The organism is Roseburia zhanii, assembly GCF_014287635.1.
GTDB classification, from domain to species: domain Bacteria; phylum Bacillota; class Clostridia; order Lachnospirales; family Lachnospiraceae; genus Roseburia_B; species Roseburia_B zhanii.
This window is the reverse complement of sequence record NZ_JACOPH010000015.1, coordinates 1-57,671: the sequence shown is the minus strand read 5'-3', so window position 1 is coordinate 57,671 and position 57,671 is coordinate 1. Positions and strand designations below refer to the sequence as shown.

57 protein-coding genes, 1 tRNA gene and 1 pseudogene are annotated in these 57,671 nt (G+C 43.2%); 54 read left to right on the top strand and 5 right to left on the bottom strand.

The window, feature by feature from the left end; genetic code table 11:
• Nucleotides 1-317 precede the first annotated feature (317 nt).
• The 9 genes from H8S17_RS13560 (at nucleotide 318) to H8S17_RS13520 (ending at nucleotide 8,934) form a co-directional block, all read left to right on the top strand.
• Nucleotides 318-1,343 (top strand): sensor histidine kinase, encoded by a 1,026-nt coding sequence (locus H8S17_RS13560; protein WP_186867632.1) that lies wholly within the window; start codon nucleotides 318-320, stop codon nucleotides 1,341-1,343.
• Between the two features lies 1 nt (nucleotide 1,344).
• Nucleotides 1,345-1,998 (top strand): response regulator, encoded by a 654-nt coding sequence (locus tag H8S17_RS13555; RefSeq protein WP_186867631.1) that lies wholly within the window; start codon nucleotides 1,345-1,347, stop codon nucleotides 1,996-1,998.
• 1,625 nt (nucleotides 1,999-3,623) lie between these two features.
• Nucleotides 3,624-4,391: a ParA family protein gene (locus tag H8S17_RS13550; RefSeq protein ID WP_186867630.1), complete on the top strand. Its 768-nt coding sequence runs from the start codon at nucleotides 3,624-3,626 to the stop codon at nucleotides 4,389-4,391.
• Nucleotides 4,392-4,395: 4 nt separating this feature from the next.
• Complete coding sequence (locus H8S17_RS13545) at nucleotides 4,396-5,322, top strand: ParB/RepB/Spo0J family partition protein (RefSeq protein WP_186867629.1); 927 nt, start codon at nucleotides 4,396-4,398, stop codon at nucleotides 5,320-5,322.
• A 30-nt stretch (nucleotides 5,323-5,352) separates the two neighbouring features.
• Entirely contained in the window at nucleotides 5,353-5,859 is a 507-nt protein-coding gene (locus tag H8S17_RS13540) for a DUF4446 family protein (protein WP_186867628.1), read from the top strand.
• Nucleotides 5,860-5,877: 18 nt separating this feature from the next.
• On the top strand, nucleotides 5,878-6,921 hold the full coding sequence (locus H8S17_RS13535) for an HD-GYP domain-containing protein (RefSeq protein ID WP_186867627.1): 1,044 nt from the start codon (nucleotides 5,878-5,880) through the stop codon (nucleotides 6,919-6,921).
• A 38-nt stretch (nucleotides 6,922-6,959) separates the two neighbouring features.
• The gene (locus tag H8S17_RS13530; protein WP_186867626.1) at nucleotides 6,960-7,841 is read left to right on the top strand and encodes a DUF3881 family protein; all 882 of its coding nucleotides are present in this window, start codon (nucleotides 6,960-6,962) and stop codon (nucleotides 7,839-7,841) included.
• A 466-nt stretch (nucleotides 7,842-8,307) separates the two neighbouring features.
• Nucleotides 8,308-8,384: transfer RNA gene (locus tag H8S17_RS13525), tRNA-Arg, on the top strand.
• Between the two features lie 370 nt (nucleotides 8,385-8,754).
• Complete coding sequence (locus H8S17_RS13520; RefSeq protein WP_024721699.1) at nucleotides 8,755-8,934, top strand: hypothetical protein; 180 nt, start codon at nucleotides 8,755-8,757, stop codon at nucleotides 8,932-8,934.
• A 75-nt stretch (nucleotides 8,935-9,009) separates the two neighbouring features.
• On the opposite strand, the gene H8S17_RS13515 is transcribed toward H8S17_RS13520, so the two are convergent.
• Nucleotides 9,010-9,231: a DUF3784 domain-containing protein gene (locus H8S17_RS13515; RefSeq protein ID WP_015573075.1), complete on the bottom strand. Its 222-nt coding sequence runs from the start codon at nucleotides 9,229-9,231 to the stop codon at nucleotides 9,010-9,012.
• A 610-nt stretch (nucleotides 9,232-9,841) separates the two neighbouring features.
• Between H8S17_RS13515 and H8S17_RS13510 the strand changes: the two genes are divergently transcribed.
• The 27 genes from H8S17_RS13510 (at nucleotide 9,842) to H8S17_RS13380 (ending at nucleotide 41,645) form a co-directional block, all read left to right on the top strand.
• Nucleotides 9,842-10,666 carry a ParA family protein gene (locus H8S17_RS13510; RefSeq protein WP_024721698.1) on the top strand — a complete coding sequence of 275 codons (825 nt, stop codon included), beginning with the start codon at nucleotides 9,842-9,844 and terminating at the stop codon, nucleotides 10,664-10,666.
• A complete protein-coding gene (locus tag H8S17_RS13505) occupies nucleotides 10,623-11,567 on the top strand; it encodes a ParB/RepB/Spo0J family partition protein (RefSeq protein WP_024721697.1) in 945 nt (314 codons plus the stop codon). The genes H8S17_RS13510 and H8S17_RS13505 overlap by 44 nt, the downstream gene beginning before the upstream one ends.
• Nucleotides 11,568-11,800: 233 nt before the next feature.
• Nucleotides 11,801-12,505, top strand: a complete 705-nt coding sequence (locus H8S17_RS13500) for a hypothetical protein (RefSeq protein ID WP_024721696.1) — start codon at nucleotides 11,801-11,803, stop codon at nucleotides 12,503-12,505.
• Between the two features lie 70 nt (nucleotides 12,506-12,575).
• Entirely contained in the window at nucleotides 12,576-16,826 is a 4,251-nt protein-coding gene (locus H8S17_RS13495; RefSeq protein WP_015573073.1) for a SpaA isopeptide-forming pilin-related protein, read from the top strand.
• Between the two features lie 148 nt (nucleotides 16,827-16,974).
• Entirely contained in the window at nucleotides 16,975-17,268 is a 294-nt protein-coding gene (locus tag H8S17_RS13490; RefSeq protein ID WP_003525240.1) for an exodeoxyribonuclease VII small subunit, read from the top strand.
• Between the two features lie 9 nt (nucleotides 17,269-17,277).
• Nucleotides 17,278-17,871, top strand: coding sequence for a hypothetical protein (locus tag H8S17_RS13485; RefSeq protein WP_015573072.1), 594 nt, complete (start codon nucleotides 17,278-17,280; stop codon nucleotides 17,869-17,871).
• A 13-nt stretch (nucleotides 17,872-17,884) separates the two neighbouring features.
• Complete coding sequence (locus tag H8S17_RS13480) at nucleotides 17,885-18,118, top strand: hypothetical protein (RefSeq protein WP_015573071.1); 234 nt, start codon at nucleotides 17,885-17,887, stop codon at nucleotides 18,116-18,118.
• On the top strand, nucleotides 18,096-18,653 hold the full coding sequence (locus H8S17_RS13475) for a hypothetical protein (protein WP_024721694.1): 558 nt from the start codon (nucleotides 18,096-18,098) through the stop codon (nucleotides 18,651-18,653). The genes H8S17_RS13480 and H8S17_RS13475 overlap by 23 nt, the downstream gene beginning before the upstream one ends.
• 5 nt (nucleotides 18,654-18,658) lie before the next feature.
• Nucleotides 18,659-19,342, top strand: a complete 684-nt coding sequence (locus H8S17_RS13470) for a hypothetical protein (RefSeq protein ID WP_015573070.1) — start codon at nucleotides 18,659-18,661, stop codon at nucleotides 19,340-19,342.
• Nucleotides 19,343-19,357: 15 nt separating this feature from the next.
• On the top strand, nucleotides 19,358-27,022 hold the full coding sequence (locus tag H8S17_RS16965; RefSeq protein WP_102364677.1) for an N-6 DNA methylase: 7,665 nt from the start codon (nucleotides 19,358-19,360) through the stop codon (nucleotides 27,020-27,022).
• Nucleotides 27,012-27,404, top strand: coding sequence for a hypothetical protein (locus H8S17_RS13460; RefSeq protein WP_014635901.1), 393 nt, complete (start codon nucleotides 27,012-27,014; stop codon nucleotides 27,402-27,404). The genes H8S17_RS16965 and H8S17_RS13460 overlap by 11 nt, the downstream gene beginning before the upstream one ends.
• A gap of 16 nt (nucleotides 27,405-27,420) precedes the next feature.
• Nucleotides 27,421-28,374 carry a DUF3991 and TOPRIM domain-containing protein gene (locus H8S17_RS13455; protein WP_024721691.1) on the top strand — a complete coding sequence of 318 codons (954 nt, stop codon included), beginning with the start codon at nucleotides 27,421-27,423 and terminating at the stop codon, nucleotides 28,372-28,374.
• On the top strand, nucleotides 28,371-29,288 hold the full coding sequence (locus H8S17_RS13450; RefSeq protein WP_102364678.1) for a DUF3846 domain-containing protein: 918 nt from the start codon (nucleotides 28,371-28,373) through the stop codon (nucleotides 29,286-29,288). Before H8S17_RS13455 ends, H8S17_RS13450 begins: the two co-directional genes overlap by 4 nt.
• 133 nt (nucleotides 29,289-29,421) lie before the next feature.
• Nucleotides 29,422-29,565: a DUF3789 domain-containing protein gene (locus tag H8S17_RS17280; RefSeq protein ID WP_081721142.1), complete on the top strand. Its 144-nt coding sequence runs from the start codon at nucleotides 29,422-29,424 to the stop codon at nucleotides 29,563-29,565.
• Nucleotides 29,546-29,887, top strand: coding sequence for a plasmid mobilization protein (locus H8S17_RS13440; protein ID WP_024721689.1), 342 nt, complete (start codon nucleotides 29,546-29,548; stop codon nucleotides 29,885-29,887). The genes H8S17_RS17280 and H8S17_RS13440 overlap by 20 nt, the downstream gene beginning before the upstream one ends.
• Nucleotides 29,878-31,248: a relaxase/mobilization nuclease domain-containing protein gene (locus H8S17_RS13435; protein ID WP_024721688.1), complete on the top strand. Its 1,371-nt coding sequence runs from the start codon at nucleotides 29,878-29,880 to the stop codon at nucleotides 31,246-31,248. The genes H8S17_RS13440 and H8S17_RS13435 overlap by 10 nt, the downstream gene beginning before the upstream one ends.
• Entirely contained in the window at nucleotides 31,232-32,026 is a 795-nt protein-coding gene (locus tag H8S17_RS13430) for a PcfB family protein (RefSeq protein WP_003525219.1), read from the top strand. The genes H8S17_RS13435 and H8S17_RS13430 overlap by 17 nt, the downstream gene beginning before the upstream one ends.
• Nucleotides 32,027-32,031: 5 nt before the next feature.
• Complete coding sequence (locus H8S17_RS13425) at nucleotides 32,032-32,916, top strand: hypothetical protein (RefSeq protein ID WP_015573064.1); 885 nt, start codon at nucleotides 32,032-32,034, stop codon at nucleotides 32,914-32,916.
• Nucleotides 32,917-32,925: 9 nt separating this feature from the next.
• Nucleotides 32,926-33,129: a hypothetical protein gene (locus H8S17_RS13420; RefSeq protein WP_002606285.1), complete on the top strand. Its 204-nt coding sequence runs from the start codon at nucleotides 32,926-32,928 to the stop codon at nucleotides 33,127-33,129.
• Nucleotides 33,116-34,912 carry a VirD4-like conjugal transfer protein, CD1115 family gene (locus H8S17_RS13415; RefSeq protein ID WP_024721685.1) on the top strand — a complete coding sequence of 599 codons (1,797 nt, stop codon included), beginning with the start codon at nucleotides 33,116-33,118 and terminating at the stop codon, nucleotides 34,910-34,912. Before H8S17_RS13420 ends, H8S17_RS13415 begins: the two co-directional genes overlap by 14 nt.
• Before the next feature lie 14 nt (nucleotides 34,913-34,926).
• Complete coding sequence (locus tag H8S17_RS13410) at nucleotides 34,927-35,286, top strand: glutamyl-tRNA amidotransferase subunit A (RefSeq protein ID WP_014635894.1); 360 nt, start codon at nucleotides 34,927-34,929, stop codon at nucleotides 35,284-35,286.
• A gap of 73 nt (nucleotides 35,287-35,359) precedes the next feature.
• Complete coding sequence (locus H8S17_RS13405) at nucleotides 35,360-36,196, top strand: hypothetical protein (RefSeq protein ID WP_003525214.1); 837 nt, start codon at nucleotides 35,360-35,362, stop codon at nucleotides 36,194-36,196.
• A 14-nt stretch (nucleotides 36,197-36,210) separates the two neighbouring features.
• Nucleotides 36,211-36,396 (top strand): hypothetical protein, encoded by a 186-nt coding sequence (locus tag H8S17_RS13400; RefSeq protein WP_015573063.1) that lies wholly within the window; start codon nucleotides 36,211-36,213, stop codon nucleotides 36,394-36,396.
• Nucleotides 36,396-36,761 (top strand): PrgI family protein, encoded by a 366-nt coding sequence (locus H8S17_RS13395; protein ID WP_015573062.1) that lies wholly within the window; start codon nucleotides 36,396-36,398, stop codon nucleotides 36,759-36,761. The genes H8S17_RS13400 and H8S17_RS13395 overlap by 1 nt, the downstream gene beginning before the upstream one ends.
• Entirely contained in the window at nucleotides 36,754-39,087 is a 2,334-nt protein-coding gene (locus H8S17_RS13390; protein WP_015573061.1) for a VirB4-like conjugal transfer ATPase, CD1110 family, read from the top strand. The genes H8S17_RS13395 and H8S17_RS13390 overlap by 8 nt, the downstream gene beginning before the upstream one ends.
• 37 nt (nucleotides 39,088-39,124) lie before the next feature.
• Nucleotides 39,125-39,895 (top strand): class B sortase, encoded by a 771-nt coding sequence (srtB, locus tag H8S17_RS13385; protein WP_015573060.1) that lies wholly within the window; start codon nucleotides 39,125-39,127, stop codon nucleotides 39,893-39,895.
• Between the two features lie 40 nt (nucleotides 39,896-39,935).
• Nucleotides 39,936-41,645: a CHAP domain-containing protein gene (locus tag H8S17_RS13380; RefSeq protein WP_015573059.1), complete on the top strand. Its 1,710-nt coding sequence runs from the start codon at nucleotides 39,936-39,938 to the stop codon at nucleotides 41,643-41,645.
• Nucleotides 41,646-41,703: 58 nt separating this feature from the next.
• Here the strand turns inward: H8S17_RS13380 and H8S17_RS13375 are convergent, their stop codons facing one another.
• Together H8S17_RS13375 and H8S17_RS13370 are read right to left on the bottom strand one after the other, a co-directional pair.
• On the bottom strand, nucleotides 41,704-41,925 hold the full coding sequence (locus H8S17_RS13375) for a hypothetical protein (protein WP_015573058.1): 222 nt from the start codon (nucleotides 41,923-41,925) through the stop codon (nucleotides 41,704-41,706).
• Complete coding sequence (locus H8S17_RS13370) at nucleotides 41,912-42,244, bottom strand: hypothetical protein (protein ID WP_015573057.1); 333 nt, start codon at nucleotides 42,242-42,244, stop codon at nucleotides 41,912-41,914. Before H8S17_RS13370 ends, H8S17_RS13375 begins: the two co-directional genes overlap by 14 nt.
• 427 nt (nucleotides 42,245-42,671) lie before the next feature.
• On the opposite strand from H8S17_RS13370, the gene tet(O) reads away from it, so the two are divergent.
• The 5 genes from tet(O) (at nucleotide 42,672) to H8S17_RS13345 (ending at nucleotide 48,065) form a co-directional block, all read left to right on the top strand.
• On the top strand, nucleotides 42,672-44,591 hold the full coding sequence (gene tet(O), locus H8S17_RS13365) for a tetracycline resistance ribosomal protection protein Tet(O) (RefSeq protein WP_109215033.1): 1,920 nt from the start codon (nucleotides 42,672-42,674) through the stop codon (nucleotides 44,589-44,591).
• A 50-nt stretch (nucleotides 44,592-44,641) separates the two neighbouring features.
• A complete protein-coding gene (gene tet(40) / locus H8S17_RS13360) occupies nucleotides 44,642-45,862 on the top strand; it encodes a tetracycline efflux MFS transporter Tet(40) (protein WP_109215034.1) in 1,221 nt (406 codons plus the stop codon).
• Nucleotides 45,863-46,461: 599 nt separating this feature from the next.
• Nucleotides 46,462-46,971, top strand: a complete 510-nt coding sequence (locus H8S17_RS13355) for a sigma-70 family RNA polymerase sigma factor (protein ID WP_105116765.1) — start codon at nucleotides 46,462-46,464, stop codon at nucleotides 46,969-46,971.
• Nucleotides 46,972-47,065: 94 nt separating this feature from the next.
• A complete protein-coding gene (locus H8S17_RS13350; protein ID WP_000323895.1) occupies nucleotides 47,066-47,491 on the top strand; it encodes an RNA polymerase sigma factor in 426 nt (141 codons plus the stop codon).
• 103 nt (nucleotides 47,492-47,594) lie between these two features.
• Nucleotides 47,595-48,065, top strand: a complete 471-nt coding sequence (locus H8S17_RS13345) for a GIY-YIG nuclease family protein (protein ID WP_024721679.1) — start codon at nucleotides 47,595-47,597, stop codon at nucleotides 48,063-48,065.
• A 41-nt stretch (nucleotides 48,066-48,106) separates the two neighbouring features.
• Here H8S17_RS13345 and H8S17_RS13340 read toward each other — a convergent pair whose 3' ends face one another.
• Nucleotides 48,107-48,640, bottom strand: coding sequence for an ImmA/IrrE family metallo-endopeptidase (locus tag H8S17_RS13340; RefSeq protein ID WP_024721678.1), 534 nt, complete (start codon nucleotides 48,638-48,640; stop codon nucleotides 48,107-48,109).
• A gap of 100 nt (nucleotides 48,641-48,740) precedes the next feature.
• A complete protein-coding gene (locus H8S17_RS13335) occupies nucleotides 48,741-49,151 on the bottom strand; it encodes a helix-turn-helix domain-containing protein (RefSeq protein ID WP_015573052.1) in 411 nt (136 codons plus the stop codon).
• A gap of 150 nt (nucleotides 49,152-49,301) precedes the next feature.
• Between H8S17_RS13335 and H8S17_RS13330 the strand changes: the two genes are divergently transcribed.
• The 13 genes and pseudogenes from H8S17_RS13330 to H8S17_RS13265 all read left to right on the top strand — a co-directional run.
• Nucleotides 49,302-50,537 carry a DNA polymerase Y family protein gene (locus H8S17_RS13330; protein ID WP_015573051.1) on the top strand — a complete coding sequence of 412 codons (1,236 nt, stop codon included), beginning with the start codon at nucleotides 49,302-49,304 and terminating at the stop codon, nucleotides 50,535-50,537.
• 12 nt (nucleotides 50,538-50,549) lie between these two features.
• A complete protein-coding gene (locus H8S17_RS13325) occupies nucleotides 50,550-50,849 on the top strand; it encodes a hypothetical protein (protein ID WP_024721677.1) in 300 nt (99 codons plus the stop codon).
• 2 nt (nucleotides 50,850-50,851) lie between these two features.
• Nucleotides 50,852-51,103, top strand: coding sequence for a hypothetical protein (locus H8S17_RS13320; RefSeq protein WP_003525178.1), 252 nt, complete (start codon nucleotides 50,852-50,854; stop codon nucleotides 51,101-51,103).
• Between the two features lie 19 nt (nucleotides 51,104-51,122).
• The gene (locus tag H8S17_RS13315; RefSeq protein ID WP_024721676.1) at nucleotides 51,123-51,854 is read left to right on the top strand and encodes an ImmA/IrrE family metallo-endopeptidase; all 732 of its coding nucleotides are present in this window, start codon (nucleotides 51,123-51,125) and stop codon (nucleotides 51,852-51,854) included.
• A complete protein-coding gene (locus H8S17_RS13310) occupies nucleotides 51,851-52,048 on the top strand; it encodes a hypothetical protein (RefSeq protein ID WP_074124429.1) in 198 nt (65 codons plus the stop codon). The genes H8S17_RS13315 and H8S17_RS13310 overlap by 4 nt, the downstream gene beginning before the upstream one ends.
• 244 nt (nucleotides 52,049-52,292) lie before the next feature.
• Nucleotides 52,293-52,832, top strand: a complete 540-nt coding sequence (locus H8S17_RS13305) for a sigma-70 RNA polymerase sigma factor region 4 domain-containing protein (RefSeq protein WP_015573050.1) — start codon at nucleotides 52,293-52,295, stop codon at nucleotides 52,830-52,832.
• Between the two features lie 100 nt (nucleotides 52,833-52,932).
• The gene (locus H8S17_RS13300; RefSeq protein WP_024721675.1) at nucleotides 52,933-53,511 is read left to right on the top strand and encodes a type II toxin-antitoxin system PemK/MazF family toxin; all 579 of its coding nucleotides are present in this window, start codon (nucleotides 52,933-52,935) and stop codon (nucleotides 53,509-53,511) included.
• Nucleotides 53,504-53,764 carry a helix-turn-helix domain-containing protein gene (locus H8S17_RS13295; RefSeq protein WP_015573048.1) on the top strand — a complete coding sequence of 87 codons (261 nt, stop codon included), beginning with the start codon at nucleotides 53,504-53,506 and terminating at the stop codon, nucleotides 53,762-53,764. The genes H8S17_RS13300 and H8S17_RS13295 overlap by 8 nt, the downstream gene beginning before the upstream one ends.
• Nucleotides 53,765-53,870: 106 nt before the next feature.
• Nucleotides 53,871-54,122, top strand: coding sequence for a helix-turn-helix domain-containing protein (locus H8S17_RS13290; RefSeq protein ID WP_015573047.1), 252 nt, complete (start codon nucleotides 53,871-53,873; stop codon nucleotides 54,120-54,122).
• On the top strand, nucleotides 54,109-54,810 hold the full coding sequence (locus H8S17_RS13285; protein ID WP_015573046.1) for a helix-turn-helix domain-containing protein: 702 nt from the start codon (nucleotides 54,109-54,111) through the stop codon (nucleotides 54,808-54,810). The genes H8S17_RS13290 and H8S17_RS13285 overlap by 14 nt, the downstream gene beginning before the upstream one ends.
• Nucleotides 54,800-55,006, top strand: a complete 207-nt coding sequence (locus H8S17_RS13280; RefSeq protein ID WP_015573045.1) for a helix-turn-helix domain-containing protein — start codon at nucleotides 54,800-54,802, stop codon at nucleotides 55,004-55,006. Before H8S17_RS13285 ends, H8S17_RS13280 begins: the two co-directional genes overlap by 11 nt.
• 12 nt (nucleotides 55,007-55,018) lie before the next feature.
• The gene (locus H8S17_RS13275) at nucleotides 55,019-56,482 is read left to right on the top strand and encodes a tyrosine-type recombinase/integrase (RefSeq protein ID WP_015573044.1); all 1,464 of its coding nucleotides are present in this window, start codon (nucleotides 55,019-55,021) and stop codon (nucleotides 56,480-56,482) included.
• A 795-nt stretch (nucleotides 56,483-57,277) separates the two neighbouring features.
• Nucleotides 57,278-57,514 (top strand): annotated as a pseudogene (locus H8S17_RS13265) (hypothetical protein); the annotation flags it as partial.
• Nucleotides 57,515-57,671 lie beyond the last annotated feature (157 nt).

Sequence of the window (57,671 nt, the reverse complement as noted above, 5' to 3'; positions counted from 1 at the left end):
TATATTCACAAAACCGCACGATAAATCCGTGCTTTACCGCTGCTTTGCAGCTATTTTGCTCATATTTGGTGTCGGCTCTATTCGAGTCACCTTGCGAATCATACAAACTGCTACTTATATGCAAGCATGACGTATCATTTTTTATGATTCTAAGGGGTTTTGAATAATTACCATTCTACTTTATATTATAGACGAAAATGCATATTCTTACAAATATAAAAACTAAAGAATACTACTTTTTTTTTAAGTAAAAATGGAGTAAAATATATAGTAAGATATGCCTAATTACAGCAGAACAAATGTTCTATGGAGCGCTTATGGTAATTGATTATTTGAGTAAAATACGAGCTGAGCTTTTAGAAGAAAAATTAAGTATAGAATCAAAGAAAAAGAGTATTCATATTGAAATCAATGAAAATATAAAATTCATCGAGAGGTTAAAAGAAGAAGAAAATCGGAATTTTGATGCTTTTTCTCCTAGAAAACAGAATGTAGATCTAAGAAATAATATATCTTTATTAGAGAAGAAACAGGATGAATTGAGAAAAACGTATGAGAATACGAAAAATGAACTTTTGAATATCAATTCTAAACTGGCAGAATTAGATAGTGTTCTTAAAATTGCAAAGAAACAGAAAGCAGCACAGAATCAATATACTAAACACTGTATAGATGAAAAAGATGTTTTGAAATTAAAAATCCTAGAAACACAGGAAAATGAGAGGCAGAGGATTGCCAGAGAATTACATGATTCATCTGTTCAGAATCTGACAAGCCTTGTGCATAAGACAGAACTTTGTTCTAAGCTGATCGATATGGATCCGATCCGGTGTAAGTTAGAATTATCTGGAATGTCAAAGAAGATTCGCAAGATCATAGAAGATATGAGGAAGATGATTTATAATCTTCATCCGATGTCCTTTGATGATATAGGTTTTGATGTAACAATCGAACGTATATTAGCAGATGCACAGAAAAAGGGAATCAATACCAGTTATTTGGTAGAAGGAACGGTAATTCCATTAAAATCTGTCGTAGCGCTTACCATTTTAAGAGTCATTACAGAAGCATGTAATAATTCTATGAAGTATGCACAGGCAGATCAGTTGTCTGTTAAGATTACATATGCAACAGATTCTGTTCAGATCATCATCCAAGATGATGGAATTGGATTTGATGTTGACTCACAGGAAAATGAAATCAGAGAAGACTATTCTGGATTTGGACTTTCCACAATGAAAGAGCGGATATGTCTGTTATCCGGTAAAATAGATATTATATCAAAACTTGGGGAGGGTACTGAAATTATTGTTAAAGTACCAATAGATAATAAGGAGGTATAGCATGGATGCTATTAAGTTGGTAATTGCAGATGACCATTCTATGATACGTGAAGGACTGAAACAATTACTGGAATTAGAGGGGCAGTTTAAAGTAATAGCAGAAGCAAGTGATGGAGTAGAATGTTTAGAAATTTTATCTAAAGAAGCACCTGACGTTCTTCTACTGGATATCAATATGCCAAATAAAAATGGTCTGGATGTTTTAAAAGAATTGAACCAGTCAGGCAATAGGAAAGTAAAAGTATTAGTCCTGACAGTTCATAATGAAGTGGAGTATCTGATCAAAGCAGTTGAATTAGGTGTTGATGGATATGTGTTAAAAGACTCGGAGTCATCAGAGTTGAAAAAAGCCATTATGACAATTCTAAATGGTGAAACCTATATTCAGCCGGATCTGATTCCAATGTTAAATGCAAAGATGATCAGCATGGAAAATGATTATGATAAGATTGACAGTCTGACAAAGAGAGAGTTAGATGTTTTGAAAAATTTGGCAATCGGAATGTATAATAAAGAGATTGCAACTAAGCTTGAAATCAGTGAAAGAACGGTTAAAAATCATGTGTCTAATATATTTAAGAAAATTGGAGTATCTGATCGTACACAGGCTGCTGTATTTGCAATAAGGAATAATTTGATTGATATACATAATTAGGGAGATGATGATGGAAAATGTTTCACGTGAAACATTTTCCATTTTTTAGTTTGTTGAAAAGTAGTGGATCTGATACAAAGATACATCGTGAAGAAAATATCTGTAAAACATGATAAGCAAAATATAAAGTTATAAAATAAAATTATTTAATTTTTAGATTGAATAAAACGATTACTGTTCGCTTATAGATAATTGAGTATAATAAAAGAGTAAATTATATACATTCGGAGGGATGTCAAAAGGTGGCTTTAAGTTTTTTTGATTGGCAGATTATACAAAACCGAGTCTATTTTGTTCTGTTGTATAAAAAAATAAGAAAATCTAAGTCTGCCTGAAATAGGCTATGACAAAGTGACGTGTACGTCTTAAACGTCCCATGGACGGGGCGTTTAAGACTTTTGCTACCGTCGTCCATGGCAGCAAAACACTATATAATTATTAACAGGCAGACTAAGATTTACTAATTTTCTTCTAAAGTCACAAAATAGACTCGGTATTGTGTGTAATTGCCAGTCACTAAGTTGTGAGTCACGTTTTGACGTTTGAATCCTCTATAAGTTATTGATATGTAATAAAAGATTTTATTATATAGTAATGATAATTTGAATATTCTACTTCGTGAGAGCCACCATTCCAGTATTGGGTGAGCTAGTAGACCGGCATTAATCCACCTTGATTTTGCTTAGGTACTATTTTATGAGAGAGGACATATCTGGTCAAGTCTTTGCCGCCACAGCGGTGCGATAGCAGGCTTTGTAAGATGTGTTTAATCTCATACCCAGCCATAGAAAAAACAATTGTAGATGAAGTGGCTCACTTTACACCAGACAGGTGGAACGATTAGAACCAGATTATTCAATGAACATTCTTATTTCAAGAACCTCATAATTCCGATGTAGTGAAAACCGTGATTCTGTATAGCGAAAACCAACATTTTAAACATAGAAATCGCTTTTGATTAGCTTTTATTGCTTTTAATAAGAAATAGAGTGAAATCGAGCCAAAAGAGCTGCTTTACAATGTGTTAGCTGACTTTTACATTGGTAAAATTTCTTATATTCTATATACTTACTAATTGGTTTGTATTTCTAATCACCAATCACCGGACAACAAGAAATTCTAGCCAGAATATCCTTTTGCAAAATAAATAAATTTGGAATGAGTGTTTCTGCTTGTATATTTCCTAAATGTCAAATAAAACTCAATCATGTCAGCATAATAATTTAGCAACCGAATAACTTATAATACATGAAACAAAACTACTAAAGAATCCGTGGCTTTAATTCTATATTAATGTTTGCAGTCACTTGTATATCATTTCGTAAATAACTATACCAATCACGTAGGATGGCGGATTCGAGTGTGCAGGTAGAAAAAAGCCTCGGCGTAGCGGGCTATACCGAGGCTTTTTTCTACCTGTACGATCGATTCGCAGGCAAGTGAATGGTGTAGTTATTTCAGAAACGATGCACTAGTCACTCTATGAATAACAAAATGTTTCACGTGAAACATTTTCCCCATCTAATACAAATGAAAATTTTAGAGAAACTTGACGAAATACCTATAGAAATAGGAAATGATAAGTGATATAATTTAATACAGTGAATAGCAGAAAGGAATAAATCATGGGAAGAATTATAGCAATTGCTAATCAAAAAGGTGGAGTTGGTAAGACGACAACTGCTATCAATTTGTCTGCATGTTTAGCTGAAAGTGGTAAAAAGGTATTGACAATCGATACTGATCCTCAGGGAAACACGACCAGCGGATTGGGTGTAGATAAAGATGAACTGAAAAATACGGTCTATGAGTTGATGCTTGATGAGTGCACAATTAAGGAATCATTGGTTAAAACAGAGTTTGAAAATCTTGATCTGATTCCATCAAATGTCAATCTTGCAGGTGCAGAAATTGAGTTGCTTGGAATCAATGAAAAGGAATACATATTGAAAAATGCTGTTGATTATATCAAAGATGATTATGATTTCGTAATTATAGATTGTCCACCATCTCTGAATATGCTGACTGTTAATGCATTGACAACTGCAAATACGGTTTTAGTTCCAATCCAGTGTGAGTATTATGCATTAGAGGGATTGAGCCAGTTACTCCATACGATTAGTCTTGTAAAAGAGCGCTTAAATGAAAATCTGCAAATAGAGGGTGTTGTATTCACTATGTATGATGCAAGAACAAATTTATCTTTGCAGGTAGTCGAAAATGTAAAGAATAATCTGGACACCACCATTTATAAAACAATTATACCGAGAAGTGTAAGACTTGCAGAGGCACCAAGCCATGGACTTCCTATCAATAAATACGATTCGAGATCGACCGGAGCAGAAAGTTACCGGATGTTAGCAAAAGAAGTAATAGACAGAAAGGATTTATAGAAACATGGCAGAAAAAAAAGGCTTGGGAAAAGGTTTAGGCAAGGGATTAGGAAAAGGAATAGATGCTGTAATCTCTCCTAAAAATATAGCTGTAAGCAACAATAATGATAAAGAAAAAATATCTACAGATAAAGATACCATTATGATGGATATCCAGAAAGTAGAACCAAACCGGGAACAGCCAAGAAAGAATTTTGATGAGGATGCATTGTTAGAATTATCAGATTCTATCAAACAGTTTGGCGTATTGCAGCCGCTTTTGGTTCAGGATAAAAAAGATTATTATGAGATCATAGCAGGAGAACGCCGCTGGCGTGCTGCTAAGATGGCGAAATTAAAAGAAATACCGGTTATTATTAAAAATCTTACAGATCAGGAAATCGTAGAAATCTCCTTGATTGAAAATATACAGAGAGAGGACTTAAATCCAATAGAAGAAGCAATTGCATATAAGCGATTATTAAATGAGTTTAATCTGAAACAGGATGAAGTCGCAGAGCGTGTATCAAAGAGCAGAACTGCCGTTACAAACTCCATGCGGTTATTAAAACTTTCAGATAAAGTACAGCAGATGGTCATTGATGATATGATATCGACAGGTCATGCAAGAGCATTGTTGGGAATTGATGACTGGAACAAGCAGTATGCAGTAGCACAGAAGATCTTCGATGAAAAATTAAGCGTTCGTGAAACAGAAAAACTTGTGAAGAAGATGCAGAATGAAAAAAATACTGCGCCTGCAAAAGAAGTACCGGTTGATCCAAAGCTAGAAGTTATCTATCAGGATCTCGAAAAAAAAATGAAAACAATTTTAGGTACGAAAGTTGTGATAAACAAGAAGAATGCAAATAAAGGTAAAATAGAAATCGAGTATTATTCACCAGAAGAACTTGATCGTATTGTAGAACTTTTACAGTCAATAGGACAGTAATAGAAAAATGATAAAGAAAAGGATAAAAAAATGATTGAGTATTATTTAGGAATTGATTCAGATTACATATTATTAGGACTTGCAGGATTTGTAGTGATCCTATTGATCATCTTATTAGTCAATGCAGTTCAAATACACAAATTAAAGAAAAAATATAAAATGTTTATGGATGGAAAAAATGCAAAAACTTTAGAAGAATCTATTATGAGCCGCATGGATCAGATGGATTATCTGATTTCTTCTAATAAGAAAAATGAGAATGATATCCAGACAATTTATAAGAATTTGAAAAGTACATTCCAGAAAGTCGGATTGGTTAAATATGATGCATTTCAGGAAATGGGCGGAAAACTGAGTTTTTCTCTGGCACTATTGAATGAAACAAATGATGGCTTTATTATCAATGCTATGCACAGCAGAGAAGGATGTTACACTTATATCAAAGAAATTATTGATGGAAATTCTGTCATTACCTTAGCAGATGAGGAAAAAGAAGCATTAGATATGGCAATGCATATGAATGAACACAAAGAGTAAAATGGAGTTTCACACAGGATGAAAACAAAAAAGGTGGAGTCGCTGCAGGAAAATGAGATATTAGCATTACCTGTGTGCACAGAAGAAGGAGAGGTTCTGCTTCCTAAAGGCACAGAGCTGAAAAGGGAATATATGGACATATTGATTTCTTTAAATATCGCAGAAATACAAATAGAAGATAAGTACAGTTCCTATGAACAGCCTACATGGCTGATTACAGAAACAGAAAAAGAAACGAATCTTAACCGTATTCAGAAATTATTAGAAAATCATATTTATAAGGAAAGAGCTTCCCTTCGTTCTGTTAAGGACTTAGCTTTTGATCTTGTAGAATATACAAACAAAATGGATTTGGATAAGGTTTATGATATGTTATATCAGAAAACAAATCTGTATGAACATACACTTCGGGTTACAATATTATCTCTGCTGACAGCACGCAAGTTAAAACTTTCTAAGGGGCAGTTGTACGCAATTACAGTCGGTGCATTATTGCATGACCTTGGACTTCGCTATATTACAGTATCCTATATAGACAGGGATCTTACACTTTTAAGTCCGGAAGAAATGTTTGAATACAAAAAACATACGATATTAGCATATACTGTTTTAGATGGAAAAGAGGATTGGCTTCCAGAAATATCAAAAGAGATGATATTGTCGCATCACGAGAAATCAGATGGTTCCGGATTTCCTCTAAAACAGAAGAATCAGAAAATGGAATGTAAGATTTTACAGCTTTGTGATACCTTTGATTGTCTGATTTCAGGTATGGAATGTAGAAGATATCCAATCGATCAGGTGATTGAATATTTTCTTGTGAAATCAGAAAATAAATATGACAAAAAAGCAATGACTGCATTATTTTCTATGATAGCAAAATATCCGGTAGGAACAGAAGTGGAACTTACCAATGGAAAGTACGGAATAGTGAAAAAACAGACAAAATATCCTGAATTTCCGGTGATCATGGAATTGACAGAAGCAGATGGAAAAATCATGGGTGAAAAGGTATTTGATTTAGAGTGTGAACAGAATAACGGAATTTATAGAATGTTATAAACATATGTTCTAAAATAGTGCTATTGGAAAGGATTAGAATGCATAGTTTCTTAAAAGCAGTTGGCTTTGATAAAATAGGGAATATAAAACTTGAAGAAATTTTAAGTCAGGTAGTGGATCAGCCAAATTATATGAATATGGCTGAGGATTCACAGGGAAATACATTTGTGGAATTTTCAAAGGATTTTGGAGAATCCATTGGAATTACAGTTTGTGGCGGCTATTCAGAAAATGAAGAATTTCAGATGGATTATTACTATCCATATTTTCGTGGAAGCAGAGTAACCAGTGAGGAAAGTATTGAGATTGAAAGACATTCAGAAAAAGAATCTTATGCGGCTGTCTGTGATGAATTAAAAGTAGGTGTTACTTTGGTTTTTTATTTACAGAATGTCGCAGAGTACTTACAGGAAAAATCTAAATGGGAAAAAGGATTTAAGCCACAGCTTTCTGCTACATTGGCAGGATTGGCATCCGAAGGAAAGATTTTGCTGCCGATCATAAAAAGTGAAAAGCAGATATTAGAAAATGAAAAAACAACCCAGACAAGGAATCATCTGATCGCAGCTGCAAGAGAAGGTGATGAAGATGCAATCGAAAGTCTGACGTTAGAAGATATTGACACTTACTCTATGCTTTCAAGGAGAATTGTAAATGAAGATATCTTTAGTATTGTAGATACCAGTTTTATGCCGTATGGAATAGAGAGTGACCAGTATGCAGTTTTAGGAGAAATTCTAAATGTCAGTCAGACAACAAATCGCATTACCGACCAGAAAATTTATACTATAACGATCGATACAAATGATCTTATTTATGATATCTGTATCAATGAAGATGATATGTTAGGAGTACCGGAAGTAGGCAGAAGATTTAAAGGAAAAATCTGGTTACAGGGCATGGTAAAAGTAAGAAACTAATTGCTTTTTTATCGGTTAAGTGATAAAATAAAAACGTTCTTGTTTGAGAACGTTTTTATTTTATATCAGATAAGTTCCCATAGTTAAATGGATATAACGGGGTCCTCCTAAGAGATAGCCGAGGCATTCCCCAAAGGGAAAAAATGAAAAACAACTTTCAGTTCGAATCTATTCTGAAAAATGCCAATGGTGACAACAAAGCATTTCCAAATTTGGGAACGTTCTAATGTTACCAACTCGAAAAAATCTGTAGATTGGCAACTCGAAAAAGAGTTGATAATCTTATATATGGCCGAAGAAAAAAATTCCAGAAACCCAGTAAAATCAAGGGTTTGCGGCATGTGTCGTCATAGCTCAGCTGGATAGAGCACTCGCCTCCTAAGAATATGTTATAACGACCGCCTTTCGGGCAAAGGCGATTGACATTGAGTAAGTTTAAGACTAAAATTGAATAGATTTTAAAGATGTTTCCGTAGCTCAGCTGGATAGAGCGACCGCCTCCTAAGCGGTAGGTCGGGTGTTCGAATCACCTCGGGAACGCCAAAAACTCCGCCGGAAAACCCAGTAAAATCAAGGGTTTCCGGCGTTTTTTCATTTTTACGGAAAAAGTGAAAAATCGTAAAATTCACAGATTTTCATTAGCAAAATCTCCGTCAGCTAATGGAAATTAGGACGAATGTCGTCCGCCTTTCAGGTGAACGACTTGCTAATAAAAATTAGCAGGATTTTCGCTATTTTGCTAATGAAAATGCCCTCTCTGCTAATGGCAGAAAAATTCGAGCAAAATTCCTGCTAATGAATAAGGCGTTCGTTACCCTGTTAATTCGTTCATTTAGGGGTGGTCAAGCGACAATCGCACACTACTTCTATGCCATTTCTTATTATATAATTGCGGTAACAGGAGGTGGTTGTTTTGAAAGAACAAAAATATCATTTATACCTTTCCAAGGACGAATACAGCGAAGTGCTGCAATCACTTATCCGTTTGAAGAACAGCCTGATAGCACAAGGCAGATACACGGACGCAGCAGATGATATTATTTGCAAGGTGCTTTCAGCCAAGAAAAGAAAGTTCAAAATCAAATATATCTGAACACGAATAAAGACCGCCTACACTTTTGTAAGCGGTCTTTGCTAATTTAGAGTAAGTTAGACAAACTAGAATTTATTAGGCAAACAGAATAAGTGCAACACCTGTGATAAGCAGAACTATACCAACAACAAACTCTATCATTCCCACTTTCTTTGCGTATTCTTCTTTCTTCCGACCGGCTTTGAAATCCGCCTCAAAACCGTTGATAAGATTGTATTTCTTTTTAAAGTAAATGAAGTATCCAAACAGAAGGAATGCCAATCCCAGAACTACAGCCAATACCTTTAGGAATATCATATAAACACCTCCACAAAAAATTCAAATTTGTCTTTCTCTTAATTTCCTATTATACACCAAAATTATGAATATTTCTACCCGCCGTCTATTGACCTCAATTAAGAGGAAAGTAGGTGGCTTTTTTTGTTAGCAAAAAAATTTTCAAGAAATTTTGAAAAAACACCCCCCAAAAACGCTCTCCCATTTCAAACAAGTGAAGGGGTTAATTCCGAGCCACGAAAAGGTCAGCCCTTTCACTTGTATTTTGACAACTGAATAAACCATTCACTAAGACTTTAATTCTGATGATTTTAGCCACCTTATCGGGTACGCCGTGACTTCTGCATTGCAGAACAGCGAGAACTCCCGGTATAGGTAACAGGTTGCCCCTGTTACGGCGATGACAGTCAGAAGGATAATGATACTTCTCTACGGAGCTGGCGGAGTACCCGGCAGAGGTGAAATTCCTATGATACAGATTAGCAGTCTGTTCCTTAGTGACTTCCCGTGAGCTTATTGCTCGGCAAGGGGTGTTGAGAACAAATATTGCCCGACCGGTTAGGAAATGAGCCGGTCAAGTACATAGCCATACTGCGATGGCTATGAATTTCACGAAAGGAGGACGCACAAAGTGTCGAACTGCAAAACGATTGCGATATGCAATCAAAAAGGCGGAGTTGGAAAGACGACCACTACGGTAAACCTCGGCGTCGGTCTTGCAATGCAGGGAAAGAAAGTGCTGCTCATAGACGCAGACCCACAGGGCGACTTAACCACTTGTCTCGGTTGGCAGGATACAGACAACTTGGGTATCACGCTTGCAACGAAACTCACAGATGTCATAAATGAAACGATGAATGACCCTACGGTCGGTATTCTGCACCACGACGAAGGTGTTGACCTTATTCCGGCAAACCTTGAGCTTTCAGCAATGGAGTTTAACCTTGTCAACGCAATGAGCAGAGAGACGGCATTGAGAAACTATCTCAGCGAAGTGAAGGAGAAATACGACTATATCTTAATAGATTGTATGCCTTCCCTCGGAATGGTAACAATCAATGCTCTATCTGCGGCAGACAGCGTAATAATTCCTGTTCAGGCTCAGTATTTACCGGCAAAAGGTATGACGCAGCTTGTTCAGACCATTTCACGAGTTAAGAAGCGTATCAATCCGGGCTTAAAGATTGACGGTATGCTTCTCACTTTGGTGGATAGCCGTACCAACCTCGCCAAAAGCACGGTAGAAGCTCTGAGAGAGAACTTCGGTAGTCAAATCAAGATGTATCGAACATATATCCCGATTGCCGTAAAAGCCGCAGAGACTTCTTCCAAAGGCAAGAGCATTTTTGCCTACGAACCGGGCAGCACGGTGTCAAAAGCGTACACCGAATTTACAAAGGAGGTGTTAGCCGATGGCAGGAAGAAAGAGCGACTTCACTCTCACGAAGCTCGATGACTTATTCTCGACGCAGGAACAGAGAGATGAAGAAAAACTTTCAAAAATCCGAGATATTCCCTTGACTGAGATTGACGATTTCCCCGACCACCCTTTTAAGGTGCGTGATGACGAGGATATGGCACAGCTCATTGAGAGTATTAAGGAACGAGGGGTAATCACTCCGGCGACGGTAAGGCAGAAAGAGGACGGCAGATACGAACTCATATCGGGACACAGACGAAAGCGAGCCTGTGAGCTTGCCGGGTTTGATACTCTCCGTTGTGAGGTCGTTGAACTGAACCGAGACGAAGCCACGATTTTAATGGTTGAGAGCAACTACCAAAGGTCGCAGATACTTCCCTCGGAAAAAGCCTATGCCTACAAAATGCGTTTGGAAGCATTGAGCAGACAAGGCAAAAGAACAGACCTAACTTCCGACCCAGTGGGTTGGAAGTCAAGCGGAAAAGAAACAGCACAACTAATTGGAGAGCAGTCGGGTGACAGTCAAACCCAAGTTCGCAGATATATTCGCCTTACAAACCTTGTTCCCGAACTTTTGGAATATGTTGATGAGGGGCGAATTAAAATGCGACCGGCGGTTGAATTGTCTTTTCTCGATGAGGACAGTCAGCGTGATGTGGTTGATGAAATCGACCTGAACGACGCAACCCCGTCCCACGACCAAACAATCCGTATGCGAAAGTTCTTTGAGGAGGGCAAGCTCACAACCGAAGCAATCCAAGCGATTATGTCGGAGGAAAAACCAAACCAAAGGGAGAAAATTGTTTTGAGGGGCGATAGGGTTCGACAGCTTATCCCGAAGAATATTCCCATAAGCCAAACGGAGGATTTTGTGTGCAAGGCATTGGAGCATTACAACAAGTTTCTGCGAAGCAGAGCCGACCGTGACAGCCGATAGCCTTCCCCCTTTCTCACACTCTAACCCCTATATATACCGGCTATTAACCTGCTGAAAAATATACTCTATCTCCCTTGAGTATATCTATCTCTAATAACATATAGCTGTCTATAAAAGGGTTCGCACATTTGGAGCAAAAGCAAAATGTCTGCTACGATAAAAAGTTCAGCCAATCGCACCTTTGATGTTTTGACCGGTTTTGATTACGATTAAGGCAGAAAGGAGCGATGGATATGAAAAACAGGCTGATACCTTGTGTTCTTGCCTGCCTGATGATTTTCCTCGTAGGTTGTAACGGTAACACAGCCAAAGAAGCTGCACAGGAGATTACGAAAACAGAGACTTCTTTTCCGGCTGGTAATACCGAAACAGATTCTCAGGAAGAAACGGCAGAAGAACCGGAAAGCACGACAGTTCAGGAAGAAACACCGATTACGGCAGAAGAAAGCCAATCAACCGCTGAAAGGCAGACGGTTGCGACTGTTCAGACAAAACCGGCGGAAGAAAAAACGGCTGATACTCCTGCAACCGAAAAGCCAAAGGCAGAGCCACCGAAGCAGACAACCACGCAGGCTGAACCCGAAAAACAAACGGAACAGCCAAAAGAACAGACAACTGCCGAACAAAAGCCGGTTGAAAAACCGACTGAAAAGCCGGCAGAACCGAAACCGACAGAGCCGCACAAGCAGACATTCGATGTCAGCCCTTATGTTAGTTACGCAAAAGAGTATGCGGTAAGCATAGGGCTTTCTCTTGACATCACGGCGACAGAATGTTGGGACAACCCCATATCCGCAAATCCTAACCGAAGCGGTATCAAGTCTGATATTGAAAGCAGACTGAACCGATACAAGAACAGCGAGGGTTTTACCGCTGTGTGGATATGGACAGAAAAGCTATCCGATACGGATTACAACATCTATATCGGCTACTGCTAAAACAAAATAATTTTAAGCGGACGCACTGAGTAAAATCGGTGCGTTTTTGCATTTCAAGGAGGAAAACGCAATGGTTAAAACAAAATTCAAGAAAGCCGTCTCGCTTATGTTGGCGGCGGTTATGAGCCTTACTGCTTTTACGGGCATTGGGGCAACGACAGCCTTTGCAGCCGTAGGAGAAAAAGCCGATGTGTACCTCGTCGATTATCCCCGAAGCGGAGATACCAATAACAACGGCGAATGGGGACACGGCAATCTCAACTATATGAACGGTTGGAAAGGCTTGTCCACAAAATATACAGGACTTCGTGCAATGGGTTCGTATTCGGGCAATATTGCCTACTGTATTGAACCGGGTACAGGTCAGCGGACTGGAGATACTCTCACCGAAAAGGACGAGAACTTCTTTAATAACATCAGCCCGAACGGAACGATTTCCGGCGATGACATTCGCCTGCTTATCGGTCGTATCTTGCAGTACGGCTACCGTGGAGGTATTTCGACAAGCTGGAAGTCGCAGAATGAAAGCGACGCAAACTGCATCGCACACGCTTATGCCACTCAGATTTTGATTTGGGAAACGATTGTCGGAGAAAGAGACGCAGGCTTTAATCACGTTTCTACCAGCGGATACAATGCCGTGCTTGAATGTGTAAGCACTGCACACCCACTCCGCAGTAAAATCTTGTCGTACTACAACAGTATGGTAACAAGTGTTCAGAATCACACCAAAGTGCCGAGCTTCTGCACAAGGTCAAGCGGTTCTGCAAAGGTAAACGAGCTTGAATGGAACGGAAGCAAGTATGTTGCTACTCTCACCGATACAAACGGTGTGCTTGGCAATTACAACTTCTCGGCAAACATTGACGGGGTTTCTTTCTCTGTCAGCGGAAACAAATTGACTGTTTCGATGGAGAAAGCTCCGAGCAAGGAATTTACCATCACAGCCGCAAAAAAGAACGGTGTCCGCAGAGGTGTTGTCGTATGGTCTGACGGTATCCATCAGAACGGAAACGGCATTCAGGATGTGGTCACTTATGCTCAGGAGGTCAGTGACCCTGTCAGCGGCTTTGTCAAAATGAAGGTAAGCTACGGCTCTTGTCAGATTGTAAAGACAAGTGAGGACGGAAAGGTTGACGGCATTCAGTTTACCATAAGCGGTAACGGTGTCAATCAGACTGTAACAACCGCAAACGGCGGTAAATTCCAACTGGATAACCTTATGCCCGGTGTTTACACGGTAACAGAACAGTCTATCGACAAATATGTTCCGCAGGAGGTTCACAGAGTAACTGTTGTTGCCGGTCAGGTGTCAAAGGTCAATTTCAATAATGTTCTCAAAAGAGGTAATCTTCAGGTCATCAAATCTTCTGAGGATAACTTGGTTGAGGGCGTTACCTTCCATCTTTACGGCACATCTCTTTCCGGTATTGCTGTCGATGAGTATGCCGTGACAGATAAGAACGGTGTTGCTTCTTTTGATGATGTGCTTATCAGCGGCACTACCCCATACACCATTGAGGAAGTGGATACCGCAATCCGTTATGTTGTGCCTGCAAATCAGACCGCACCGATTAACTGGAAAGAAGTAACCACAAGAAACTTCACGAACATTCTCAAAAAGTTCAGCGTAACCGTAACAAAGAGCGACCGAGAGGAAGGCACACCGCAGGGCGACGCTACCCTTGCCGGAGCAGTTTACGGTATCTATAAAGGCGAAACCCTTGTGGACAAGTATGTGACGGATAAGAACGGGCAGTTTACCACAAAGGAATATGTCTGTGATAATGACTGGACAATCCGTGAAATCACGCCGTCCGAGGGTTATCTGCTTGATACGACTGTTCACAAGGTCGGTGCTGAACCGCAGCTTTATACGGTGGAACACAATCAGACAGCAAATGATGTTACCGAACAGGTTATGAAAGGCAATATCGCCATTATCAAGCACACCGATGACGGCGAAACTCAGATTGAAACACCGGAAAACGGAGCAACCTTTGAAATCTATCTCAAATCTTCCGGCAGTTTTGACGCAGCAGAAGAAGATGAAAGAGATGTCATTGTCTGTGATGAAAACGGTTTCGGGCAGACAAAGGATATGCCTTACGGCGTATATACCGTTCATCAGACCTCCGGTTGGGAAGGTCGTGAGCTGATGAAGAACTTTGATGTGTTCATTGCTCAGGACGGACAGACCTACCGCTATCTTATCAACAACGCAAACTTTGAAAGCTATATCAAGGTTGTCAAGGTGGACGCAGAAAGCGGTAAAAACATTCCTTATGCCGGTGCAGGCTTCAAAATCTTTGACCCTGACGGCAATCAGGTAACAATGACCTTCACTTATCCTACTCCGACAACGATTGATACTTTCTACACCGACGCAAACGGACAGCTTGTGACACCGGAAAAACTGGAATACGGCAAGGGATATTCTCTTGTAGAAGTTCAGGCTCCTTACGGATATGTGCTTGACAGCACACCGGTGTACTTTGATGTGGCAGAGGAACATTCTTCCGATGAGGGTGGTATTACCGTGATTAAGGTCGATAAGCCTAATATGGCACAGAAAGGTACAGTCAGCATTGAAAAGACCGGCGAGGTGTTTTCAGGGGTAAATATCTCCGGCGTGGAAAACGCCGATGTGATTTATCAGCCTGTCTATGAAGTGAAAGGTCTTGCAGGTGCAGTTTATGAGATTAGCGCAGCAGAAGATATTATCACTCCCGACGGTACACTCCGTTATGCAAAGGGCGAGGTAGTAGATACTGTTACCACAGATGAAAACGGACTTGCCAAGAGTAAGGAGCTTTATCTCGGAAAATATACGGTGGTTGAAATTACTGCACCGGAGGGTATGGTCATCAACAAAGAAGCTCACGATGTTGAGCTGACTTATGCCGGTCAGGAAGTGTCTGTAACCGAAACCGCCACAAGCTTTGTAAACGACAGGCAGAAAGTAGCGGTAAGTCTTGAAAAGACTATTGAAAAGAACGACATCTTCAATATCGGCAACGGCGATGAAATGAAGAATATCAGCTTCGGACTTTTCGCCGCAGAAGAACTTGTTTCTGCAAGCGGTACTTCTATTCCGGCAGACGGACTGATTGAGATTATCTCACTTTCCGAGAACGGCAAGGCTGTTATCAAAACCGACCTTCCTTTCGGAAGCTACTATGTAAAGGAACTTGCCACCGATGAGCATTATATCCTTACCGACGCCAAGTATCCGTTCACTTTCAGCTATGCCGGTCAGGATACCGCAAATGTTGAGATTGCGGTCAATGACGGCAAGCCGATTGAAAACAAGCTCATTTACGGTTCTGTTTCCGGTAAGAAGATTACCGAAAACGGCGAAGCACTGGGAGGTGCTGTAATCGGTCTGTTTAAGGCTGATGAAACCGAATTTACAAAAGAAAATGCTTTGATGACTGCTACCTCCCAAAAAGACGGTAGCTTTTCTTTTGAGAAAGTACCGTATGGCAACTGGCTTGTAAGAGAAATCGAGCAGCCGGAGGGCTTCGTGCTTGATGAAACTTCTTATGAAGTTAAAATCTCCGAGGTCGCTCAGGTCATTGAGGTCGAAATCGTCAATGAGTATGTTCACGGCAATATCAAGTTGACTAAGGTCGATGAAGATTACCCGGACAACAAGCTGACAGGAGCGACCTTTGAGGTTTACAAAGATGTAAACGGCGACGGTAAACTGGATGACGCCGACGAGCTTATCGGAACTCTCTCCGAAACCTCTACCGGTATTTACGAGATGAAGGAACTTCTTTACGGAAAATACCTTGTAAGAGAAACCAAAGCACCGGATGGCTTTGAGCTTGATAAGGGTGTGTACTCTGTTTTCATTGAAAAAGATGAAACCACCTACGAGGTAGAAAACAAAGCCGGCGTCGGCTTTATTAACACAGCTATGAAAGGAAACCTGAAAATCGTTAAAACTTCCTCTGACGGTAAGGTTGAAGGCTTCACTTTCAGAGTTACAGGAGTAAACGGTTACGACCGAAGCTTCACGACCGATAAGAACGGCGAAATCATTATCGAGGGACTTCGTATCGGCGATTACACCATTTCCGAGGTTCAGGATAGTGTTTCTGCTTCCTATGTGCTTCCTGCGGATAAGATTGCAACCGTAAAGGTCGGTTCTACTACCGTTGTGGAAATGCACAATGAGCTGAGAGATACACCAAAGACCGGAGATAACAGCAATGTGGGCTTGTGGACGGCACTTGCGGGACTTTCTGCCCTCGGTATTGTCGGCACAGCCGTTGTTGCGTACAGAAAAAAGAAGAAGGAGGACAATGAGTAATGGACGCTAAAACAATCGTAGCAGTTGTATTAGTCGCCTTTATTATCGGCGGCTTTATCTTCTTGCAGATTAAGAACAGAAAGAAATAAGGAACGCTTGTGTGGGCGGAGTGAAAACTTCGCCCACCGTTCTTTTACGGAGGTGCATTATGAATAAGCAAAAGACGGTTGACAGCAAGGTGCTTGCAATACTCAGAGAATGCCCCGAAACGAGGTATGACGATATGCAGCTTATCCTTTGCTATTACAACCGATACAGCTATATGAGAGTCGGAGATTTACCGCTTGAGGATATAGTCAACAACTATAAAGGCTACGGCTTGCCGTGCTTTGAGACTATCCGCAGAGCAAGACAGAGAGTGCAATCCCTATTTCCCGAACTGTCAAGGCAGTGCAGTGGCTGCGACTGCGGAAACATCAGAATTGTGATTGAAGTAAGCTGAGGTGTGGATATGAACGAGGGAAAAAGAAAAATCGGTGAATACACTGTTCTTTGCTCGGTCAATGTGGGCGAAAAGGAAGTTATCTTGGCTTCCAATGAGCAAAGTACAAACGGCGATAAATTTATGTGCGGCTTTGCAGAGCGAAACGACCTGTTTGAACTGTGTTCGGAATGTATGGTAAGCGATGACTATATCGAAATCGTACACCTTTTCGGAAGCCGTGTGGCAAATGAAGCGGAGCTTTTCAAGGAACAGGTCGAAAAACTGGATATTCCAATCACACTCATAACAGAAGCCGACTGTATCCCCGACCACTATTCCAAAGACATCAACGGCAAAATCATAGCCATTGACCCCAAGGTATTAAAGCCTGAATTTCAGAGAGCCGACAGACAGCTCTACTATGTTACAGGTGGTTTCGGTGCGTCGGCAAACAGCCGTGGAAGTGCCGTGTTTTGTACCAATCTTCACACCGGCAAATCAACCCGATATGAAAGAATGGATGTTATGGGCGAAATAAAGCCTGAGCGTCTGCCTGAATGGGCAAAGGAAAAGGCACAAGAGCTTTCAAACAAGAAGCGAAATAAAGACAAAGAACGATAAGGAGGACAAAGCAATGAAGGAAAATTTCACTTTTCAGCAAAAGACAAAGCTTCTGACGAAACTGTTTGACGCAGGCTGCAATACCGAAAAGAAATTGCAGCAGCTCGACATGGAGAGCATTTTGAAAATTCCGGGTATCACTATTCCGGATATGAGTCTGATTATCGAGTTTCAGAAGCAGACCAAAGCCAATAAGCTGTTCTCTTATTTGGGAGGTGGCACTGATGAGCAGGCAGGAACAGAATGACCGCCATATCATTTGGAGCGACATTAGCCTTGACCTTGATGATTGGCGAGAGTCTTTGGAGGAACTGTATCCCGGATATTCCGATGATGAGCTTTACGACATTATGGTAAAATCCAATGCCGAAAATCTTTATGATGAACGAGTAAATCTCAATATTCAGCTTTCACAGCCGATTATTGTTATCGGCGACCTCGGCAGATGGAACGGCAGAGTGTCGGGCTACAAGATGATTGATTCCGGCAACATTAAGGACTGCCTTTATTCCGATACCGATTACAACGAATGGTATGTGGATAAGTACGGCGACCTTCGTGCCGACGCCGTTCATCACGACGGTACAAACCATTATCTTTACCGTGTATTCAAAGACGGTGTTACCGATACGCAGATTGAAAATCTGCAAGATAAAATCTATAACGGAAAAGCCACAAGAGCCGACATCACACGAGTTACCAAAAGGCTCGGCGATGACATTGCCGGAGTTTATGGTTTTCCTATTCCAAAGCAAAGACAAACAAACGAACAAGCGAGGTGATGAAAATGGATTACAGAGTATTGACCGAAGCAGAGCGTAAATACACCTTCAGCCAAAGTCAGCAGCTCTCTATGCAGACCGGTCTTATCGGATATTTGAGAGCCGACTTCGGTTCTAACGGGAACGAGTTTTGGACGACTTGGAACGATTTCAGAAAAGACTTGAAAACCGATGAATTTAAGGCTGAATTTGATGAAGTCATAAACGGATTGCGTGACGGCGATGTTTTGTCCGGCAGAAAGGCTATGTCCTCTTACTGTTATTCCACTCCCGACAGCTCCTTTAATGATGACTGCAACCACTACGGCATCCGTCTTGATACGGGAAAGTACAGCTATCTTATGAGATTTAACCCCAACAGGGGCGAGTACAATCTGTACTGCTATTGCTATCAGAAAGAGTGGCTAAATGCCCACTTGAAAAACGCTGAGCGAGGTATCCGATTTATCAACCCGCACTATCAGGAGCAGTTTCGCATTGCGGACGGAGAAAAAATCTCAATCAAGCTCGGCGACGGCAAAACAATGGAGAGAACTTGCAGATATATCGACGACTACCATTTGGAGGTCGGCACAAATCTCTACCATATCTGCGAATTTGCCGAGCTTTGCGAGAGAAACGGTCATACCGTAGAACCAGCCGCAAAAGAAAACACGAAATCCGCAAAGGACAAAGAAAAAACACGATAAGGAGGTGCAGACGAGGTGGCAAGAAAATTTGACCTGATTTCAGAGCTGTATGAAAGAACCTGTTTTGCAGTTACAGACAATCCGGTAAACTGGCAATCGTTTCTGAAAACAGCAGGCAGAAATTTCAGGCTCCGATTTGATGAACAGCTTCTCATTTATGCCCAAAGACCCGACGCAACAGCCGTGCTTGAAATCGAACGATGGAACGGTACTTTCGGTCGCTGGGTAAACCGAGGAGCAAAGGGTATTGCCGTATTTGAGGACACAGACAGAAGCCGTCAAAGGCTGATTCATTACTTTGATATATCGGACACCCACGAAAGTCGACATTCCCGCCCTGTTCCGATTTGGGAGATGAGACCCGAATATGAAGCAGAAGTTATTGAAACACTTGAAAATACTTTCGGTGCGGTAAACGATACAACGAGTATTGAAAATGTCGTCAAAGAGAGCATTGCCAATGCCGTTGAGGATAACATCGCAGACTATATCTCCGACTTTATGAGTTTGGGTGCAGGAAGCGATATTGAGTATTTGTCTGCCGACGAAGCAAATGCCTTGTATTTGGAGCTTGTCAGAAACAGCGTATCATATATGGTTATGGCACGATTGGGACTGAACGCAGACAAGGTCTATTCTCCCGATGACTTTGCCGGTATTTCAAGTTTTAATTCACAGGAAGTTCTCAATGCGGTGGGTATTGCTACAAGCGACATTGCAGAAATGGCGTTGCTCCCTGTCAGCAGAACAATCAGCACGCTCAGCAAGGAAAATCGCATAATTGATGAACAGGAGCAATCCGAATACAATAAAGACATCAAAGACGAAAGGAGTCAAAGCGATGAGCGAAATCACATACACGATGGTGGGAGATTACAATCTTCCGAACCTGAAACTGCCGGAGCAGACGGAAGTGACTCTCGGCAGATGGTCGCAGATGAGGAGAACTTATCTGAAGGAACATCACAAAATCCTGTACTACAATCTTCTGACGAAAGGGATTCTGAACAGTCACTTGGCGGAGGTTCAGCAGAGAGCCAGCGAACTGGAGGAAACTCTCGTGAAGCAGATGGCACAGAAAGCCGGGCTGACGGAGCAGATGAAAGCGGAAGATATGATGAAGTGGGTTCGCCTGATGAACAACATCAGGAACTCGGCACAGGAAATCGTGAAGAATCAGGTAATATTCGCTTAGAGTATTACGACAGAAACCACGAGGACAAGAGCCTGCCGTTTTTCGGTGGCGATGATACTATCCGAGAGATACTCGGTACTACCCCGCATTTGTCCGCTTCAAAGGAAGAAATCAAAGACTTCTATGAGAGAAATACGGACAATGCGACCCGTACCGAATATATCAAGGGTATCTTCAATAACGACTACACCCGGCTTACCTTAAACGACGGCAGGCTTGTGGGATACAAAACATTTCAGAATGTCCTCCACTTGTGGGAGGGTGAATACGAAAACAGAACCGCTCAGAGTTTCTACGACTGGGGCGTTATCGCACAGCATTTTGAAGCAATGAGACTTTTGGGAGAATTGACCGATACAATGAAACCGATTCCGTCTATGGACGGTCAGTTGACTCTCATTATGGGAAATCAGGCAGAGGAACAAAAAACCTCTGCCTTTACTTTTTCTCAGGAAATCATAGACGCTGTATTGACCCGTGGAAGCGGAGTTTCCGAGGGTAAAATGCGTATCTATGAGCAGTTTGAAAAGAGCATTTCCGCAAAAGAGAACGCCGACTTCTTGAAAAACGAATACGGTTGGGGCGGCTCTTATCCGGTCATCATCGGTGCAGGCATTGACGAACAGCACGACGGAAAAGGTATCACAATTTCAAAAGGTATCGGAAGCGACAAGCCGCACATTACTCTTTCTTGGTCTCAGGTGGAAAAGCGTATCGGAGACCTTATCCGTATGGACAGATACCTAAACCCAAAGGAAAAAGAAAAGTACCCTGAATGGCTTGAAAAGCAGGAAGAACGGCGAGCCGAGCTTGCAGAGCAGAGAAAAAACCGTGAGATACTTTCTACCGCACCGCCTGAACCTGAAAACAAAGAGGACGAGCCGGAAGCGCAGTATGAATATCATCTCGGCGACAGCGTGTATATTGGGGCTTCTCAGTATGAGATTTTGTCCTTTGATGAAAACCGTGTAATGCTCTATGACTTCGATATGCCCTTATTCAACAAGGAACTTTCAAGGGAAGAATTTGACCGCAAAGTGCGTGAAAATCCGATGAACGACCACTTGAAGGTCAGTGTATTACCGGCGGAAGAAAAAACCGTTACAGGCGAAAATAAAGCTCAAAACGATACTGAAACCGTACCGGATTTCAGTCCGAAAACCGGTTATGACGACGCCTTCTTTATTGACCGGGACAATGAAAGTGTAACTTGGATGTACTATAACCCCGACAGCAATGCCGGAGGTCAGTATGTTACAAATACTCTTTCTTTTGACGAGATACAGCAAGTCGCACGGGAGTATGACTCGGCAGAGGATTTCTTTGATTATCTCGGTAGCATTGCAAATCAGGAGCTTGCCGATGTAGGTACGGAATGGTTTGTGGACGCAGACCGAGAATTTCACAGGACACCGGATTTGACCGACTGTACCTCTGCCACAATGGAAGCTCTTATTGAAAACACTGAAAGAGCTGATATGGTGGCAACAAATATCGGGAATGTACCGATTGAGGATTACAGAGAAATCGTTGCTACTCAAAACGGTTTTGACAGCGATGAGGAAATGTATAACGAGGGTGTTCGTATCGGCAACGGTTACGACAAAGAGCCTGAACCGATTGTCCCCGCTTGGGAGCAAAAGAAAAAGTCAAAAGTAAAGAGCTTTGACCTCCACCCGGATATTCCTATGTCCGAACGACACAACTTTGACCTTGCCAATAATCAGGTTGAAGAAGTGAACAAGAAAGAACGCTTCCACCGAAACTATGCAGCAATAAAAGTCCTGAGAGATTGTCAAAACGAAAACCGTTTTGCAACACCTGACGAGCAGAAAATCTTGTCGAGATATGTCGGTTGGGGCGGTATTCCCGAAGCCTTCGACGAACGAGCAGGAGCTTGGCATACAGAGTATGCAATGCTGAAAAACATCCTGACGCCGGAGGAATATGCGTCGGCAAGAGAAAGCACACTGACTGCATTTTACACTCCGCCCGAAGTATCTACCGCCATTTACAAGGTGTTGGAACAGATGGGATTTCAGGAGGGCAACCTGCTTGAGCCGTCCTGCGGTATCGGTAATTTCATCGGTATGCTGCCCAAGTCAATGGAAAACGCAAAGGTTTACGGTGTTGAGCTTGATACCATTTCAGCCGGTATCGCTCAGCAGCTTTATCAGAAATCTTCCATTGCGGCACAGGGCTTTGAGGAAGTAAATGTCCCCGACAGCTTCTTTGACGGCATTATCGGCAATGTGCCTTTCGGAGATTTCAAAGTCTCCGATAAACGATACGACAAGTACAATTTCTTAATCCACGATTATTTCTTTGCAAAATCGCTTGATAAGTTACGCCCCGGCGGTGTGATGGCTCTTGTGACAAGCAAAGGAACTATGGACAAGGAAAACTCCAATGTGCGTAAATATATCGCACAGAGGGCGGAGCTTCTCGGAGCAATCAGACTTCCGAACGACACCTTCAAAGGTAATGCCGGGACAGAGGTCGTATCCGATATTCTGTTTCTGCAAAAGCGAGACAGACTCATAGATATTGAGCCGGATTGGGTTCATCTTGACACCGACGAAAACGGTATAAGGATGAACTCATATTTTGTTCAGCACCCGGAAATGATACTCGGCGAAATGAAAATGGTAAGCGGTCGCTTCGGACCGGAAGCAACCTGTGAACCGTTTGAAAATGCCGACCTTTCGGAGCTTTTGAACGAAGCAGTCTCAAACATTCACGGAGAAATCTCCGAATACGAGGTTGCCGACGAACTGGAGGAAGAAGATAATTCTATCCCGGCAGACCCTATGGTAAGGAACTTCTCTTACACTGTTTTAGACGATAAAATCTATTTCCGTGAGAACTCCCGTATGTCCCCGGTGGAGGTATCTGCAACCGCTGAGAACCGCATTAAGGGTATGATTGGGATAAGAGATTGCGTCCGTAACTTGATTGAACTGCAAACCGAGGATTACCCGGACAGCGAAATCAAACAGGCACAGGATAAGCTGAACACACTGTATGACAGCTTTACAAAGAAGTACGGACTGATTAACAGCCGTGCCAATACTTCTGCCTTTTCCGACGACAGCTCCTATGCTCTGCTCTCCGCTCTTGAGGTTATCAATGAAGATGGCGAACTGGAACGCAAGGCGGATATGTTCTTCAAAAGGACGATTAAACCGCACAAGCCGGTAACGGAGGTTGACACCGCAGACGAGGCTCTCGCTGTCTCTATGGGCGAAAAAGCAGCCATTGATATGGAATATATGATGGAGTTGTCCGGCAAAAGTGAGGAGGAATTATTCGCTGACTTAAAGGGTGTAATCTTCTTAAATCCCCTTTATGAGTACGGTAATTCCTATGAGCCGAAGTATCTGATGGCAGACGAATATCTGTCGGGCAATGTTCGTGAGAAGCTGGCGACAGCCAAAAGGTCTGCGGCACTGTATCCCGAAGATTACACCGTCAATGTGCAGGCACTTGAAAAGGTGCAGCCAAAGGATTTGACGGCAAGCGAGATTTCCGTAAGGCTCGGTGCGACTTGGATACCGCCCGAAATATTCCAACAGTTTATGTTTGAGTTTCTCGACACCCCACGCTATGCACAATGGAATATCAAGGTTCACTACTCTCAGTTTACCGGCGAATGGAACATTGAGGGAAAGAGCTACGACCGTTCCAATGTAAAAGCGTACAGCACATACGGTACTTCCCGCATCAACGCATATAAGATAATTGAGGAAACACTGAACCTGAAAGATGTCCGAATCTTTGACTATATCGAAGATGAGGAAGGCAGAAAGAAAGCCGTTCTCAATAAAAAAGAGACGGCAATCGCACAGGCAAAGCAGGAACTCATAAAGCAGGGCTTTCAGGACTGGATATGGGCTGACCCTGCCCGCCGAGAAAAACTCACGAAGATGTATAACGAAAAGTTCAACAGTATAAGACCCCGTGAGTACGACGGAAGCCACATTGTTTTCAACGGTATGAACCCGGAAATCGAACTCCGTGAACATCAGAAAAATGCGGTTGCACACATTCTGTACGGCGGTAATACGCTGTTAGCACACGCAGTCGGTGCGGGCAAGACCTTTGAAATGGTAGCCGCCGCTATGGAGTCCAAACGACTGGGACTTTGCAATAAGTCGCTGTTCGTAGTGCCAAATCACTTAACCGAGCAATGGGCGGCGGAGTTCTTACAACTCTATCCGGCGGCGAATATTCTCGTAGCGACAAAGCGAGATTTTGAGACAAAGAACCGCAAAAAGTTCTGCGGTCGAATTGCCACGGGAGATTATGACGCCGTAATCATCGGTCATTCTCAGTTTGAGAAAATCCCGATGTCCATTGAAAGACAGAGGGCAATTCTTGAGCAGCAGCTTGAAGAACTGACAGACGGTATTATGGATTTGAAGCGAAACCGTGGAGAAAACTTCTCCATTAAACAGCTTGAAAAGTCTAAAAAGTCCGTGAAACAAAAGCTGGAAAAGCTCAACGACCAAAGCCGAAAGGACGATGTTGTTACCTTTGAAGAACTCGGTGTGGACAGGCTTTTTATTGACGAGAGTCATTATTACAAGAACCTCTATCTTTACACCAAAATGCGTAATGTGGGCGGTATCGCTCAAACGGAAGCACAGAAATCCTCCGACCTGTTTATGAAGTGCCGATACCTTGACGAGCTTACAGGCGGTCGAGGAACGGTATTTGCAACCGGTACTCCTATCTCAAACAGTATGGTGGAGCTATATACCATTCAGCGATACTTGCAGTACAACACGCTTGTCAAAAACAACTTGCAGCACTTCGACTCGTGGGCAAGTACCTTTGGAGAGACTGTAACAGCCGTTGAGCTTACCCCGGAGGGAACGGGTTACAGAGCGAAAACCCGCTTTGCGAAATTCTACAACCTACCGGAGCTTATGGCGATGTTTAAGGAGGTCGCCGACATCAAGACGGCGGATATGCTGGAACTGCCTGTGCCGGAAGCACACTTCCACAATGTTGCGGTCAAGCCTTCGGAAATGCAGAAAGAGATGGTTGCTTCCCTTGCGGAACGAGCCGAGAAAGTCCGTGGCGGCGGTGTAGATTCGAGTGTAGATAATATGCTTAAAATTACAAACGACGGCAGGAAGTTAGCACTTGACCAGCGTATGCTTAACGATATGCTGCCTGATTTTGAGGGCAGTAAAATCAACGCCTGCGTCGATAACATCTACCGTATTTGGGAGGAAACAGCCGATAAAAAATCGGCACAGCTTGTGTTCTGCGACCTCTCAACTCCAAAGAATGACGGAACATTCTCGGTATATAACGACATCAGAAAGAAGCTCATAGAGCGTGGTGTCCCCGAAAGCGAAGTCCGCTTTATCCACGAAGCAGATACCGATGTGAAGAAAAAAGAACTGTTCCAAAAGACCCGTAAAGGCGAGGTCAGAGTGCTTCTCGGCTCTACGCAAAAGATGGGAGCCGGCACGAATGTTCAGGACAGACTTATCGCACTTCACGATGTGGATTGCCCGTGGAGACCGTCAGACTTGGAGCAGCGTTCCGGTCGAATTATCCGTCAGGGTAACTCAAATCCTGATGTAGATATTTACCGCTATGTAACGGAGCAGACCTTTGACGCATATCTCTATCAGCTTGTAGAGGGAAAGCAAAAGTTCGCCAGTCAGATTATGACGAGCAAATCCCCGGTGCGTTCTGCCGAGGATATTGATGAAACCGCCCTTTCCTATGCAGAGATTAAAATGCTTGCCACCGGCAACCCGTATATTAAGGAGAAGATGGATTTGGACATTCAAGTTCAAAAGCTGAAGCTCTTAAAATCCAACTTTCTATCTGAAAAATACGCTTTGGAAGATAAGATAATCAAATATTATCCGCAGCGAATTACAGCTTTGGAAAACCGTATTGAAGGATTGAAGCAAGATGTAGAAACTGCGAAACAGCACCCGAAACCAACGGACGACCGATTTGTCGGTATGGAGGTTAAGGGTGTTTTTTATTCCGAAAAAGCCGACGCCGGTAAAGCAATCATTGAAGCCTGCAAGCAGATGAACAGCCCCGACCCTATTCCTCTCGGCAAGTACCGAGGGTTTGAAACGGAACTGCTTTTTAATACCGCAGAGCGAAATTATGAGGTTCGACTGAAAGGTGCGACAAGCAGAAATGTTCCTCTCGGTGATGACGCACACGGCAATATTATCCGTCTTGATAACGGCATTGAGAGATTTGCCGAGAGCTTGTCGCTTGCGGAAAATGACCTTGAGAACACCACAAATCAGTTGGAAACCGCAAAGAAAGAAGTCCAAAAACCGTTTATCCAAGAGGAAGAACTAAAGACAAAGCTTGCCCGCTTGGACGAGCTGAATATCTTGCTCAATATGGATAAGCGAGAAAACGAAATTGTCGGCGGCGAACCCGATGAGGGCGAAGTGCCGAACACACGAAAGGAGAAAACCTATGAACGATAAAATGACACCCGATAAGGAAAGAGAAAACTGCCCTTGCAGAAAAGCAATCATTAACCCTTTTGACGCAATGATGATGGTTGTGGTCAGGAGACTTGATAAAGCATATCTCGAATTGAAAAGAAGCAAACCGCCCGCAAAGGAAGCAGAATTTGCCCTTAGAAATGCAAAGCTTTCTTTCTACGGAGAGTTGGTTCGACAGAGCATTGAAACGGTGTTTTCGCCGGAAGAAATCATTGCTTTGTATGAAAACGACGACCTTGCGGGAGGTGCTTGGACTGTTTGGAATGACATCGGCTGCCCTGTTGATAAGATACTCATTATCATTGCAAAGCTCAGTATCAACGAACCGATACAGAAAGCGGTTGCCGATTTGCTGATGTAGAACGGCGGTGATAATTATGCCGTATATTGCACCGGAAGTCATAACCGAAGCCAAACGAATGGATTTATTAACCTATCTTAGAGAGTATGAACCGGGCGAGCTTGTTAAATTTTCAAGTAACACCTACACCACAAGAACCCACGACAGCTTGAAGATTTCCAACGGCAAATGGATGTGGTGGTCGAGAGGTATCGGGGGCAAATCTGCCCTCGATTACCTTATCAAAGTCCGTGGAATGGATTTTGTGGAGGCGGTTCAGACCATTATGGGAAACGGTTCAGTCAGCTTTCCGACTTGTGAAAACATCAAAAGTTATGAGAACCAGCCTTTGCTTCTGCCTGAAAAAAGCCCCACTACCGATGTGGTATTTGATTATCTTTTCGGGCGTGGGATTGATTATGAAATTATCAACTACTGCTTGGAACAGAAGCTAATCATCGAGTCGCTCCCATATCATAATGCTGTTTTTATCGGCTATGACGAGAACAAAGAACCTAAATACGCCGCATACAGAGCAACAAATCAATCAAGAATTATGGGCGACTGCACCGGAAGCAAAAAGCAATATTCTTTCCGCCTGACTGCCGAGAACACCGGAGAGGTTCATCTTTTTGAGTGTGCCATTGACCTGCTTTCCTATGCAACTTTGATGAAGCTGGAGGGCAAAGACTGGCGACAGTTTAACCTTGTTTCTCTTGCGGGAGTGTATTCCCCAAAGCAGAAAATCGAGGACTCGAAAGTGCCTGTTACACTCGGCAGGCTGCTTGAAAAGGACAAAACAATCAGGCGAATTGTTCTTCATTTGGACAATGATATTGCCGGAAGAAAAGCGACCAAAGCGTTGCAGACGATTCTTTCAGATAAGTATGAAGTCGTTGACGACCCTCCCCAATATGGGAAAGATGTCAACGACTTTCTTTGTAAACGCTTGGGAATAAAAGATAAAACCGAAAGGAGTTTTGCACGATGAAACTAAAAGAAATCAGAGAAATGTACCCGGAGGGAACGCAGATTGTACTCACTGAAATGGCTGGCGAAAGTCAAATGCCCTACGGTCTGAAAGGAACGGTTAAATTCGTTGACGACGCCGGACAGATTCATATGAGTTGGGAAAACGGAAGCTCCCTCGCCTTGAATATTAACGAGGATACCTTTGAAAAGGTAGAAGCACCTGAGAAGATTTCCGTCATTCTTGTTGAGCCGGGCAGGTATCCGAAGCTCATTGAAATCGAGGATACGCTTGAAGCAATGCAGTCTCTTGTGGAGGGAGATATTGAAGAATATATGCCCTTTGAGGACGAAGTTGCCATCATCTGCAACGATGAAGGAAAGATGAACGGCTTGCCGTTGAACAGGGCAGTTTATTCCGAGCCTGAGAATGTTGAGATGAGTTATCCGCAGTTGAAAGCTCATTTCCGGCAGGCAGAAAAAGAAAGAAACCACACGACCGGATATATTGTTTTTACGGATGACAGCTTTGACAAGCCTTACACAGAGGAACAAAGAACCTATGTTGTCAGCAGTAACAATAAGGCTTTCATTGAGGGTATGGGAGGATATTCTATCTATGCTTCTTCCCTTGACGGCTCGGATAAATGTGTGCGACTGGAAGCGTATATGGCTGATGAACACGGCGGCAAGGATGGTTGGAAGATTGAAAAATGTTATGTGAAAGACGACAGCAACCGTGAAATGCTCGACATTATTGCCGGCAAGTTCTTCATTGCATACGCACCGATTGAGTCGGAAAAGTTCCTCAGTATGCCGAAAGAACTGGCTCGTAAGTACGAGGAAAAGTTCAAATACCCGGAGAGATTTTATAAGTCCTTGGACGGTATTGAAGCAAAGCCGTATAAGCCTGTCTCAAAGGATATGGAGAGATAAGAGTCAATCTATGGGGCAACCCTGAGTGTCTGCATAATCTTAGCGAGCAGACCATTTATGGACAGGAATGTCCAAAACGGTACACTCGTTAGGGGTTGCCCCTAATACCCCAAGCAAGAAAGGAGCATAAGCTTTGCGGGAGATAGTATTGGTCGCCGCCGGGTTACTCATCGGCGGCTTTTTCGGAGTAACAACAATGTGCCTGTTTCAGATAAACCGGGACAGACACTATATTTACAGAAAGGACAGCGATAAAAATGAGCAAGAGAAACATTGAAAAGCACATTCTGATGAACAAGGCAGAAGCTCAGGATTTGCAGAAAAAAGCAAAGCGGGCGTGTCTTTCCGAAGGCGGACTTATCCGTTTGCTTCTCAGAGGATACGAGCCGAGAGAAAAGCCCGATGAAAGATTTTACGATGTTATGCGTGAGCTTTCCGCTATCGGCAACAACATCAATCAGCTTGCGGCGAAAGCAAACACCCTCGGATTTGTGGACGCACCGCAGCTCAAAAAGGAAGCCGAGCGTTGGCACAAGTTTCAGGCTGATGTGGAGCGTACTTTTTTAAGACCCGATAAGAGCGATATGAAATGGCAGTAAGTAAATTGTGGTCGGTCACATCAAGGCTCGGTCAGGTAATCGACTATGCCGCCAATCCCGAAAAGACGGCGGCAGACATTTACACCGAGGAACAGTATCAGGCTCTCCGTGATGTTCTCAGCTATGCAAAGGACGAAGAAAAAACCGAGCGTGAGTTTTTCGTAGAGGGTATCAACTGCAACCCTGCGACCGCAAGAGACCAGTTTATATCTGTAAAAAAAGCATACGGCAAAGACGACGGCATTCAAGCCTATCACGGATACCTGAGCTTTAAGGAACAGGACATATCCCCGGAGCTTGCACAGAAAATCGGAATGGAATTTGCAAACGAAGTGTGGGGCAAAAGATTTCAGGTGGTGGTTACTACTCATCTGAACACGAAACACCTGCACTGTCATTATGTAATAAACTCCGTTTCCTTTGTGGACGGCAAGCGGTTATGGGGCGACGAAAAAGCGTGGTTCAAGTTTCGTTTGGTTGCCGACTGCCTTTGTGAAAAGTACGGACTGTATTACAATCCGAACCCAAACCGCAGTAAGCAATCCTCTTATTACTACAAGCAGGAACAAGCCGGTATGCCGAGCCGATATTCAATGACCCGTGACGCCATTGATGAAGCGATTGCACACAGCACCAACTTAAAGACCTTTGATTATATCCTGACTCAGATGGGCTATGAACATTGTCTCAGCGACAGTCGAAAGTATTGGACGATTGTCCCGAAAGGATACAAGAAGCCGATACGACTTAAATCACTCGGAGAGAATTATACCGAGGACGCAATCAAGCGTAGGCTGACGGAAAATCAAAAGGTTCTTATCGTTCCTTTTGCAAAGGAAACGGTAAGAGTCAGGCAGTACCGAATGCCCACAAGAGAACACAAAGTCAAAAAGGTCGGCGGACTGTATGGGCTGTATCTGCATTACTGCTATAAGCTGGGTTATCTGCCGAAGTACAAAAAACAGAATACCGCAAGGCTTCACTATCTTTTGAAAGAAGATTTGCTGAAGCTCGACAAAATCACTCAGGAGACAAGGCTGCTTGGACGGGAGAACATTTCTACCGACGAGCAGCTTTTCTCATATAAAGAGTCCGTGTTGTCGCAAATCAAATCCTTGACTGACGATAGAACGCACCTGCGAAAACAGTTAAGAAGAAATTTGAGTGACGATGAGCTATCAAATGTCAAAGAGCAGATTACGGCAATCACGAGCAAGCTGTGGACTCTCCGCAAAGAGGTCGGTCTTTGTGATGACATAGCCGAAAGGTCAAAGGTTATTGAAGCCAACCTTGAAACGGTAAGAGTTTACGAAGAAAAACAAGAACGAAAGGAGCAGAACCGTAATGACAAACGGAGGTGATGCGGCAGAACAGGTCGTCAGGCTATCGCTTGAAGGCTTTGAAGTAGCCGCAAAATTAAGCGGAGCGGCAGCAAAGAATATTGCCGTTCTTTTAGTCTCTGTTCTCAAACAGGAACAGAAAACAAAAGGCAAGGCTCGACTTACTAATATGATTAAGTCGGGCAAGGAGCTGAAGGTGTTTTCTATCCCCAACAAGGACTTGAAGAAGTTTACCGAGCAGGCAAAACGCTACGGCGTTCTCTACTGCGTACTCAGGGATAAAAACACAAAGGGCGATAATGTCCCGATTGATATTATTGCCCGTGCAGAGGACGCTTCCAAAATTCAGAGAATCGTTGAGAGATTTGAACTCGGTAAAGTTGATAAGGCTGCGATTGTCACCGAGTCTCAGAAGGCTGTCGAAAAGCGTGAAGCTTTGGAGAAAGACAAGCCGACGAAAACCAAAAACGAAATCATCACTGAGGAAGCCGTCAGAAAACCTATTCAGAAAGAGGGGTATTCCCAGTCAAACCCCACAGTCGCCAAAACGGACAAAAACCCTCCGTCAAGGCACGACTCCGAGCCGGTAGATATGCAAACTGATAAGGGTACTGTAAGCGACAGACAGAGAAAGCCGTCGGTAAAAGCAAAGCTTGACCGATATAAGGCACAGTCCAAGCAGCAGAAAGAAGCAGAACGCAAAGAGCCGGAGGTATCAAAGCCGGAAGTCAAGAACGCCCCGGCACAGACCGTACACCAGCAGCCGAAACCTAAAAGCAAAAATGTGAAAGAGAGGTAATCACAATGACAAACAATTTTACCCCTGCTAAGGCAGGACAGCAGAGCAAACGACTTTCCAAAGAGGAATATGCCGAGAAGATGAAGGCTGAAAAAGAAGCCGTATATCAGATGGCGGACGACACCGCAAAGGCGATTGTTTCCGACCCGGAAAAGTTCAAAGCCTTCCTTGATACGCAGAGCCGTCTTGACAGATACTCTGCGGTCAACGCACTTCTGATTTTCAAGCAGCTTCCCGAAGCAAGCCAGCTTAAAAACTTTGATGACTGGAGCAAAGATAATGTGAAAATTCAGAAAGGTGCGAAAAGCATTTCCATTCTTGAACCTGTCGAGTATGCAAAGAAAGACGGTACGACCGGCATTTCCTACAATGTGAAAAAGGTCTTTGATGTTTCGCAGACCAACGGCAAAAGACCGCCTGCACCGACTGTCAACCGTGACCCGAAAGCACTCATTACCGTTATGCTGGATTCTTCCCCGGTTGAAGTGGAAGCAACAAATGAGCTTCCGTATCCCAATATGGCGGCGTTTTATAACAACGAGGAACAGACCTTGTATGTAAAGCGTGATGTGGGAGACAGCGTAGCGGTCGCTCAGTGCGTAGCACAGGAGCTTGGCCACGCACAGCTCTCTATCAACAGCGACAGTTACAGCAGAGCGGATATGGGCTTTCAGGCAGTATGTATCGGCTATATGCTTTGCAAAAAGTACGGCGTCGATACACAGAATTTTGCTATCAACCGTATCCCTGAAAAGCTCGCCGGCAAAGAGCCGAAGGACATTCGCTATGAGCTTTCCAAAACGAGAAACGCAATGGCGGATATTCACTCCCGTGTTTCCGATGAGCTTTACAAGAAAAAGCAGGAACGAAGCAAAGACTACGAAAGATAAGGTGAGACTATGGCGAAGGAAGAAATGTATCATATCGCATTGGACGATTATGAACACGGCATTATTATCCGTTCTCTCAACGACGAGAAAACAGATTTGATGAACGAGGGCAAATCTACCGATGCGGTGGACGACCTTATCATCAAGGTCGGAACTGCCCCAAAGAAAAAGTTCAAAGTTATCGAAAAGGAACGCTCCTGTGAATCGAGATAACGAGAGGCAGTCTGCTATTATTCTTTCCGTCATCGGTATTATCCCGGTCGTATGGCTGGCACTTCTGATTGCACCCTCTGTAAAAGGAGGATTGCCGGAAATACTGCCGAGCCTATTAACAGCGTTCAACGAACCATTTCATATTGAGCTATGCGAGGACAGCCTAAAAACTGTCCTCGTTTTGCTTCTCTGCTATGCAATGGGTATTGGGATTTACTTCTCAACACAGAAGAATTACCGAAGGCGTGAAGAACACGGTTCTGCAAAATGGGGCAATGCAAGAGCCGTAAACAAAAAATACAGACAGTCTCCGGCTTCTGCAAATAAGCTGATGACGCAAAATGTCTGTATCGGACTCAATGCGAAGAAACACCGAAGAAACTTAAACACCCTTGTGTGCGGCGGTTCGGGAGCCGGTAAGACAAGGTTTTACTGCAAGCCGAATCTTATGCAGTGCAACACATCATTTGTCATTCTTGACCCAAAGGGCGAAATTCTCCGAGATACCGGAAAGCTGCTTGAAAGCAAAGGCTATGAAGTCCGTGTTCTCGATTTGATTTCAATGGAGAAAAGCCATTGCTATAACCCGTTTGTCTATTTGCAGAATGACAACGATGTGCAAAAGCTCGTGACGAACCTTTTTAAGAGTACCACTCCGAAAGGAAGTCAATCACAAGACCCCTTTTGGGATACCTCGGCTTCAATGCTTTTGCTTGCACTTGTATTTTATCTTCATTATGAAGCACCCGAAGATGAACAGAACTTTGCAATGATAATGGAAATGCTCAGAGCCGGTGCGATTGAGGACGAGGAGGACACAAGACCTTCTCCTCTTGATGAACTGTTTGCGGAATTGGAGATGTCGAATCCCGACCACATTGCTTTGAAGTATTACCGTTCCTATCATTCAGGTGCGGCGAAAACCTTAAAGTCCATACAGATAACCCTTGCGGCAAGACTGGAAAAGTTCAACCTTGAAAGTCTTGCTTCTTTAACCACCACAGACGAGCTTGACCTCCCGTCACTCGGAGAGAAAAAGGTCGCTCTGTTCGCTTTGATACCGGATAACGATTCCAGCTTTAACTTCTTGGTATCTATCCTTTACACACAGCTTTTTCAGCAGTTGTTTTATGCTGCCGACCATATTCACGGCGGCTCGCTTCCCGTTCCCGTTCATTTTTTGATGGACGAGTTTGCGAATGTTTCACTCCCTGATGACTTCGACAAAATTCTTTCGGTTATGCGTTCCCGTGGGGTATCGGTAAGTATTATCTTGCAGAACTTGGCACAGCTTAAAGCCTTGTTTGAAAAGCAATGGGAAAGCATTGTAGGTAACTGCGACGAGTTTTTATATCTCGGCGGCAACGAGCAAAGCACCCACAAATATGTGTCCGAGCTTCTCGGCAAGGAAACCATTGATACCAACACTTTCGGAAAAAGTACCGGTCGAAGCGGCAACTACTCCACAAATTATCAGATTAGCGGTCGAGAGCTTCTTACTCCTGATGAGGTTCGTATGCTTGATAACCAATATGCAATTCTGTTTATTCGTGGAGAACGCCCCGTTATGGACTTCAAGTACGACATCTTGAAGCACCCGAATGTGGCACTTACAACCGATGGAAAGGCTTCTGCATATAAACACGGCGAAGTGACCATCAAGCACTCATCAATTTCCGTTCTTTCTATTGACCCGGAAGAACTTCCGGAGGAAAGCTACGGAGAAACCAATTACGAACTTCTGTCCGATGAGGATTTTGAAGTGAATAAAAACTTATTTTAACGGAGGAAAACACAATGAACATTTTTAAGAAGAACAACGAAAAGAAAACTACTCAGAAGCTGCCTATGACCGGAAAGGTTCAGAAAGGCTTCCGTGCTTACTGCGCCGTAATCGCAGCAGCAACTCTTGTTTGCGGTATGAGCGTTACCGCTTTTGCCGCCAGCGACCCGATTACCGTAGTCAACAATCTGTCCGATTTCATCTTCGGTCTTATCCGTGCCATCGGTCTTATCCTGCTTGGCTTCGGTATCGTTCAGGTCGGTCTCTCTTTGAAGTCTCACGACCCGTCTCAGAGAGCCAACGGTTTCCTGACTCTTGCAGGCGGTATCATCATTACCTTTGCAAAGGAAATCCTTACCCTTATTACCGGTTAAGAGAACACAGTTATCAAACGGGGCATACCTGGCATTTCAGGTATGCCCCTAATCTTAAAGGAGGTGCAAACAGATGAGTGATAACTGGGTAGTTCAGAACCTCGAAAATGCCCTTGAAACTTGGAACAGCAAGCTTTCGGAAATATGGCAGTTGCTAACCACTTCGCCGCAACAGTTCAAAGGCGGCAGTATTTGGTCGGTAATGGTGAATATCAACGGAGCAGTTCAGGCTATCGGTCTTGCCCTGCTTGTTCTGTTTTTTGTTGTCGGTGTGGTTCGCACCTGCGGAAGTTTTACCGATGTAAAGAAACCGGAACACGCATTAAAGCTGTTTATCCGCTTTGCCATTGCCAAAGGTGTGATTACCTACGGGCTGGAGCTTATGCTTGCCCTGTTCGACATCGTACAAGGTACGATTTCAACCATTATGACATCTGCGGGATTCGGTACGCCCAATCAAACAACTTTACCTGCTGAAATGGTAACAACCATTGAAAGCTGCGGATTTTTTGAAAGTATCCCATTGTGGGCGGTTACTCTTATCGGCGGACTGTTTATCACGGTCTTGTCGTTCATTATGATAATGACGGTGTACGGACGATTTTTCAAGCTGTATATGTACACTGCTCTCGCTCCGATACCGCTTTCCACATTTGCCGGAGAACCGTCGCAGAATGTGGGTAAGAGCTTTATAAAGAGCTACTGTGCCGTTTTGCTTGAGGGAGCAGTAATTGTACTTGCTTGTATCATCTTCTCCCTATTTGCTTCTACGCCGCCGGTAGTGAACCCTGACGCAGCAGCCGTTACTCAGGTATGGGCATATATCGGCGAACTGGTATTCAATATGCTTGTGCTTGTCGGTGCGGTTAAGATGAGCGACCGAATTATCCGTGAAATGATGGGCTTATAACGGGAGGTTCTCTGATGAAGAAAAACAAGAATAATAACGATAGATGGCAGGGCTATACGCCTGCCGACTGCGACTGCAAATATTGTGTGTATTACGGAGGAAAGAAAAACGGCAATGTGATTTGCCTTGCGGACACCTGCGTCTGCTCTGATGAAATCCGTCACGCAAAACAAGCATATCGCAGAGAAAGGAGCTTTTGATGGAAGTCAAAATTAACCGAGAGATACGAAATTACACAGAGTCAATGTTTTTTGGACTGTCGCTCAGACAGTTCATTTTTTCTGTCCTCGCCTGTGCGGTAGCGGTAGGACTTTACTTCCTCCTAAAACCGTACCTCGGAACAGAAACTGTATCGTGGGTGTGCATTTTGGGAGCTGCCCCTTTTGCGGCTCTCGGCTTTGTGAAATACAACGGAATGACGGCTGAGAAATTTATATGGGCGTGGATAAAGTCCGAGTTCCTTATGCCGAAAAAGCTGGTCTTTCATTCCACCAACACCTATTACGAATTGATGAAACCGACAATCGAACAAAAACAGAAGGAGGCTTATAAGAACAATGATTAAAACTCTTACAAACCTGTTAAAGCAGGACAAAGAAAAGTTCGTAGTACCAAAGGGCGTACAGGATTGTATTCCCATTACCGCTATTTATGATGACGGCATTTTCCGTGTAGGCAAGGACAAGTATTCCAAAAGCTTCAAGTTCACGGATATTAACTATGCCGTAGCGAGCCGTGAGGATAAGGAAGCAATGTTCCTTGAATACTCCGAGCTTCTCAACTCTCTTGACAGCGGAGCTACTACAAAGCTGACTATCAACAACAGACGGCTTAACCGTCTTGACTTTGAGAAAACCATTCTTATCCCCGAAACCGGCGATGAGCTTGATGTTTACCGAGAGGAATATAACAAAATGCTTCTCGACAAGGCAACCGGGGCAAATGCCATCGTTCAGGATAAATATGTTACTATCTCCATCAATAAAAAGAGCGTGGAGGACGCACGAACCTATTTTGCCCGTGTCGGTGCTGACCTGATTGCCCACTTTGCAAGACTCGGAAGCAAATGTGTGGAGCTTGAAACCGATGAGAGACTGAGAATTGTCCACGATTTCTTCCGTGTCGGGGAGGAAACCGCCTACCACTTCAATATTAAGGAAACGAGAAAGAAGGGACACGATTTCAAGGATTATGTTTGCCCCGATACAATGGAATTTGAAAAGGACTACTTCAAAATGGGAAACCGTTACGGGAGAGTCCTTTTTCTTCGTGAGTACGCTTCCTATATCAAGGACAGTATGGTAGCCGAGCTTACCGACCTGAACCGCAACCTGATGATGTCCATTGACATCGTACCTGTTCCTACCGATGAAGCGGTGCGAGAAGCAGAGAGCAGACTGCTTGGGGTTGAGACGAATATAACCAACTGGCAGAGAAAGCAGAATCAGAACAATAACTTTTCCGCTACCGTTCCGTATGATATGGAACAGCAGAAAAAGGAAATGAAGGAGTTCCTTGATGACCTTACCACTCGTGATCAGCGAATGATGTTCGCTGTACTCACTATGGTTCATACTGCGGACTCCAAAGAACAGCTTGATAACGACACCGAAGCTCTGCTTACTACGGCAAGAAAGCATTTGTGCCAGTTTGCCGTTCTCAAGTATCAGCAGATGGACGGACTGAATACGGCTATGCCCTTTGGAACACGCAAGATTGACGCATTCAGAACCCTTACCACAGAAAGCCTTGCGGTCTTTATTCCCTTCAGGGTTCAGGACATTTACCACGAAAACGGCATTTACTACGGTCAGAATGTCATCAGTAAAAATATGATTATTGCCGACCGCAGACAGCTACTCAACGGCAACTCTTTTATTCTCGGCGTATCCGGCGGCGGAAAATCCTTTGCGGCAAAGGGTGAAATTGAAAATATCATTCTTTCCTCCAATGCAGATGTTATTATCATAGACCCTGAGCGAGAGTATTCGCAGCTTGTAAAAGCTCTCGGCGGCGAAATAATCAATATTTCCGCTACTTCTCCGAGCCATATCAATGCGATGGATATGAACAAGGAATACGGCGACGGAGCAAACCCGGTTATCCTGAAATCCGAGTTCATTATGTCCCTTTGCGAACAGCTTATCGGCGGTACAAACCTCGGAGCAAAGCAGAAATCTATCATCGATCGTTGTACGGCAAGTGTTTACCGAGACTATCAGCAGAGAGGATATACCGGTACTGTTCCTACCTTGCAGGATTTTCGTGCGGAGCTTTTGAAACAGGACGAGCCGGAAGCAAAGGAAATCGCCCTTGCTATCGAGCTGTTTACTCACGGTTCTTTGAATACCTTTGCAAAGCCAACCAATGTTGATACGGATAACCGACTTATCTGTTATGACATTCTTGACCTCGGCAAGCAGCTTATGCCTATCGGTATGCTTGTCGTCCTCGACTCTATTCTGAACCGTATTACACAGAACCGTGCTAAAGGTAAGCAGACCTTTATCTTCATTGATGAAATCTACCTCCTGTTCCAGCACGAGTATTCTGCAAACTTCCTGTTTACGCTTTGGAAGCGTGTAAGAAAGTACGGCGCTTATGCCACCGGCATTACACAGAATGTGGACGACCTTTTGCAGAGCCATACAGCGAGAACTATGCTTGCAAACAGCGAGTTTTTGATTATGCTCAATCAGGCGTCAACCGACAGAATTGAGCTTGCAAAGCTCCTTAACATTTCTGACCTCCAGCTTTCGTATATCACGAATGTTGACGCAGGACACGGATTGATTAAGGTCGGCAGTTCGCTTGTGCCGTTTGCAAATAAGTTCCCGAAGAATACGAAGCTGTATAAGCTGATGACAACCAAACCGGGCGAGGGTGCATAACCCTTGCCCTATTCTGTAAATGAGAAAGGAAACACCTATGAAAAACAAAATCTATATTGCCATAATCTGTGCTTTCAGCATTGTATTTGCCGTCAGTTCAGGTTTTCTCATCAAGCACTATTGCGACTCTGCAAAGCAGGCTGAGATGTACGACAATCTGATTGAGGTTGTGGAGACCGAGCCTGAAGAAACCACAGAGCTGATGAACTACTCCGAAGAAAAGACCTTTATCCCGGAGTATCAGGAGCTTTATCTGCAAAATAACGATATGGTCGGCTGGATTAAGGTTGAGGACACAAAAATCAATTATCCCGTTATGCAGTCAAAGGACAACCCGAACTTCTATCTGAAGCACGGCTTTGATAAGGCATACACCGACTACGGCTGTCCTTATGTTCAGGAAAACTGCGATATGGAACTGCCAAGCGACAATATCATTATCTACGGTCATCATATGAACGACGGCTCTATGTTCGCCGGTCTTATGAAATTCAAGGACAAGAGCTTTTGGGAAAAGCACAAAACAGTATCCTTTGATACGCTGACCGATAGACAGACCTATGAAGTAATTGCCGTGTTCAAAACCGTAGTATATACGGATAGTCCCGACAGCTTCAAATATTATCAGTTCGTCAATGCGGACACCGCCGAGGATTTCACTGCCTATGTTGAGAAGTGCAAGAAACTGTCGCTTTACGAAACCGGCATAACCGCCGAATACGGCGACAAGCTCCTGACCCTTTCCACCTGTGAGTATTCCCGGACAAACGGCAGACTTGTTGTAGTGGCGAAGCTAATAAACGAATAATACAACAGGTAGTTCAGCCTGCATAGGAAGGAGGGATTGTATGGCTGATATTAAAACGAAAGACAATGCAAAAGGTACGATACGAACAATAGATAAGGCTGCCGTCGCAACCCAACGAATGAAGCAGGCGTATATCGCAACAAAAGAAAAGGCGGAGCGGTCGGTAAATGCCAACAGCAGTTCTGCCGAGGAATACGCTTCCGATAAACTGGAAAGCGGTATTGACGAGGTGTTTCACGATGGTGCCTATGCGTTTGACAAGGCGGGACGAAAGGGACTTGAAACCACAAAAGAGAATATCCGCACCGCAAAGGACGGTATTCAGCGTTTCAAGCAGCAGCGAGCCGAGCAGTCTTTGAGAAAACAGGCTTCGCAAAACACAAGCTCTGCGATTAAGACTGTCGATAAGGCGGAAAAGACCATAAAGCAGTCTGCCACTTCCTCCGGAAAGAAAACCATTAAGTTTGCCGGAAAAGAAGCAACAAAGACCGCACAGAAATCGGTTAAGACGGCTGAGCAGACTGCAAAGACTGCGATAAAAACCAGTCAGCAAGCGGCAAAAGCGGCACAGAAAACAGCTCAGGCGACAGTTAAGGCTTCGCAGAAAGCGGCACAGGCGGCAAAAGCCACAGCCAAAGCAACAGCCGCTACGATTAAAGCCGCAGCCAAAGCCACCATTGCCGCAGTAAAAGCAATCATAGCGGCGGTAAAAGGTCTTATTGCCGCTATCGCTGCCGGCGGTTGGGTTGCGGTGGTAGTAATTATTGTGCTATGTCTTGTAGCCTTGATTGCAGGTTCTGTGTTCGGTATCTTCTTTTCGGGAGAGGATTCCGGCACGGGAATGTCAATGCAGACAGTCGTTCAGGAAATCAATCAGGAATATGATGACCGATTGGAACAGGAAAAGAACTCTGTAAGCTATGATGTGCTTGAAATGAGCGGAAGCAGAGCTGTTTGGAAAGATGTTCTTGCGGTCTATTCTGTTAAAGTGAATACCGACCCCGACAATCCGATGGAGGTTGCTACGGTTGATGAAACCAAGAAGCAGCTACTGTCGGATATTTTTTGGGAAATGAACGATATTTCTTCCCGAACGGAAACGAAAACCCATACCGAAATCGAAGAAAGCGACGACGGACACGGCAACATCGTACAGACCGAAACCACAGTAACAGAAACTTTCCTGTATATCACGGTATCGCACAAGACCGTTGATGAAATGGCGGCTATGTACGGATTTAATCAGGAGCAGAAAGAGTATCTTGCCGAGCTGCTAAAGGACGAAAACAATCAACTATGGTCTCAGGTGCTTTACGGTATCGGATACAGCGACGACCAAATCGTAACGGTTGCCTTGTCACAGGTGGGTAATGTAGGCGGTCAGCCTTACTGGTCTTGGTACGGATTTGACTCCCGTGTAGAATGGTGTGCCTGCTTCGTCTCTTGGTGTGCTAACGAGTGCGGATATATCGACGCCGGTATTATTCCAAAGTATGCCGGCTGTGTAAACGGTGTACAATGGTTCAGAGACCGAGGACAGTGGGCAGACGGTTCGTATGAGCCTTCGCCCGGTACAATCATTTTCTTTGACTGGGAGGGCGACGGTGTGACAGACCACACCGGTATTGTTCAGAAATGCGAAAACGGTACAGTCTATACCGTTGAGGGCAACTCAGGCGACACTTGCAGAACCAAAACATACCCTGTCGGAAGCTCTGTTATCTACGGATACGGTATTCCGGCATATTAAAAAGATGGCTGCTCGTTTGAGTAGCCATCAAGTACATTATGAGAAATCAGGTATTTACTCAAGAACAAATATAACCTTCTGAAGCCTTTGTCCCAACAAGAGAAATATGCGGATATATACCATTGACAACATCTTCATAGAATTTACGACCGATTCTTGCAGATGTAACTCTATTTGTGAAAAAGTCTCTAAAGTGGTATGTGCCGGGTAATAATGAAGGAACAACAGCAACAATAAAAGCGTTATATTCATTTTGTTCCATTTTGTTAAGTTTTATCATCAGTGTTCACCTCCTTGTTGATAAGCCTGAATTTGTAAATGGAATTCTGAGTTGTTACTAATAGATTGTTCTTTTTAATATAATAATCATCACGGGAACTAATAATTCCCAAAGAAGTAATTGGTTTAAAATCATCGTCAACAGGATGCCAAACAAAGAATTGTCTGTTTCCATTCTTAAGAATATAGATAACACCGTCTTGACCTATATATCTATTTCTCCAAGATGTAGAATGTGAATTATTATTCTTATCACAAGACTCTATATATGTGACAAAATAGACATCAACAATTTCATCTGCCGTTTTCAAATAATCCATAACATTTTTTCTTTCGCTTGACTTTAGTATCTTTCATATTGCTTGATATTATTGTGTAAAATATCACATACTCTAAATCTGTCAGAACAGTTTTCTATTATGTTCTTTAAATATAGGCTTGACAAATAAAGGGTTAAGGAATATAATTAGATTCAGTATTAGACAAGGAGTTAATAAATATGCGGCAAGGTATTCTTAAATAAACTGTCAATTTGATAGTGGGAACAAAAAGTAGCAGTCCCGTTTCACTTTTAATATGGGGCTTAGTTTTTTGTACCCAGTTTAAGAATACTTTTATCATGTAATTTTATATGCCCGAAAACATATAAGTGTTTTGGGGCTATTGGAGTTATTTACCCAGTGATAGGAGTATTTATCACTGGGTATTTTTATGCCCTTTTTTGGGTGTTGATAGGAGGAAAATCACATGAAAATAATTAACTTAGGCATTCTGGCTCACGTTGACGCAGGAAAGACAACATTAACGGAAAGTTTATTGTATACCAGTGGTGCAATTGCAGAACTAGGGAGCGTAGATGAAGGCACAACAAGGACAGATACAATGAATTTGGAGCGTCAAAGGGGAATCACTATCCAGACAGCAGTGACATCTTTTCAGTGGGAGGATGTAAAAGTCAACATTATAGATACGCCAGGCCATATGGATTTTTTGGCGGAAGTATACCGTTCTTTATCCGTATTAGACGGAGCAGTATTATTAGTTTCTGCAAAGGATGGCATACAGGCACAGACCCGTATACTGTTTCATGCACTACAGATAATGAAGATTCCGACAATTTTTTTCATCAATAAAATTGACCAAGAGGGGATTGATTTGCCAATGGTATATCGGGAAATGAAAGCAAAGCTTTCTTCGGAAATTATAGTGAAGCAAAAGGTTGGGCAGCATCCCCATATAAATGTAACGGACAATGACGATATGGAACAGTGGGATGCGGTAATTATGGGAAACGATGAACTATTAGAGAAATATATGTCAGGGAAACCGTTTAAAATGTCAGAACTGGAACAGGAAGAAAACAGGAGATTCCAAAACGGAACGTTATTTCCCGTTTATCACGGAAGCGCTAAAAACAATCTGGGGATTCGGCAGCTTATAGAAGTAATTGCCAGTAAATTTTATTCATCAACGCCTGAAGGTCAATCTGAACTATGCGGGCAGGTTTTTAAGATTGAATATTCAGAGAAAAGGCGGCGTTTTGTTTATGTGCGTATATATAGCGGAACATTGCATTTGAGGGATGTTATTAGAATATCTGAAAAAGAGAAAATAAAAATCACAGAGATGTGTGTTCCGACAAACGGTGAAATCGTCCCGGCTGACCATGCCTGTCCGGGAGAAATTGTTATTTTAGCTGATGATACTTTGAAACTGAACGATATCCTGGGAAATGAAAAACTCCTGCCTCACAAAACACGGATTGATAATCCCATGCCATTACTTCGGACAACGGTAGAGCCGCAAAAGCCGGAGCAAAGGGAAGCCCTGTTAAATGCCCTCGCAGAGATTGCTGATACAGACCCTCTTTTGCATTTTGACATTGATACTGTTACCCATGAGATTATGTTATCTTTTTTGGGGAATGTGCAGATGGAAGTCATTTGTGCCATCCTTGAGGAAAAATATCATGTGGAGGCAGAAATAAAAGAGCCTACTGTTATATATATGGAAAGACCGCTTAGAAAAGCAGAATATACCATCCACATAGAAGTCCCGCCAAATCCTTTCTGGGCTTCTGTCGGGTTGTCCATAGAGCCGCTCCCTATTGGAAGCGGAGTGCAGTATGAAAGCAGAGTTTCACTTGGATATTTAAATCAATCGTTCCAAAATGCGGTTATGGAGGGGGTTCTTTATGGCTGCGAGCAGGGGCTGTATGGATGGAAAGTGACAGACTGTAAAATCTGTTTTGAATATGGATTGTATTATAGTCCTGTAAGTACCCCCGCAGACTTTCGGCTGCTTTCCCCTATCGTATTGGAGCAGGCTTTAAAAAAAGCAGGGACAGAACTATTAGAGCCATATCTCCACTTTGAAATTTATGCACCGCAGGAATATCTCTCACGGGCGTATCATGATGCTCCAAGGTATTGTGCAGATATTGTAAGTACTCAGATAAAGAATGACGAGGTCATTCTGAAAGGAGAAATCCCTGCTAGATGTATTCAAGAATACAGGAACGATTTAACTTATTTCACAAATGGGCAGGGAGTCTGCTTGACAGAGTTAAAAGGATACCAGCCAGCTATTGGTAAATTTATTTGCCAACCCCGCCGCCCGAATAGCCGTATAGATAAGGTTCGGCATATGTTCCACAAGTTAGCTTAACAGCTTGCAAAAGTCATATAAAATGAGATTTGAAAGGAGAATGTAACTTCATGTTTGCTAAAAATTCAAAGGCATATTCTGTCTACCTGCTGTTCCGATTTGTCTGTTCCCTGGCGGTTTCTATGTCCACAGTGCTTTCCATCGTGTACCACCTGGAGGTGGTGCAGCTGGATGCTTTCCAGCTTGTCCTGGTAGGGACGGTTCAGGAGACCTCCTGCTTTCTGTTCGAGATGCCCACCGGTGTGGTGGCGGATTTGTATAGCCGTCGGCGCTCGGTGCTGATTGGAATGTTCCTCTACGGCCTGGGCTTTCTGATGGAGGGTGCGCTACCGTGGTTCGCGCCGGTTCTGCTGGCCCAGGTTGTCTGGGGTTGCGGTGATACCTTCATCACCGGCGCTCTGGAGGCGTGGATTGCCTCGGAGGAAGAGGACAAACCCATAGACAAGGTGTTCCTGCGGGGCAGTCAAATGGGGCAAATCGGCGGCGTTCTGGGCGTGGTGCTGGGCACACTGCTGGGAAACATAAACCTGCAAATGCCTCTCATCTTGGGGGGCAGTTTGTGCTTGTTGTTGGGGCTGGTGATGGTTCGCATCATGCCAGAAACCAACTTCTCCCCTGCTATTGAGGAACGGCAGGGCTTGCTTAAAGACTTTGTCTGCCTGTTCAAGCTCAACCTGGGCTTTGTGAAAGGCGCACCTGTGTTGCTGGCGCTCTTAGCAATCACACTATGCGGGGGACTTGCCAGTGAAGGCTTTGACCGGCTCTCCACCGCTCATTTTCTGGATGACACGGTAATACCCGTTATCGGGCCGCTGAACAGCGTCACTTGGTTCGGTGTTATCAGTCTTATCGGCAACGGCTTAGGTATTCTGGCTTCTCAGTTGCTCATCGCCCGCATGGAGAAAAAAGGGACTGTCAGCCGAACCAGTGTGGTCATGTCCACCAGCGCCGGGTATATCCTGTTCCTGGTTCTCTTCGCGGTGGGGCGGAGCTTTTGGTTCATGTTGTTGGTGTTCCTGCTGGCGGGGCTTATGCGCACCATCAAGGAGCCTGTGCTGGCCGCCTGGATGAACGACCAAGTGGATGAGAAAATGCGCGCCACAGTCTTTTCCACCAGCGGACAGCTGGACTCTTTCGGGCAGATCATCGGCGGGCCTATTGTGGGGCTGGTAGCCCAGCAGGTGTCCATACCCTGGGGGCTGGTCTGTACCGCTTTCCTGCTGTTGCCCGCGCTGTTCTTAGTGCCGGTGGCGGGAAAGAAGCGGGATTGATATGGCATAGTTAAGTTTACTGACGAGCGGGAGATTACTTCCGCTCGTCTTCATTTAGTAGCGCAAAATTTGAGGACTCTTTATTTCCTTATTCGGTATAGCGGAGGCGGCTGTCAATTCGACATAATTTTCTTGTGATACTTTACCGTACATGAGCATTTGTTTCGTATTTGAAAGAACAAACTCACCAAATAAAAAAAACGATATTCGGGTGGGTTATTTTGTTATACCCTAAATTACCCTCTGAATTTGTTTTTAAATTTGGAGGGATTTTTTTATGTCCTTTTTTCGGGCAGTTATCTATCTGCTCATACGAAGCAAAATTTATCAATACATAGCATATCAGAGAACGGCAGGAAACCAGTTAAAAGAATTTCTGCCAGTGCAACGGTACTTCTCACCTTGAAAGTAGAAGTACAATCTCCATACAATAGAATTACTATTTCCTATAACCGTAAAGGTCACAGAGCCTTTGCGGTTTTTCTTTTGTCGATTTTTGTTGGAAAGTGCCGTAGGGCTGTTTCTGATATGCGGTGTCGTTCTCCGCCTCTCCATCTGGATTTTTTACATTTCAAAAATTCAGATGGGAGGTATTTATGGTGAAATATGCACCAAGAAAGGTATATATCAGAGAAAGTGGCGGCTATGTGGAATTATCCTACACGGAGTTCTGCCGTTGCAGGGAATCCGACCAGACCTATATGGACAAGCTGTTTATCCCCATTCAAGGCTGTCTGCTTGAAGTCGTGAGGGAGCAATACACAGACTTCTACCGTGACAAGGAACGGTGGCGTTATCTGCAAAAATTAGATACAAAGAATAGACTGCTATCTCTCGACGGATTTACGGACAGCGAGGGGAATCCTCTGGACTTTATCACTGATGAAGCGGTGGACATTGCAGAAACCGTTGTCAATGCGGTCATGGTGGACAGGCTGAAAGCCGCCCTGCCTTTGCTGTCGGATAGTGAACAGGAGCTGATACAGGCAATCTTTTTTGACGGACTTTCCGAGCGTGAAGTCGGGGCGAGGTTGGGCATAACCCAGAGCGTTGTAAACAAACGCAAAGCCAGAATCCTAATAAAACTAAGAAAGATAATAGAAAATTAAAATTTAAGGCGTTCAGCCCCCTTGTTTTTTCCTTTGGGAAGATGAGGGGGCTTTTCTCTGCCCTCTCAATCAATTCTGATTGGAGGAAGTAAGAATGGCATACAACCACGGACGGGAGGACAGGAAATGGCGTATCTGGAAAGAAGCGGAGGAAAAGCTGCTGCGTGAGTGCGGCGTTGATGAAGCGACCATTGAGCAGATACGCATGGCGGACAGGGCAGACTTCAATTCCAACAGGCGGTTTTACCGATGGACGAATGACGTTGCGGAATATCTTGAGGACATGGCAGGCAGGGAGCGGCAGGCGGAAGTGGGTACGGTTGCGGAGTTACTGGAAGAGATTGAGAGCGAAAATCTCTATCAAGTATTAGTCACGGTGGACGGGCGTACCTTGAAAATCGTCCTGCTGAAAATGCAGGGGTATTCCACAAAGGAGATTGCCCCGCTTGTGCATTTGACGACTGGTGCCATCTATGCGAGGTTAGACCATCTGCGGAAGAAGCTGCGGAAAATTTTATAGCTTCTAAAACAGCCTGCCATCCTGCGGGCTACTGGGTGAGGGATGGAAATCCCCTCACTCATTTTTTGCAGGAGGACAACAGGATGGCATACAGGGTTAAGGCATGGGAAGAACCTATGAGTCTATGATGGAGGAACTGGAAGTAATAGAAATTCTTTCTACTGCTTATGATGGTGACGAATTTCCGGGTTATGAGAACATAAGATTGAGTTTTTCACAACTGGAAACGATTATTCGGAATAAACGCAGCGGTTGGCTTGATGCTTTGAGAAATCAAAAAGCAGTTTATCTTATAACTGATACCAGCAACGGAAAAATGTATGTTGGCTCGGCAACTGCTCAGTATGGAATGTTGCTTCAAAGGTGGACTAACTATATAGACAATGGACACGGTGGGAATGTTGAACTTAAACATATTGTTGACACCAAAGGGTTTGATTATATAAAAGCAAATTTTCAGTATTCAGTATTAGAAAACTATAACGCACGAATGGATGATAATTACATACTGAGTCGTGAAAAATGGTGGAAAGATACCCTTTGCACAAGACAATTCGGATATAATAAAAACTGATAAAAATTAGACCGTCAGATCTCATTCGAGACTTGACGGTCTTATATTTTTTTACTGTATTTAAGAAAATCGTTTTGGTGTTCCTGTTTGCGAAGTTGATAGCCTTGTGCAATCAGCGTATCTACTTTCAGAGCAATTAGGTTTATGTCGGAACACATTGCCCGTGCAATCTGCTGAATGTCATAGCCGTTTTCAATGTATTCCAAAATGGTGTCGTCCGGGAGCGAAGCCTGAGAAGCGAAGATATTTGCTTCATACTCCATACGGTTCTCTCTCATATCAAAGATGTTGAACTCTTTGAACCCGCCGACAGCAACCGCTTCTTGCCTGTGGAGAACATCGTGTCCGATTTCGTGCCATAGCACTATCTGTTCCACGACCGGGTGCATACCGTTTTTAAGGAAAACAAAGCGGTTCTTCAGAATGACCTTGTATGCTCCACGCTGCTTTTCAAAATCTCGGTAGATAATATTGATACCAAGCTCTTTTGCGACCTTGTACGGGTCACGAGTACCGCAACGGTCAATGAGCTTGTTGACGATTTTCACAATTTCAGCCGTAGTGTAATACCCCAATCCGGCTCACCTCCCATATTATAGTATATCGGATATTTACCCTATAATAAATTATAAACTATTGTGTGTCCCATATATTGGACTTAGTTCACTGTGAGGATTACTCGTCTTTGCGGTATTTCTTCGGGGTGTATTTTTTATTGTTCTTCTTTGCAATAAGATATGCTTCCTGAATAGCGTCAACCATTTCACGCATATCTTCGTCAGCCATTTCGCCGCCGGCAAACAGACCGGTAACTTCTGCAAGCAACTCCTGAGCCTGTCTTGCCCCTCTGCGTCCGTATTTATCCTCTACATCGGCGATGAAAGCGTCATCCTCAGACAGCAGATAATTCACATTTACATTTAATGCTTCTGCCAGCTTCTTGTATCTTTCCGTTCCTCTCGGACGGGATTTATCATTTTCATAAGAACAAATTACACGTCGGGTTACGCCTATTTTTTCAGCCAATTCATCCTGATTAAGACCGAGTTTAGTCCTCTCTGCTTTGACTTTTTCACCGAATGTCATCTTTGATTTCACTCCTTAAAAGAATATTTACAGTTTAACTTCTCATTTACTCTTGACAAGTACACTTAAACTGCGTATAATAAGAAACAGGAAGTTGAACTACTCATAGTTTACACTAAACTTCCCAAAATGTCAAGGGGGGTTCAAAAAATGTTACGAAGCATACTTCATTGTGATATGAACAACTTCTATGCCAGCGTCGAATGTATGCTCGACCCCGCATTGAAGAAATATCCGATTGCTGTCTGCGGCTCTGTGGAGGAACGACACGGTATCGTGCTTGCAAAGAACTACAAAGCAAAGGCTTTTGATGTGAAAACCGGGGACGCAGTATGGCAGGCTAAACAGAAGTGCAAGGACTTGGTTGTAGTGCCGCCCCATTATGAGGAGTATATCAAATACTCAAAGCTTGCGAGAAGCGTTTATGAGCGATATACCGACCAAGTTGAACCGTATGGTATGGACGAGTGTTGGCTGGATATTAGCGGGACAGAAAGCCTTTTCGGTTCGCCGGAAAAGGTGGCAAATGAAATTCGTGAAACGATGAAGTTTGAACTCGGCTTGACGATTTCTGTGGGTGTTTCCTTTAATAAGATATTTGCGAAGCTCGGCTCGGATATGAAGAAACCGGACGCAGTAACCGTTATACCAAAGGATACATTCAAAGAAAAGATTTGGGGACTTCCTGCCGCTGACCTGCTCGGTGTAGGACGGGCAACCCAGCGAGTGCTTGACAGCTATTGTATTCGTACCATCGGGGATTTAGCGAATAACGACCCTGAGTTCTTACGCAGAAGATTAGGAAAGAACGGAGTAGTTTTATGGAACTATGCCAACGGCAACGACCTTTCCCTTGTTGCCAAGAAAGATTTCGTTTCTCCTATAAAAAGTGTAGGACACGGTATAACAACAGTAGCAGATTTAGAGAAACCGGAGCAGGTGTGGCCCGTGTTTCTCGAATTAACCCAAGACATCGGACACAAGCTCCGTGTTCACGGACTGAGTGCAGAAGGTGTCGCAATACATATTAGAGACAACACGCTCAATACAAGGCAATGGCAGACGAAGATTGCACTTCCTACACAGTCTCCGATGATTATTGCAAAGACCGCTTTTCAGTTGTTTGAAAAAAGATATGGGTGGAATAACCCTATCCGTTCTGTGACAGTACAAGCCATAAATCTTATTCCACAAGACACGCCCCGTCAAATAGATATGTTTATGGACGCCGCAAAGCAGGACAAATTGGAGCGAATGGAAAAGTGTGTTGAAGAAATCAGACGGCGTTTCGGAAAGGACAGCATAAGGAATGGGGTTCTGTGTCAGAACTTGCGGCTACCACCGGAAAAAGCCGAAATCACTATGCCGACAGGTATGGTTGGTTAAGGAGGTCTAAATGTGATTGACGAAAAAGAGGTTACGGCTTATGTTACGATGCCCGACTGCTTTTTGCAGGGGTGCAGCGAAGATATTGTTATCTTTCGTGCGGACGGCGGAAACCATTTTACCGACTACGGTATATATGAGGGAATGTTTCTTTTCTTTGACCGGAAAAAACGCTTTAAGAAAGGAAGGCTTTCCTGTTACATCAATACTGCCGGAGATGACCGACCCAAGTACAGGGTGTCGGATAAGAACATCGACGGATACAAGCACTTGGGAAGATTAGTTTTGACTTTGAGAAATTACGAGGAATAAAAATGGAATCCGAAAGAAGAAAAGTTTATGTTGAAGTAAATGTAACACATAGACCTGATGGAACGGCTCGTCCGAACTTCATCAAGTTTGAGAATGATGAAAAATATGAGATAGACCGTGTAATTCAGAAATGCCGTGCGGCTTCCACCAAAGTCGGAGGAACCGGTATCCGCTACACGGTACAGATTTGCGGCAAGCCCACATTTCTGTTCGACGAAGAAAACGGAAAGTGGTTTGTAGAAGCAAAATCCTAATGGTAGGAGGTTTTGTAACTTGAAACATTTATCGAGATTTGACATCGAAGCGATTGCCGACAAGTATGTTCAGGCATATATGGCACTTCCCGATGTCCGTAACACACAAATATACAGAATTGACCCGGAGCTTCTCTTGGAGAAGGTTCTCGGATTGAATGTCGAATACCAGCACCTATCTTATGACGGTAGTATTCTCGGAATGACCTCATTTACGGAAATGGGTGTTCAGGTATTTGAAGATGATGATAACGAAGCCTTTTTCTTTTTGGATGGAAAAACCGTTCTCGTGGAAAAGGACTTGAACTTTGACAGCAAGCTGAAAGGCAGAAAGAATTTCACCTTAATGCACGAGGGCAGCCATCAGATATTTAAGATGTTGTTCCCGAATGATTACGGTGTGACACAGAAATCTGCCGGAGTACATTATTACAAGGCAAATTCCGAGAGAAATAAGCCTATATCCGATTGGGAGGAATGGCAGGCAAATACGCTTGGAGCTGCTATCCTTCTTCCCGAAAACCTTATAAAGCAGGGAATGTATCTGTTCAGTCTTGGAGAAAAGATTGAGTGTCTGAACAAAATATACTATCCGAGCGTATATAAGAGATTTGATGCACTTGCGGATTTTTTAGGGTGTTCCAAAAAAGCACTTGCTATACGAATGAAACAGCTCGGACTTTTGAAAAAGGAGTATCTTGATAATCCTTTTGATTTGGTTACGGTTTATCCGGAGGTGAGCGAGCTATGAAATCGTTGGAACAAAAGATAATCGTAAGGTGCAAAAACTGTGGCTGGCGTATTTTTGACAAGGTAACAATGACAACAGGCGTGATTGAACTGAAATGTCCGAACTGCCACAGAGTAGTAGAGGTTGACCTATCCCTACGCAAGGGAACAGTCAAGTACAGATTAACAAGAAGTAGTAACAGAGCGAACAATTAAATATCGGACAGATGTACCGAGCCACGAGTCCTTGAGCGAAAGCTCTTGAGTCATCAAATTGCCGGACGCTGAGAATTAAGGGATAGAAATATCCTAATGTTCTTGGTGTCCGGCTTTTTTGTCGCTCCCGAAAGGAGCAAGACCGTGACATATAAGTGGCTGGCGTATATCGCCAAGTATCCGTAATCTCCGAATTTTTGATTTCAACCAAATTCAAAAATTCAAATTTAAGGAGATTACGACAATGACAAAACTTACATTAGAACAACAGGAATTATTATTTGCGAACGACTGCAAGCTCATTAACCTGCGGTATGAATATCACGGCTACACCGGCACGGAGAAATGGGCGATTGTAACAGAACTGGCGGAAGAAGAATTGTGGGTTAAATACCCTGATGTTATCCGTCGGTACACTCCGTTCATTCTGCTTTCTATGGCTCAGGGCGAAGTGATAACGGAGTATCAGAACTACGAAGCAAGAGAGAGAATGAGAAGGCTTCTTTTCGGACACGCATTTGACATCAATGACGGAGAATTTGAAGTGCATCATCCGGAATTGGCAGTCGATACAGACCCAATCGAAGAAATAATGCTGAAAGACAATATTAAGCGACTTCGGGAGGTTTTGTGTTACTTAAGCGAAACACAGAAACGCAGAGTTTTTAAGTATTTCTTCTACAACAAAACACTTGAAAAAATCGCAGATGAAGAAGGAGTCGATTTTACTTCTGTAAGGGAATCGGTAAACAGTGCAATAAAAAAGTTGAGGAAATTTTTCTAAAACACCCCCCAAAAACGCTCTCCCATTTCAAACAAGTGAAGGGGTTAATTCTAATCCGGATATGAATTACCTCAGAATAATCGAAAGCGAGGATTTACATATGAAAGAAAAAGAATTTAAGAATGTCAGATGGGGCGATATTTATTACTGCGACTTGGGGGTTACAAACGGTAGTGTGCAATCGGGAATGAGACCGGTTCTTGTGGTTCAGACAAATCGCTTAAATGAAAGCAGTCCTACGGTCGTTGTAGCCGCTATAACGGCTGTTAAAAAGAAAACGGCAATGAATACTCATATTGAGCTAAACACGGATTGTGGCTTAAAAGAGCCGTCGATGGTAATGCTTGAGCAGCTACGCACCGTGGATAAAGCCACAGAGCTTGATAATTTTGTCGGAAGAATTACCGACGCAGATAAAATCAGCGAAATCAAGCGAGGATTGAAATTTGCAGTCGGTATTCCCGTTAAACCCAAGACAGAGCGTAAAGGCATTGTACTAAGTCTTTGCCCTCGTTGCAGAAGCGAGTTTCAGTCTATCCCTGAAAACATTGTAAAAAGACTTGACCCCTTTCAGGCAGATAAAGAGATGTGCGATAAATGTCAGGTAGGATACGGCTATGACTATATGATTTTCAAAAAGAACCATCATCACGCTAAGGGAGGTGTTGACAATGTTTGAAGATAAGATTGAAGCAATGAACAAACTACCCAACGCTGTTGATGATAGTTCCGGCTTTGAGAAAAGAGTTTATACGGTAGAAGAAATAATGGATATTCTCAGCATTGGAAAGAACACTGCTTATGCTCTCGTCAACTCAGGCGTTTTCCATTTTGTAAAGGTCGGCGGACATTACAGAATTTCCAAGAAGAGCTTTGACCGATGGCTTGATAATATGGACAGCGAAAGCTCCGGTTGTCAATTATGCGATTAAACCAATCGCATAATTAACAAAAACTCCGATTTTCAGTACCATATAGCCAAGTCACTTGGCTATATGGTAGTCAGAGTGGCAAATAAGAAATCGGGGGTAAACGGTAATGCGAAAGAAAATTGAAAAGAGCGATACTCGACTTCCTAATACATTCAGGCAGACTGAACCTGATATACGAGCATACACGGTAGATGATATACAGCACATCTTGAAAGTGAGCAGAACTACCGTCTATGAGCTGCTTAAAAGCAAGAAATTCCATAGCGTTCGTGTCGGAGGTCAATATCGAATATCTAAAAAGAGCTTTGAAAATTGGCTCAATGGCGAGAAAGGAGGTTCTGAAGATGGCATTTGTTAATATGTTCAATGACCGAGTGGAGCAGTTTAATCTCAGAGAGGAAAATGAACGCTTGGCAGAATTGTTCAGCGATGAAAAGCTTCAGGAGGAAGCACAGTGGCAAGCCTATTCTGTCAAGGAAATATCTCGGTTGTTTTCCATTTCCGAAGAAGAAGCACTGAAACTGATGAATTGCGGCTTATTCAAAACATACCGAGTCGGCAACGAATACAGAGCTTCAAAGAAAAGCGTTGAAGAAAATAAGAAAATCGTCAAGGCAGTTCTTACATATCAGGACAAAAAGACAATGTCTGTACCCGACGTAATGAGAATACTCGGTCTTGGAAAGACGGCTACATACCGACTCATCAATCAGTGCCGATTTAAGACCTATTTGGTACTGGGCAAAATGAGAGTTGATGTGGATAGCTTTGAAGATTGGTATGCAGGACAATTCCATTATGAGAAAGTAAACGGCGAAAGACCCGGTAAGAAATACGGCAAAACGCTCTCTCCTCTTACTGTTGCAAAGGTACTCGGCATTCCGAGAAGCACCGCAAATGACCTTATGAACGATGGCATTGTTGAGTTTATATGGGTTGACGGTAAACGCCGAATAAAAAGAGAAAGCTTTGATAAGTGGTACGCTTCGCAAAGTAAATACACTAAAGTTAAGGAAATCGAGGAGGTGGAGGGATATGTCGATTGAGGATAGAGTTCGTGAATTAAACGGCGGTACATATACAAAAAAGAGCTATTCCGTAGAGGAAGTTCAGTCAATCTTGGGTATTACCCGACAGACCGTATATAAGCTCATCAAACAGGGGTGTTTTCAGGCAGTAATGCTCGAAACCGGATACCGCATAATAAAGACCAGCTTTGATAAATGGCTGGATAATGAATAAGGAGGAACGACTATGGCTTCTATTGTAAAGAGAAAGAATCGATATTCCGTCGTTTATACCTACAAAGACGATGACGGAAACCAACATCAAAAATGGGAAACCTTTGATACAAACGCAGACGCTAAAAAGAGAAAAACTCAAATTGAGTTTGAACAGCAAAGCGGTACATTCATCATTCCTAATGCTACGACAGTTGCGGATTTGCTTGAAGAATACTGCTCCGTGTACGGAGTAAATAACTGGGCAATGTCAACCTACCGTTCAAAGAAAGGGCTTATGTATAATTACATCATTCCGCTTATCGGCGATGTGAAACTTGATGAACTGACTCCGAGACTTATGGATAAATTCTATCAAAGCCTTCTGAAAGTTAAGACCAAAGTGGTACAGAATAAAAAGCCTAAAAATGAGTATCTGACCGTACATACCGTAAGAGAAATCCATAAGTTTTTAAGGAGTGCCTTTAATCAGGCGGTAAAATGGGAGTTGATGACAAGAAACCCGGTTCTCAATGCAACGCTCCCGAAAGAGGAACATCAGAAACGAGAAATATGGACAGCAGAAACTCTTATGCACGCTCTTGAAGTGTGCGATGATGATATTCTCGCATTAGCCATCAATTTATCCTTTGCCTGTTCACTCCGTATGGGTGAAATGCTCGGTCTTACTTGGGATTGCATTGATATTTCGGAGGAAAGCCTGAAAGAAAACAACGCTTCCATTTTTGTAGATAAAGAGCTTCAGCGAGTAAACAGAGATGTAATGGAGGTGCTTGATAATAAGGACATTATCCGTGTCTTTCCGAGAACTCTGTCAAATACAAATACCTCCCTTGTTTTGAAAACGCCAAAAACTAAAACAAGTGTGAGAAAAATCTTCTTGCCGTCAACCGTAGCTCAAATGCTGTTAGAGAGAAAAAAGCAGATTGACGAAATGAAAGAGCTTTTCGGTGATGAGTATTTGGATTATGACTTGGTATTCTGCCATTCGTCAGGCAGACCGATGGAAGGTCAGGTAATCAACCGTGCTTTGAAAAAGCTGATACAGGACAACGACTTACCCGATGTGGTATTTCACAGCTTCCGTCACGCAAGTATAACCTACAAGCTGAAATGGAACGGCGGCGATATGAAATCGGTTCAAGGCGACTCAGGACACGCCCGAATGGATATGGTTGCCGATGTTTACAGCCATATAATCGACGAGGACAGGCGATATAACGCACAGAAGTTTGAGGAACAGTTCTACAACGCTAAAGGTCTCAAAAATGCGGAAGAAGGTAAAACTGCTCCAATGCCCAAGTTTGAAACTTCGGTTGAACTCCTTGACCCAATGGCAGAGGTTCAAAAAGAGAGCGAAGTTGAAAAAGAAAAGCCTGCTGAGAACAGTACAGATGAAAACGCCGCCTTGCTCACAAAACTGTTATCAAATCCGGAAACAGCAGCATTATTAAAGGCTTTAGCGAAAACAATTTAGTCATACAAAAAAGGCAATCCGTCAGGGTTGCCTTTTGTAATTCCTGAAAAATCTTGAAATCAAGAAGAAAAACCATTATAATATTTGAACACAGATTATTGATTTGCATAAGAGAATGCGTAAACTTCAAATGCGTTTCCTGTGATTTATGGGCTACAGATTAACTCAATGATGTTTCCCATATTTCTTTGCATTTGCTAATACCCTGCTAAAAGGAAGGCAAAAAACCACGAAAAATTAGCAGGTTTTGGACGAGAATTTACTAACAGTGAAATCCCAGAAAAGCCAGTAAAATCAAGGATTTTCGGGGATTTGTAGGGAGTCAAAAATGCCCCTCGGGGGCTTCTCCTAAGCGAGGGGTCGGAGGTTCAAATCCTCTTGGCGACGGGCTTCAAAGCGTTCGAAAATGTTAGCTGGATTAGCTGACAACGAACGCTTTTGTTATTTTCTAATCACGTTCGTGACACAAAATTCCATTCAAAATGATCAATTTTCAGCTAACGCAATCCGATTTTTGTTAGCTGACAGCTAATCAAAATTACCGGTTTGCAAACATAAAATAGCTGAAACAGTATTCAATTCTATTAGCTACAGCTAATGGTCAAACAGTAATGTCTGTTTGGAATTTTACTATCTATAAAAGTTCCAGGCAGGCATCTTTTTATTCCTGAATCCTGGAGGAAAGGAGTCAGGATGACTGAGCCCAAAAGATAATCAGGAAAAAACGAAGAAAGAATCATAGAAATTGAGATTGAGTGTCTTCGTCCATTCAAAGAGCATCTGTTTCAAGTGAAAGATCAGGCACCAACACTGTATGATGTTGTCCCAAAAGAAGAAATTACTGAATTTGAAGAGCTTATGCGCAAAACCATAGCTGACATTGTATCAGAAGCCAGTAGCATTGCCTGTTGGGTGTATGTGCAGAAATATGTGAAACAGAAAACTCTTGACGAAATGCTGCAAGAATTGCCAGGAGCAGGCCAGTTTATCATTGTCATGGATACCTGGTTCGAAAGACTGATGGCGGAATAATGGATGCTATGATAGAATAAAGAAAACGATTTGAAGTGCAAATCGTTAAGGAAAGAATCGAAGGTGGTGCAAACGAAAAAGCAGTATTGAGACTTTTCATTAACTGCCCTTTCGTTTGCATCAATTTCGATTTTTTCTGGTTGAACAAAGCGCGTCA

Bases quoted from the DNA above. Each gene is read 5' to 3' on its own strand.
- H8S17_RS13310 (WP_074124429.1), top strand. From the start codon at position 51,851: ATGAAATCGTTGGAACAAAAGATAATCGTAAGGTGCAAAAACTGTGGC.
- H8S17_RS13545 (WP_186867629.1), top strand. From the start codon at position 4,396: ATGGCAGAAAAAAAAGGCTTGGGAAAAGGTTTAGGCAAGGGATTAGGA.
- H8S17_RS13375 (WP_015573058.1), bottom strand. From the start codon at position 41,925: ATGATAAAACTTAACAAAATGGAACAAAATGAATATAACGCTTTTATT.
- H8S17_RS13500 (WP_024721696.1), top strand. From the start codon at position 11,801: ATGAAAAACAGGCTGATACCTTGTGTTCTTGCCTGCCTGATGATTTTC.
- H8S17_RS13505 (WP_024721697.1), top strand. From the start codon at position 10,623: ATGGCAGGAAGAAAGAGCGACTTCACTCTCACGAAGCTCGATGACTTA.
- H8S17_RS13440 (WP_024721689.1), top strand. From the start codon at position 29,546: ATGAGCAAGAGAAACATTGAAAAGCACATTCTGATGAACAAGGCAGAA.
- H8S17_RS13485 (WP_015573072.1), top strand. From the start codon at position 17,278: ATGAACGAGGGAAAAAGAAAAATCGGTGAATACACTGTTCTTTGCTCG.
- H8S17_RS13390 (WP_015573061.1), top strand. From the start codon at position 36,754: ATGATTAAAACTCTTACAAACCTGTTAAAGCAGGACAAAGAAAAGTTC.
- H8S17_RS13330 (WP_015573051.1), top strand. From the start codon at position 49,302: ATGTTACGAAGCATACTTCATTGTGATATGAACAACTTCTATGCCAGC.
- H8S17_RS13560 (WP_186867632.1), top strand. From the start codon at position 318: ATGGTAATTGATTATTTGAGTAAAATACGAGCTGAGCTTTTAGAAGAA.
- H8S17_RS13290 (WP_015573047.1), top strand. From the start codon at position 53,871: ATGCGAAAGAAAATTGAAAAGAGCGATACTCGACTTCCTAATACATTC.
- H8S17_RS13425 (WP_015573064.1), top strand. From the start codon at position 32,032: ATGACAAACAATTTTACCCCTGCTAAGGCAGGACAGCAGAGCAAACGA.
- H8S17_RS13515 (WP_015573075.1), bottom strand. From the start codon at position 9,231: ATGATATTCCTAAAGGTATTGGCTGTAGTTCTGGGATTGGCATTCCTT.
- H8S17_RS13460 (WP_014635901.1), top strand. From the start codon at position 27,012: ATGAACGATAAAATGACACCCGATAAGGAAAGAGAAAACTGCCCTTGC.
- H8S17_RS13280 (WP_015573045.1), top strand. From the start codon at position 54,800: ATGTCGATTGAGGATAGAGTTCGTGAATTAAACGGCGGTACATATACA.
- H8S17_RS13455 (WP_024721691.1), top strand. From the start codon at position 27,421: ATGCCGTATATTGCACCGGAAGTCATAACCGAAGCCAAACGAATGGAT.
- H8S17_RS13530 (WP_186867626.1), top strand. From the start codon at position 6,960: ATGCATAGTTTCTTAAAAGCAGTTGGCTTTGATAAAATAGGGAATATA.
- H8S17_RS13405 (WP_003525214.1), top strand. From the start codon at position 35,360: ATGAGTGATAACTGGGTAGTTCAGAACCTCGAAAATGCCCTTGAAACT.
- H8S17_RS13475 (WP_024721694.1), top strand. From the start codon at position 18,096: ATGAGCAGGCAGGAACAGAATGACCGCCATATCATTTGGAGCGACATT.
- H8S17_RS13370 (WP_015573057.1), bottom strand. From the start codon at position 42,244: ATGGATTATTTGAAAACGGCAGATGAAATTGTTGATGTCTATTTTGTC.
- H8S17_RS13490 (WP_003525240.1), top strand. From the start codon at position 16,975: ATGAATAAGCAAAAGACGGTTGACAGCAAGGTGCTTGCAATACTCAGA.
- H8S17_RS13395 (WP_015573062.1), top strand. From the start codon at position 36,396: ATGGAAGTCAAAATTAACCGAGAGATACGAAATTACACAGAGTCAATG.
- H8S17_RS13470 (WP_015573070.1), top strand. From the start codon at position 18,659: ATGGATTACAGAGTATTGACCGAAGCAGAGCGTAAATACACCTTCAGC.
- H8S17_RS13540 (WP_186867628.1), top strand. From the start codon at position 5,353: ATGATTGAGTATTATTTAGGAATTGATTCAGATTACATATTATTAGGA.
- H8S17_RS13320 (WP_003525178.1), top strand. From the start codon at position 50,852: ATGGAATCCGAAAGAAGAAAAGTTTATGTTGAAGTAAATGTAACACAT.
- H8S17_RS13275 (WP_015573044.1), top strand. From the start codon at position 55,019: ATGGCTTCTATTGTAAAGAGAAAGAATCGATATTCCGTCGTTTATACC.
- H8S17_RS13410 (WP_014635894.1), top strand. From the start codon at position 34,927: ATGAACATTTTTAAGAAGAACAACGAAAAGAAAACTACTCAGAAGCTG.
- H8S17_RS13420 (WP_002606285.1), top strand. From the start codon at position 32,926: ATGGCGAAGGAAGAAATGTATCATATCGCATTGGACGATTATGAACAC.
- H8S17_RS13285 (WP_015573046.1), top strand. From the start codon at position 54,109: ATGGCATTTGTTAATATGTTCAATGACCGAGTGGAGCAGTTTAATCTC.
- H8S17_RS13345 (WP_024721679.1), top strand. From the start codon at position 47,595: ATGGGAAGAACCTATGAGTCTATGATGGAGGAACTGGAAGTAATAGAA.
- H8S17_RS13380 (WP_015573059.1), top strand. From the start codon at position 39,936: ATGGCTGATATTAAAACGAAAGACAATGCAAAAGGTACGATACGAACA.
- H8S17_RS13295 (WP_015573048.1), top strand. From the start codon at position 53,504: ATGTTTGAAGATAAGATTGAAGCAATGAACAAACTACCCAACGCTGTT.
- H8S17_RS13335 (WP_015573052.1), bottom strand. From the start codon at position 49,151: ATGACATTCGGTGAAAAAGTCAAAGCAGAGAGGACTAAACTCGGTCTT.
- H8S17_RS13435 (WP_024721688.1), top strand. From the start codon at position 29,878: ATGGCAGTAAGTAAATTGTGGTCGGTCACATCAAGGCTCGGTCAGGTA.
- H8S17_RS13480 (WP_015573071.1), top strand. From the start codon at position 17,885: ATGAAGGAAAATTTCACTTTTCAGCAAAAGACAAAGCTTCTGACGAAA.
- H8S17_RS13300 (WP_024721675.1), top strand. From the start codon at position 52,933: ATGAAAGAAAAAGAATTTAAGAATGTCAGATGGGGCGATATTTATTAC.
- H8S17_RS13495 (WP_015573073.1), top strand. From the start codon at position 12,576: ATGGTTAAAACAAAATTCAAGAAAGCCGTCTCGCTTATGTTGGCGGCG.
- H8S17_RS13305 (WP_015573050.1), top strand. From the start codon at position 52,293: ATGACAAAACTTACATTAGAACAACAGGAATTATTATTTGCGAACGAC.
- H8S17_RS13550 (WP_186867630.1), top strand. From the start codon at position 3,624: ATGGGAAGAATTATAGCAATTGCTAATCAAAAAGGTGGAGTTGGTAAG.
- H8S17_RS13555 (WP_186867631.1), top strand. From the start codon at position 1,345: ATGGATGCTATTAAGTTGGTAATTGCAGATGACCATTCTATGATACGT.
- srtB (WP_015573060.1), top strand. From the start codon at position 39,125: ATGAAAAACAAAATCTATATTGCCATAATCTGTGCTTTCAGCATTGTA.
- H8S17_RS13450 (WP_102364678.1), top strand. From the start codon at position 28,371: ATGAAACTAAAAGAAATCAGAGAAATGTACCCGGAGGGAACGCAGATT.
- H8S17_RS13400 (WP_015573063.1), top strand. From the start codon at position 36,211: ATGAAGAAAAACAAGAATAATAACGATAGATGGCAGGGCTATACGCCT.
- H8S17_RS13430 (WP_003525219.1), top strand. From the start codon at position 31,232: ATGACAAACGGAGGTGATGCGGCAGAACAGGTCGTCAGGCTATCGCTT.
- H8S17_RS13350 (WP_000323895.1), top strand. From the start codon at position 47,066: ATGGCATACAACCACGGACGGGAGGACAGGAAATGGCGTATCTGGAAA.
- H8S17_RS13535 (WP_186867627.1), top strand. From the start codon at position 5,878: ATGAAAACAAAAAAGGTGGAGTCGCTGCAGGAAAATGAGATATTAGCA.